At 37.5% G+C, this 41,153-nt stretch carries 40 protein-coding genes; 33 read left to right on the forward strand and 7 right to left on the reverse strand.

The window, feature by feature from the left end; translation table 11 throughout:
* The 8 genes from AC1DDX_RS04885 to AC1DDX_RS04920 all read left to right on the forward strand — a co-directional run.
* Positions 1 to 663: SEC-C metal-binding domain-containing protein (locus AC1DDX_RS04885; RefSeq protein WP_477621822.1), on the forward strand; the 663-nt coding region annotated here is incomplete at its 5' end.
* 68 nt (positions 664 to 731) lie between these two features.
* On the forward strand, positions 732 to 1,184 hold the full coding sequence (locus AC1DDX_RS04890; RefSeq protein ID WP_288883650.1) for an SPOR domain-containing protein: 453 nt from the start codon (positions 732 to 734) through the stop codon (positions 1,182 to 1,184).
* Positions 1,168 to 2,355 carry a M20 metallopeptidase family protein gene (locus AC1DDX_RS04895; RefSeq protein ID WP_288883648.1) on the forward strand — a complete coding sequence of 396 codons (1,188 nt, stop codon included), beginning with the start codon at positions 1,168 to 1,170 and terminating at the stop codon, positions 2,353 to 2,355. Before AC1DDX_RS04890 ends, AC1DDX_RS04895 begins: the two co-directional genes overlap by 17 nt.
* Before the next feature lie 175 nt (positions 2,356 to 2,530).
* Positions 2,531 to 3,475 (forward strand): hypothetical protein, encoded by a 945-nt coding sequence (locus AC1DDX_RS04900; protein ID WP_288883646.1) that lies wholly within the window; start codon positions 2,531 to 2,533, stop codon positions 3,473 to 3,475.
* 54 nt (positions 3,476 to 3,529) lie between these two features.
* Complete coding sequence (locus AC1DDX_RS04905; RefSeq protein WP_172661737.1) at positions 3,530 to 4,195, forward strand: SGNH/GDSL hydrolase family protein; 666 nt, start codon at positions 3,530 to 3,532, stop codon at positions 4,193 to 4,195.
* A 46-nt stretch (positions 4,196 to 4,241) separates the two neighbouring features.
* Positions 4,242 to 6,215: a DNA primase gene (gene dnaG, locus AC1DDX_RS04910; RefSeq protein ID WP_172661735.1), complete on the forward strand. Its 1,974-nt coding sequence runs from the start codon at positions 4,242 to 4,244 to the stop codon at positions 6,213 to 6,215.
* The gene (locus tag AC1DDX_RS04915; protein WP_477621823.1) at positions 6,215 to 6,577 is read left to right on the forward strand and encodes a YraN family protein; all 363 of its coding nucleotides are present in this window, start codon (positions 6,215 to 6,217) and stop codon (positions 6,575 to 6,577) included. Before dnaG ends, AC1DDX_RS04915 begins: the two co-directional genes overlap by 1 nt.
* The gene (locus AC1DDX_RS04920) at positions 6,558 to 7,664 is read left to right on the forward strand and encodes a glutaminyl-peptide cyclotransferase (RefSeq protein WP_172661732.1); all 1,107 of its coding nucleotides are present in this window, start codon (positions 6,558 to 6,560) and stop codon (positions 7,662 to 7,664) included. The genes AC1DDX_RS04915 and AC1DDX_RS04920 overlap by 20 nt, the downstream gene beginning before the upstream one ends.
* A gap of 13 nt (positions 7,665 to 7,677) precedes the next feature.
* On the opposite strand, the gene AC1DDX_RS04925 is transcribed toward AC1DDX_RS04920, so the two are convergent.
* Positions 7,678 to 8,223, reverse strand: a complete 546-nt coding sequence (locus AC1DDX_RS04925) for a DUF4251 domain-containing protein (protein ID WP_288883640.1) — start codon at positions 8,221 to 8,223, stop codon at positions 7,678 to 7,680.
* Between the two features lie 166 nt (positions 8,224 to 8,389).
* On the reverse strand, positions 8,390 to 10,039 hold the full coding sequence (pgi, locus tag AC1DDX_RS04930; RefSeq protein ID WP_288883638.1) for a glucose-6-phosphate isomerase: 1,650 nt from the start codon (positions 10,037 to 10,039) through the stop codon (positions 8,390 to 8,392).
* A 169-nt stretch (positions 10,040 to 10,208) separates the two neighbouring features.
* On the opposite strand from pgi, the gene AC1DDX_RS04935 reads away from it, so the two are divergent.
* The 3 genes from AC1DDX_RS04935 to AC1DDX_RS04945 all read left to right on the forward strand — a co-directional run bounded on the left by AC1DDX_RS04935 (position 10,209) and on the right by AC1DDX_RS04945 (position 12,781).
* Positions 10,209 to 10,712 (forward strand): DUF937 domain-containing protein, encoded by a 504-nt coding sequence (locus tag AC1DDX_RS04935; RefSeq protein WP_288883637.1) that lies wholly within the window; start codon positions 10,209 to 10,211, stop codon positions 10,710 to 10,712.
* A gap of 77 nt (positions 10,713 to 10,789) precedes the next feature.
* Positions 10,790 to 11,864 (forward strand): peptide chain release factor 2 gene (gene prfB, locus AC1DDX_RS04940; protein WP_152542455.1). Its coding sequence is split into 2 segments (ribosomal slippage): positions 10,790 to 10,849 and positions 10,851 to 11,864, totalling 1,074 coding nucleotides; the frame shifts between segments, so codons are not numbered across the junction.
* 2 nt (positions 11,865 to 11,866) lie between these two features.
* Complete coding sequence (locus AC1DDX_RS04945) at positions 11,867 to 12,781, forward strand: alpha/beta hydrolase (RefSeq protein ID WP_288883634.1); 915 nt, start codon at positions 11,867 to 11,869, stop codon at positions 12,779 to 12,781.
* A 1-nt stretch (position 12,782) separates the two neighbouring features.
* On the opposite strand, the gene AC1DDX_RS04950 is transcribed toward AC1DDX_RS04945, so the two are convergent.
* The gene (locus AC1DDX_RS04950) at positions 12,783 to 13,652 is read right to left on the reverse strand and encodes a transglutaminase-like domain-containing protein (RefSeq protein WP_048907765.1); all 870 of its coding nucleotides are present in this window, start codon (positions 13,650 to 13,652) and stop codon (positions 12,783 to 12,785) included.
* Positions 13,653 to 13,669: 17 nt separating this feature from the next.
* Between AC1DDX_RS04950 and AC1DDX_RS04955 the strand changes: the two genes are divergently transcribed.
* Positions 13,670 to 14,470, forward strand: coding sequence for an O-methyltransferase (locus AC1DDX_RS04955; protein WP_477612047.1), 801 nt, complete (start codon positions 13,670 to 13,672; stop codon positions 14,468 to 14,470).
* Here AC1DDX_RS04955 and AC1DDX_RS04960 read toward each other — a convergent pair.
* Positions 14,467 to 15,597: a BamA/TamA family outer membrane protein gene (locus AC1DDX_RS04960; RefSeq protein WP_288883630.1), complete on the reverse strand. Its 1,131-nt coding sequence runs from the start codon at positions 15,595 to 15,597 to the stop codon at positions 14,467 to 14,469. The genes AC1DDX_RS04955 and AC1DDX_RS04960 overlap by 4 nt on opposite strands.
* A gap of 279 nt (positions 15,598 to 15,876) precedes the next feature.
* On the opposite strand from AC1DDX_RS04960, the gene AC1DDX_RS04965 reads away from it, so the two are divergent.
* The 20 genes from AC1DDX_RS04965 to AC1DDX_RS05060 all read left to right on the forward strand — a co-directional run bounded on the left by AC1DDX_RS04965 (position 15,877) and on the right by AC1DDX_RS05060 (position 35,494).
* Complete coding sequence (locus AC1DDX_RS04965) at positions 15,877 to 16,857, forward strand: deoxyhypusine synthase family protein (protein WP_068887856.1); 981 nt, start codon at positions 15,877 to 15,879, stop codon at positions 16,855 to 16,857.
* Between the two features lie 253 nt (positions 16,858 to 17,110).
* Entirely contained in the window at positions 17,111 to 18,403 is a 1,293-nt protein-coding gene (locus AC1DDX_RS04970) for a c-type cytochrome (protein WP_246269619.1), read from the forward strand.
* A gap of 47 nt (positions 18,404 to 18,450) precedes the next feature.
* Entirely contained in the window at positions 18,451 to 21,255 is a 2,805-nt protein-coding gene (locus AC1DDX_RS04975) for a TAT-variant-translocated molybdopterin oxidoreductase (RefSeq protein ID WP_477621824.1), read from the forward strand.
* Positions 21,256 to 21,278: 23 nt separating this feature from the next.
* Entirely contained in the window at positions 21,279 to 22,751 is a 1,473-nt protein-coding gene (gene nrfD / locus AC1DDX_RS04980; protein ID WP_048907762.1) for an NrfD/PsrC family molybdoenzyme membrane anchor subunit, read from the forward strand.
* A gap of 2 nt (positions 22,752 to 22,753) precedes the next feature.
* A complete protein-coding gene (locus AC1DDX_RS04985) occupies positions 22,754 to 23,290 on the forward strand; it encodes a DUF3341 domain-containing protein (protein ID WP_048907761.1) in 537 nt (178 codons plus the stop codon).
* Entirely contained in the window at positions 23,283 to 23,873 is a 591-nt protein-coding gene (locus tag AC1DDX_RS04990) for a c-type cytochrome (RefSeq protein WP_306413930.1), read from the forward strand. Before AC1DDX_RS04985 ends, AC1DDX_RS04990 begins: the two co-directional genes overlap by 8 nt.
* A 14-nt stretch (positions 23,874 to 23,887) precedes the next feature.
* Positions 23,888 to 25,102, forward strand: a complete 1,215-nt coding sequence (locus AC1DDX_RS04995; protein ID WP_172661720.1) for a quinol:cytochrome C oxidoreductase — start codon at positions 23,888 to 23,890, stop codon at positions 25,100 to 25,102.
* A 68-nt stretch (positions 25,103 to 25,170) separates the two neighbouring features.
* Positions 25,171 to 26,412, forward strand: coding sequence for a cytochrome c oxidase subunit II (locus tag AC1DDX_RS05000; protein WP_172661719.1), 1,242 nt, complete (start codon positions 25,171 to 25,173; stop codon positions 26,410 to 26,412).
* Positions 26,413 to 26,432: 20 nt separating this feature from the next.
* Complete coding sequence (locus AC1DDX_RS05005; RefSeq protein WP_172661718.1) at positions 26,433 to 28,322, forward strand: cytochrome c oxidase subunit I; 1,890 nt, start codon at positions 26,433 to 26,435, stop codon at positions 28,320 to 28,322.
* Between the two features lie 85 nt (positions 28,323 to 28,407).
* Positions 28,408 to 29,472, forward strand: a complete 1,065-nt coding sequence (locus tag AC1DDX_RS05010; RefSeq protein WP_172661717.1) for a COX15/CtaA family protein — start codon at positions 28,408 to 28,410, stop codon at positions 29,470 to 29,472.
* Between the two features lie 11 nt (positions 29,473 to 29,483).
* A complete protein-coding gene (gene cyoE / locus AC1DDX_RS05015) occupies positions 29,484 to 30,362 on the forward strand; it encodes a heme o synthase (RefSeq protein ID WP_048907755.1) in 879 nt (292 codons plus the stop codon).
* A 6-nt stretch (positions 30,363 to 30,368) separates the two neighbouring features.
* On the forward strand, positions 30,369 to 30,959 hold the full coding sequence (locus AC1DDX_RS05020; RefSeq protein WP_172661716.1) for a cytochrome c oxidase subunit 3: 591 nt from the start codon (positions 30,369 to 30,371) through the stop codon (positions 30,957 to 30,959).
* Positions 30,960 to 30,989: 30 nt separating this feature from the next.
* On the forward strand, positions 30,990 to 31,697 hold the full coding sequence (locus AC1DDX_RS05025; protein WP_099440523.1) for a cytochrome c oxidase subunit 3: 708 nt from the start codon (positions 30,990 to 30,992) through the stop codon (positions 31,695 to 31,697).
* Positions 31,698 to 31,717: 20 nt separating this feature from the next.
* Positions 31,718 to 32,077 (forward strand): cytochrome C oxidase subunit IV family protein, encoded by a 360-nt coding sequence (locus tag AC1DDX_RS05030; RefSeq protein WP_172661715.1) that lies wholly within the window; start codon positions 31,718 to 31,720, stop codon positions 32,075 to 32,077.
* Positions 32,077 to 32,784, forward strand: coding sequence for an SCO family protein (locus AC1DDX_RS05035; protein WP_477612050.1), 708 nt, complete (start codon positions 32,077 to 32,079; stop codon positions 32,782 to 32,784). The genes AC1DDX_RS05030 and AC1DDX_RS05035 overlap by 1 nt, the downstream gene beginning before the upstream one ends.
* Before the next feature lie 21 nt (positions 32,785 to 32,805).
* On the forward strand, positions 32,806 to 33,378 hold the full coding sequence (locus tag AC1DDX_RS05040) for a DUF420 domain-containing protein (RefSeq protein ID WP_172661712.1): 573 nt from the start codon (positions 32,806 to 32,808) through the stop codon (positions 33,376 to 33,378).
* 56 nt (positions 33,379 to 33,434) lie between these two features.
* Positions 33,435 to 33,689, forward strand: a complete 255-nt coding sequence (locus AC1DDX_RS05045) for a hypothetical protein (RefSeq protein ID WP_172661711.1) — start codon at positions 33,435 to 33,437, stop codon at positions 33,687 to 33,689.
* Positions 33,673 to 34,071: a DUF983 domain-containing protein gene (locus AC1DDX_RS05050; protein ID WP_172661710.1), complete on the forward strand. Its 399-nt coding sequence runs from the start codon at positions 33,673 to 33,675 to the stop codon at positions 34,069 to 34,071. The genes AC1DDX_RS05045 and AC1DDX_RS05050 overlap by 17 nt, the downstream gene beginning before the upstream one ends.
* Positions 34,068 to 34,652, forward strand: a complete 585-nt coding sequence (locus tag AC1DDX_RS05055) for a DUF2461 domain-containing protein (RefSeq protein WP_477621825.1) — start codon at positions 34,068 to 34,070, stop codon at positions 34,650 to 34,652. Before AC1DDX_RS05050 ends, AC1DDX_RS05055 begins: the two co-directional genes overlap by 4 nt.
* Positions 34,652 to 35,494, forward strand: a complete 843-nt coding sequence (locus AC1DDX_RS05060; RefSeq protein ID WP_172661708.1) for an OmpA/MotB family protein — start codon at positions 34,652 to 34,654, stop codon at positions 35,492 to 35,494. The genes AC1DDX_RS05055 and AC1DDX_RS05060 overlap by 1 nt, the downstream gene beginning before the upstream one ends.
* A 317-nt stretch (positions 35,495 to 35,811) precedes the next feature.
* On the opposite strand, the gene rfbC is transcribed toward AC1DDX_RS05060, so the two are convergent.
* From rfbC to AC1DDX_RS05075, 3 genes are read right to left on the reverse strand one after another with little or no spacing between them, the layout of a single operon-like run.
* Positions 35,812 to 36,366 carry a dTDP-4-dehydrorhamnose 3,5-epimerase gene (gene rfbC / locus AC1DDX_RS05065; RefSeq protein WP_172661707.1) on the reverse strand — a complete coding sequence of 185 codons (555 nt, stop codon included), beginning with the start codon at positions 36,364 to 36,366 and terminating at the stop codon, positions 35,812 to 35,814.
* Between the two features lie 8 nt (positions 36,367 to 36,374).
* Positions 36,375 to 36,677: a DUF4286 family protein gene (locus AC1DDX_RS05070; protein WP_172661706.1), complete on the reverse strand. Its 303-nt coding sequence runs from the start codon at positions 36,675 to 36,677 to the stop codon at positions 36,375 to 36,377.
* Between the two features lie 15 nt (positions 36,678 to 36,692).
* On the reverse strand, positions 36,693 to 38,501 hold the full coding sequence (locus tag AC1DDX_RS05075; protein ID WP_288883616.1) for a tetratricopeptide repeat protein: 1,809 nt from the start codon (positions 38,499 to 38,501) through the stop codon (positions 36,693 to 36,695).
* Between the two features lie 315 nt (positions 38,502 to 38,816).
* Here AC1DDX_RS05075 and AC1DDX_RS05080 point away from each other — a divergent pair, with 315 nt between their 5' ends.
* Positions 38,817 to 40,709 (forward strand): S9 family peptidase, encoded by a 1,893-nt coding sequence (locus AC1DDX_RS05080; RefSeq protein WP_172661704.1) that lies wholly within the window; start codon positions 38,817 to 38,819, stop codon positions 40,707 to 40,709.
* Positions 40,710 to 41,153: the final 444 nt, after the last annotated feature.

Consider the following 41,153-nt stretch of genomic DNA (forward strand, 5'->3'; position numbering starts at 1 on the left):
TTATTTGAGGAAGTAACTGCTTTCTATGCAAGAAAATCTGATGCAATTATTGCTCAGGCTATGCCGGTATTAACTCAGGTATATCAGGAGCGTGGTGAGCAGATAGAGCAAATCGTTGTTCCTTTTACTGATGGTGTACGTAGTGTACAGGTTCCTGTAGGTTTGAAAAAGGCAATTGATAACGGTGGTCGTGAGGTTACCAGATCTTTTGAGAAAACAATTGTACTTGCGCTTATTGATGAGTCGTGGAAAGAGCACTTACGTGAAATGGACGAGTTAAAGCAATCTGTACAGAATGCGGTATACGAACAAAAAGATCCATTGATCATCTATAAAATGGAAGCATTTAACTTGTTTAAAAACATGTTAAATGCGGTAAATAAAGAGGTGGTTAGTTTCTTGTATAAAGGTGGAATTCCGGTACAGACAGATCCTAATGATGTAAGGGAAGCTCAGGCTCCAAGACCAGCACCAACCAGATTGAAAATGTCTAAACCTGAATTTAATCAGGCTACAAGTTCAGCTGATGTTGCTCAGATGGAGGATACACGTGAACACGTGCCTCAGCAGCCTATCCGTAAGGATACGGTAATAGGAAGAAACGAACCATGCCCTTGTGGAAGTGGTAAGAAATACAAAAACTGTCACGGTGCAGGATTGTAATTTGTAATAAAGATAAAGAATGCCGATTTTTGTAAAAAAATCGGCATTCTTTTTTTAAAGCCTTGTTCATGAAACTACTATTTGCTGCGTTATTCTGTTGTTCCTATTTTGGTCTGTTTGCTCAAACCAGGGGTCAGGTAACTATAATTAAGGACCCAATGATAGATAGCTTAATAGCAAAACGCATTGCGTTAAATACAAAGGAGCCAGGGACGGGGACTGTACCCTATAAGCCGGGGCCAGTGGTATCGCAGATGGGATATAGGGTTCAGGCATTTTATGGATCAGACAGAAGACAGGTTTTTAATGAGCAATCAAGATTTAATTCACTTTACCCAGCAGTTAATACTTACATCACTTATAAAGAGCCTAACTACTATTTAAGGGTAGGAGATTTCCGGACGCGCCTGGAAGCTCAGCGATTTATGAACGAACTAAGAAGTAATTTTCCTACGCTATTTATATTCAGGGAAAAGATTAATGCACCTAATTTAGAATACAACGATGATCCAGAAAGATAAGATACAGGCACTTTCAAATGATATTTTTGAACAGGTTGTTGGCTACCGTCAGCACCTTCATTCCAACCCGGAACTTTCCTTTAAGGAATTTGAAACTTCAGCATATATTAAAAAGCATTTAACAGATTGGGGTATTCCTTTTTCTGATATGGCCAATACAGGAGTTGTAGGAATTATTAAGGGAGATCTTCCATCTGATAACATCATTGCATTGCGTGCTGATATGGACGCCTTGCCTATATTGGAAGCTAATGAGAAACCTTATACTTCTAAAAATCCCGGCGTAATGCATGCTTGCGGACACGATGTACATAGTTCTTCTTTATTAGGTAGTGCTTATATCCTGAATAGCTTAAAGGCTGAATTTGGAGGTACTATTAAGTTGATATTTCAACCTGCCGAGGAGGTTTTGCCCGGTGGTGCAAGTATTATGATTAAGGAGGGGGTGCTTGAAAACCCTAAGCCGCAATCGATAGTTGGGCAGCATGTGATGCCTCTAATTGATACCGGTAAAGTAGGCTTCCGTTCAGGTATTTATATGGCATCTACCGATGAATTGTATGTAACGGTTCATGGAAAGGGCGGGCATGGTGCACAGCCACATCAAAATATAGATCCTGTATTGATCACTTCTCATATTATTATTGCATTGCAGCAGATTGTGAGCAGAAATGCAGATCCAAGATTACCTTCTGTCCTTTCTTTTGGAAAAGTACAAGCCAACGGGGCAACGAATATTATCCCTAATGAGGTGAAAATTGAAGGTACTTTTAGAACATTAAACGAAGAATGGCGCAAAGAAGCAAAGCGCTTAATGAAAAAAATGGCCGAAGGAATTGCCGAAAGTATGGGTGGAAGCTGTGATTTTAGAATTATGGACGGCTATCCTTATTTGATAAATGAAGAGAAGTTAACAGCTAATACGCGTGCTTTTGCTGAAGATTATTTAGGTAAAGAGAATGTGGTTGACCTGGATATATGGATGGCTGCAGAGGATTTTGCGTATTACTCGCAAGTTACAGACGCTTGCTTTTACAGATTAGGAACAGGAAATAAAGAAAAAGGAACTACCTATTCTGTTCATACGCCTAACTTTGATATTGATGAAGATGCACTAAAGACATCTACAGGATTGATGGCTTATGTTGCGCTTAAGCAGCTGGGTAATTAATAGTATCATGTTATATGCGTTATCCTAGTGCACTCGTCATCCTGAATTTATTTCAGGATCTCGGACATACTACTCAAAACCTGCTCAAACGGGATTCTGAAATAAATTCAGAATGACGAGCGCTTACCAAACCAGGATTACGAACGCTTGACGATCGACTACATAATTAGAATAGATGAAGAAAATACTTTGGTTAGCTGTACTAGTTGGAATTACTTTAAAAGGATCTGCTCAGGAAATAGATCGTTTTAATCCAGATACTATTAAAACCATACAGCTTGATTCGGCCGTAAATATCTCTGCTCAGAAATTTGGTGTAGAGACTTTTATTAACGCCATTATTACTGATGAAAGCTTTTATAAGGCTTTCAGAAATATGAAGAAGTATAATTTCATTGCAGAGAACAACATCTATACTTATAATAAGAAAAATAAGGTAGACGGGCGGATCTATCGCAAGATCAAACATACTAATGAAGGCCCCGAAAAGATGGTATACCTTGCAAAACAGGATACCGGAAAGGTGTACAGAAAGAATGGCAAATACCAATTGTATACGATTGAAATGTTTGACTACATCTTTATGAATGCTTACAAAACTGAATTTTCGGAAGAAGATTCAAAGGGAGGAAAGGCAGATGGTGCAAATGCAGGGTATAAGGATAAATTAAAAACATTGATCTTTGCTCCGGGAAAACCAATTAAAGGCTTGCCTTTTATTGGTAGTAAAACAGAAATTTTTACTGCTAATATGCGACAGTATTACGATTACAGCTATTACAGCGGGACATATCTGGATTCAATTCCGGTATACCGTTTTAAGGTGACGGTGAAGAAGGATTTAAGCAACGGAACCAAAGAAGGCCTAATGATAAAGGAGCTTACTACTATTTTTGATAAGCGCACTTTCGAAATACTGGGCCGTTATGTAGATATGAAATACAGCAATATGCTGTTTGATTTTAATGTGCAGATGAATATCGAAACCAGTTATTTCGGCGACGAGAAACTGCCCACCAAAATCTCTTATCAGGGGAATTGGGACTATCCTTTAAAAAAGGAAGAACGCGCCAGCTTTTTAATTGTACATAAGGATTATCACCTTGGAAAAGGAAAGTAATTTTTTAACTTCGTAAGAAGCTCTTTAAGCTTTTATTTTTAAAAGATTATAACAATGAAAACTTACTTCAAATCACTGACGTTACTGTCTGCATTTCTTATGGTATTACTTTTCTCTGCTATGAATAATAAACCCAAAAAGATCATCTTCTTTGGAGATTCTATTACTCAGGCCGGCGTTGAGCCGGGTGGGTACGTTGACCTAATAAAAAAGGCGCTTGACCCTGCAAAATACGAGGTTATAGGTGCAGGCATTGGTGGTAATAAGGTATATGACCTTTATCTTCGAATGGAAGAAGACGTGCTGAACAAAAAACCAAATCTGGTAGTAATTTACATAGGGGTTAATGATGTATGGCACAAGCAGTCGAGCAGAACAGGAACAGATTACGATAAGTTTATTAAGTTCTATCAGGCATTGATAAATAAGATTCAGGCAAATGGTGCCAAGGTTGTTCTTTGTACCCCGGCAGTAATTGGTGAGAAAAAGAATGGCGTAAATGAGATGGATGGAGATTTGGATAAGTATTCTGGTGCTATAAGAGAACTCGCTGCTAAGAATAACCTCCCACTTTGTGATTTGAGAGCAATATTTAAGACTTATAACGCTGAGCATAATACCGAAGATAAAGACAAAGGAATTTTAACTTCTGATGGCGTGCACTTGAATGAAAAGGGCAATCAGACTTTAGCAGAAAAGTTATTGCCATTGGTAAAATAGATTTCAGCATTTTGCTGCATTTGGAAGAGAGGATAAATAATAGGGAATGATTGATCAGGATACCATAAACAAAATCACGGAAACCGCTCGTATTGAGGAGGTGGTTGGTGATTTTGTGACTCTAAAGAAGCGTGGCTCAAGTTTAATTGGAAATTGTCCATTTCACAATGAGAAAACCCCTTCGTTTCACGTGTCGGTGGCCAAGGGGATTTATAAGTGTTTTGGGTGTGGTAAAGGGGGCGATTCTGTTCACTTTATTATGGACCACGAAAAGTACTCCTACCCGGAGGCACTTAAATTTCTGGCCAATAAATATAATATCGAAGTAGAGGAGACTGTTCAGTCGCCTCAAAATATAGAAGCACAGAATGCCCGCGAGAGCTTGTACATCGTTTCTGAGTACGCTGCAAATTACTTTGCCAATGAGCTGTGGACAGGTGAGGATGGCCGGGCAATTGGCCTAAGTTATTTTAAGGAGCGTGGTTTTAGAGAGGATATTTTAAAGAAATTCCAATTGGGTTATTCGCCCGATGCCTGGGATGCTTTGATCCAGAGTGCTGTTGGAGCAGGTCATAAAGAAGAATATCTGGAGAAAACGGGCCTTGCAATCAGGAATGATAAAGGCAGGCTGTATGACCGTTTCAGAGGTCGGGTGCTGTTCCCAATTCATAATTTTACCGGAAGGATAATTGGTTTTGGTGGCAGGACATTAAAAACAGATAAAAATGTTCCTAAATATGTAAACTCACCGGAAAGCGATATTTACCATAAATCTAACGTGCTTTATGGTTTGTTTCATGCAAAGAAGGCAATTAGAGATGCAGATAACTGTTATCTGGTTGAAGGTTATGCAGATGTTTTAGCTGTTCACCAAGCCGGCATAGAAAACGTGGTGGCCTCGTCGGGAACATCATTAACTACCGAACAAATAAGGCTGATTGGTAGGTTCTCGGAAAATGTTACCATTCTTTATGATGGTGATGCTGCGGGTATTAAAGCCTCTCTGAGAGGTTTAGATATGATCCTTGAAGAAGGATTGAACGTTAAGGTTGTGCTTTTTCCGGATGGGCATGATCCTGATTCTTACATGCATCATGTTGGTTCGGGAGAGTTTAAAAAGTACATAGAAAATAACCGTAAGGATTTTATTCTGTATAAAGCCAGCATCCTGTTAAAAGAGGCTGGGACTGATCCTATAAAAAGGGCAGGTATTATTAGGGATATTGTAGAAAGTATCGCTAAAATACCTGACGACATTAAAGCTTCTGTTTTTATTAGAGAATGCAGTGGTTTGTTGCAGGTTGAAGAAAGGATATTGCTTTCTGAACTGAATAAAATCAGGGCCGCCAAATTTAAAAAAACAAGTGGGGGCAACCAACCTCAGCAGTCGCAATACCAACAAAACCCATATCAGCAAGATGGGCCGCCTGATAATCTGTTTGAGAACCCTGGAGAGTCGGCCGGACCTGCAGAGCAGGTAGAAACAGCGGATACAAATCTAATACAGGAACGCGAGATCATTCGGCTACTACTGGCATTTGGTCATGAGCTGGTTACCTGGGATAAGATTGACAATATGTATATTGGTTCTTTTATTATACAGAACTTAGCTGATGTTACTTTTGAGGATGAGATATGTAAACTCATTATTGACACATACAGAGAAGAAATAGAGAACGGTCATTTGCCGGTTGCCAGTCAGTTTATTAAAAGTGGAGACAGGCGGATTGTTGATCTTGCCATCACATTATCAACCTCACCCTATTCACTAAGCGAGAATTGGGAAAACAGACATAATATTTATGTTAGAGATGAGAGCATAAACTTAAAAGCAACAATTTTTGGTGGGCTCTATCATCTTAAAAAGAACAAAATTGGCAAGATGCTTACCGATATTACAAAAGAACTTGCAAGTGAAACCGACCCGGTAAACCAGGAGATTTTGATGCAGCGCCACATGATGATAAAGGGTGTAGAGCGGGATATTTCTAAGTACCTTGGAACTGTTATATTAAAGTAATGGCCAGTCACAACGATTTAGGTAAACGAGGAGAAGATATTGCTAAAGAGTATTTAGAAAATCTGGGTTATCGGATACTAAAAATGAACTGGATGTACGGTAGAGCGGAGGTTGACGTTATAGCTAATGAGGAAGGGAYAATAATTTTTGTTGAAGTAAAAACAAGAAGTTCGACAGATTATGGTGAGCCTGAAGATTTTGTAAGCATTAAGAAGGAAAGACAACTTGAGTATGCTTCATCTGCCTACATTGAAATGAATAACAACCAAGGTGAAATTCGTTTCGATATTATTGCAATTGTTTTTGAAAATAAACACCTTTATAAAATTAATCATATTGAAGATGCATTCTGGCCAAGTTAAAAATAACACCAATTTCTTTAAGGTAATACCAATCCTTTCTCTACTATTTAGCGTTTCATTTATCTTTTCTTGTAAGAATGAACCTTCTGTTTCTGTAGTTGGGTTTAAAGCACCCGAACAAGGGCAAATGTTTGGTTTGGGTGATGAGGTAAAAGTGGAACTCGATGTTCCAAAAGACAACCAGATTAAATCAGTTACTTACCAGGTAGATGGTAAAACTGTTGAAACAAAGAACGGCACAGAGGCCATAAGTATAAAAACAAAAGGACTGGCCGTAGGATATAAGATAATTACAGCAATAACTGATGATGGGAGTAAAAAAGATACTTCGACAATTAATATTGTGTTAAGGTCGGGATTAAACCCTGAGCTGCTAACTTATAAAATTGTTAAGACTTATCCGCACGATACTTCATCATATACTCAGGGACTGGAATACCATAATGGGAGATTACTGGAAAGTACTGGTGAGAACGGTTTCTCGACATTAAGATGGGTAGATTTAGCAACTGGCAAGGCTGTGCAAAAGATAGATCTTGACAAGCAATATTTTGGAGAAGGATCTACACTTGTAGACGATAAGATTGTAATGTTAACCTACAAAGCGAATTCCGGGTTTGTATATGATGCCAAGACCTTTAAACAAATTGGAACATTTCCTTATCAAACCAGCAGAGAGGGTTGGGGTTTATGTTATGATGGTAAGCAGTTGATCATGTCTGACGGTACAAACCGACTTTATTTCATGAATAAGGATACCTATAAAGATGAACGTGTAATTGATGTTTATGATAACCTTGGGGCAGTTGATTCTATTAATGAGCTTGAATATATAGACGGAAAAATCTACGCAAATATTTATCAATACAATTATTTAGTAGTAATCGACCCTAATACAGGGATTGTTGAGAAGAAAATAGACTTGAGCGGATTGTTGCCAAAGGGATACTTTAAAACAGAAGATAGTATTTTAAATGATGTTTTAAACGGTATAGCCTGGGATAAACAAGATAAGCGTCTATTTGTTACAGGAAAGAAATGGCCGAAGTTATTTGAAATAGCGTTAGTTCCTGTAAAAAAGAACTAACGCTATTCTTTAATTATTTAGCAGGTGCATTATTAGACTTTGCAACGGGCTCGCTAATGAAGCCGTTGAATGCAATGGCTTGTCTGTAGTTACTGGTTACGTTAAGCACTGCGTATCCTTTTTCTCCAACACTTAGCGTAAGTGATTGTACATCTTTGGTGTCTTTTGGTCTAATGGTTATTAGCCAGCCACCTTTTTTCCTTTTCTCGGTTTTGTAGGTGAAATCTTTAGATTTAAATTTAATGCCTGAGTCGTTAGGATTTAAATTTGCACTGTATGCCCTGCCGTAGTAAGGTAAATATGCTTCTACACTATCTTTAGCTATTGTTAGCGTATATTGGGATCCACTAAGCTGAATTGCTCCGCTTCCCTGCCCTCCCGGAAATCTTTGGAGAACCTTATTAAGATCCATATTTGCCATTGGTAATGCTGTTGTAGCGTTAAATACCAAAGTTTTGGCTTCTACCAGTCTTGCGGTGGTTTCTTTATCCGTTTGGGCAGAAACCTGTATCGCGATGAACATGATAACCAACAGTAATGTGTTTTTAAGCGTTTTCATGATGATTTACTTTAAATGTGTTTTATATCTCAATTTACAAATAAAATAGCATTAAACCTTTTTAATCATAAAATATGATCATGCTACTCTGTTGGGTTAGAATAAATTAACATTAAAAGGTTTAATGTGATCATTTAAGTAAATACACAAACTAAGTGTTCAATACTTAACTTCTCCAGGCTTTGTATTGATTGATCAATCCGTTTGTAGATCCATCATGAGAAGAAACATCATTATTGTCTTGCAGTTCAGGTAAAATACTTTTTGCTAATTGTTTACCAAGCTCAACACCCCACTGATCAAAGCTGAAGATGTTCCATATAATGCCTTGTACAAAGATCTTATGCTCATAAATAGCTATAAGACTTCCTAAGCTAAATGGTGTAACTTTCTTTAATAAGATAGAGTTGGTCGGTCTGTTACCTTCAAATACTTTAAATGGCGCCAGTTTGTCAATCTCTTCGTCTGACTTACCTTCTTTTTTAAGTTCTGAAACTACCTGCTCTTTGGTTTTTCCATTCATTAAAGCTTCTGTTTGAGCAAAGAAATTCGATAAAAGAATTGGATGATGATCGCCGATAGGGTTTAAACTTTGTGCAGGGGCAATAAAATCGCAAGGGATTAAGCGTGTTCCCTGGTGTATTAATTGATAAAAGGCATGCTGACCGTTCGTACCAGGCTCACCCCAAATGATTGGGCCGGTTTCATAGTTTACATCATTTCCATTTCGATCTACATGTTTACCGTTACTTTCCATATCGCCTTGTTGGAAATAAGCCGCAAAGCGGTGCATGTATTGATCGTAAGGTAAAATGGCCTGAGTTTCGGCATTAAAGAAGTTGATATACCAAACGCCTATAAGACCTAATAAAACGGGGATATTGATCTCAAATTCTGAAGTTTCAAAATGTTGATCTGCGGAATGTGCTCCAGCTAATAATTGTTTAAAGTTATCGAAACCTATACTCAATGAAATTGGTAATCCGATTGCACTCCATAGAGAATATCTTCCACCAACCCAATCCCAGAATTCGAACATGTTTTCAGTATCAATTCCAAAAGCAGAAACGTCTTTTGCATTGGTTGATAAGGCAGCAAAGTGTTTTGCAATGTCATTAGCTTTTGCACCTTTTTCCAGAAACCAGCTTCTTGCAGTATTTGCATTGGTCATGGTTTCCTGCGTAGTAAACGTTTTTGAGGCAATCAGGAACAATGTAGTCTCAGGATTAACCTGTTTTAAAGTTTCTGCAATGTGGGTGCCATCTATATTTGATACAAAATGCATGTTTAAATGATTTTTGTATGCCTTTAAAGCTTCGGTAACCATTACAGGGCCTAAATCAGAACCTCCAATACCAATATTAACAACATCAGTTATCACTTTGCCAGTATAGCCTTTCCAGCTTCCGGAAATGATGGCATTACTGAATTTTTCCATTTTTGAAAGCACCTGATGGACGTCCTTAACAACGTTTTTGCCATCTACTAAAATTTCACCGTCGGCAGGTTCGCGTAATGCGATGTGCAATACTTGTCTGCCCTCTGTCTGGTTAATTTTATCTCCACTAAACATTGCCTTTATTGCTTCATCTAATTTGCATTCTCTGGCTAATTGAATGAGCAGAGCTATAGTGGTATCGTCAATTCGGTTCTTCGAATAGTCGACCAAGATATCTTCAAATATTAAGGAGAATTTCTCAAATCGGCCTTCATCTTCTGCAAATAGCTGTTTTAAGCTTTTTTCATTGATGTTAATAAAGTGATCGGCCAGGTATTTGTAAGCGGCGGTTTCTGTAAAGTTTACTGTTGGAAGCATAATAATTAGTGTTTTTGTAAATGTAGCGGTTTATTTTATTTCACAAAATTTGATTGCAGAGATTTAATATTTTAATGATAAACATAGTTTCATCGGAAGTTCATACAAGAGAATTATTTTAGCTATATTTAAATATAATAGGCAATCCATTGCCATAAAAAAACTAGCTATGATTGAAAATTTAAAACAATTGGTAACAGAAAATGTTCAGGACGCTATTGTGAATAATAGTGCAGTTCCGAATGAGCAAAATGACGCAGCAATTGAAGCCGCATCAGGTTCTATTATTGATGCGCTTAAAGAAAAGCTGTCATCAGGAGATATTGGAGGTTTAGTAGATACATTTAAAAATGGAGGTACAGGTTCAGTTGTTGATCAGGCGTCATCCGGTTTTACAGAAAAACTGGCGGGGTTGGGTATCAACATGGAATCTGCAAAAAGTATTGCTGCTTCTATTATTCCTACAATAATGGAAAAATTTGTAAATAAAACTAACGATCCAAATGATAATTCATTTAATATTAAAGACGTATTAGGTAACCTTGCAGGGCCGGATGGTAAATTCGATCTGTCGGATATTACAGGAATGTTTACAGGAAATAATGATGGTGCGACTGGGGCAGAGGGTAAAGGAGATGGAATTGTAGATAAACTAAAGGGGCTTTTTAATTAATTCTCCCTCTTTTAACAAATGGCTATTTAAACATTGTTTAAGTAGCCATTTGTGTTTTATATTATATATTTGTGATTATGACTAAAGAACAAATTCAGGATTTAAGGGACAGAGTAGCGTCGCTGAGGAGGTACCTTTGACGTTGAAAACCGATTAGAAGATATTCGTATTGAGCAGGAGCTTACCCTGCAACCAAATTTTTGGGACGACCCAAAGAAAGCAGAAAAACATATTGCTGAAATCAATTCGAAAAAAGTGTGGACTGATGGCTGGCAGCACGCCAACAGCCTGATGGAAGATACCCAAGTGCTTTTCGACTTCTGGCAGAGCGGAGATGCCACTGAAGCAGAAATGCAGGAACAGTTTGATCTCTGTGTAAATGCCATAGAAGATCTGGAGCTGAAAAATATGCTCAAAACCAAAGAAGATCAGCTGAATGCAGTAATGCAGATTACCGCGGGTGCCGGAGGTACAGAAAGCTGCGATTGGGCTTATATGTTAATGCGTATGTACTTAATGTGGGCTGAGAAAAATGGATACAAGGTAAGTGAGCAGGATTACCAGGAAGGTGAGGTAGCGGGTGTTAAAACAGTTACAATTGAAATCTCGGGTGAATTCGCCTATGGGTATTTAAAGGGAGAAAATGGGGTACATCGCCTTGTCAGAATCTCTCCATTTGATTCCAATGCGAGAAGACATACTTCTTTTGCCTCGGTTTATGTATATCCACTGGTTGATGACACCATAGAAATTGAAGTAAAGGATTCGGAGATAGAGTTTGAAACGTTCCGGTCGGGTGGTGCCGGGGGCCAGAATGTAAACAAGGTAGAAACTGCAGTTCGTTTATATCATAAACCTTCGGGAATCATTATTAAGAATCAGGAGTCGCGTTCACAGCTTCAGAATAAAGAAAATGCTATTCGCTTATTGAAATCGCAGCTTTACGAGATCGAGATGCGCAAGCGTATGGAAGCTACAGCCTTGGTAGAAGGAAGTAAGAAAAAGATAGAGTGGGGCTCGCAGATCAGGAGTTATGTGCTGGATGACAGGAGGGTGAAGGATCATCGGACCAATTACCAAACCTCAAACCCGCAGGCTGTGCTGGATGGGGATATAAACAACTTTTTAAAAGCATACTTAATGGAATTTTAAAGATGAAATATTTTACCTCGTTATTAATGATACTGATGTGTACAGCTAATTTGAATGCTCAGGAAATAGTTAAATTATATCCCGGCGTAATACCGGGATCAAAACCAGCACCTGCAGATTTTAAAGAGACCGCTCCTGTTGGAGATGACGGAATTATACGGATCAGTAAAGTATCTGAACCAACGCTTACTGTATTTTTACCTTCAAAGGAAAAGGCTACTGGAGCAGCTGTTATCATTTGCCCGGGCGGGGGCTATGGTATTTTGGCTATTAATCATGAGGGGTATAATGTTGCAAAGCGATTTAATGATATAGGTGTAGCTGCATTTGTGCTGAAGTATCGCTTACCTAATGATGCAATAATGGTTGATAAATCATTTGGGCCATTGCTGGATGCAGAACAGGCTATCTATCTGGTAAGGGGGCAAGCTAATAAATGGAACGTTGATCCAGCAAAAATTGGTATTATGGGCTTTTCTGCAGGTGGCCACCTTGCTTCGACATTAACGGTTCACTACAATGATGTGAAAATTGAGAATAAAGAGAAGCTTAGCCTGAGACCAGATTTTTCTATCTTAATTTATCCGGTTATTTCATTTATTGAATCACCACATACAGGTTCTGCAAATAATCTGGCAGGTGCTAATGCAACGCAGGCACAAAAAGAATATTTTTCCAATGAGAAACATGTAACGCCACAAACACCACCAACATTTTTAGTTCATGCTAATGATGATAACGGTGTGCCGGTACAAAATAGTATTATTTTTAATCAGGCATTGGTGGCTAACAAGGTTAAGGCAGAGATGCATTTATATCAAGGTGGCGGACATGGTTTTGGTTTGAATAACAAAACCACATCAGACGACTGGTTTGAGCGGCTGACGAATTGGATGAAAAGTAATAAGTTTCTATAATTTAAAGCTCAGTATTTGCCAGAATATCCTGTAATTCCTTAAGCTCTTCAACCTTTTCTTTTGAACCCAGATTCTCATAAGCAGATATCAGGTTGCGGATAACACGCCTGATGATCTCTACGTTGCTGCAGGGTGCGTAAAATCCTGGAAGAGGGTCGAGGTTTAGCTGTCGGAGAAACTGATCAACGTCGTGTTTACCAAATATGGCCCCCTTGTTAAATGCGTTAATGTAAAAAAGAACTCCAAATTCCTGTTCTTCGCGCTTACTTTCGTCTATATATCCTAAAATAAAATGCTGAGGCAGGTTTACGCCATATACAGGGATATCCAGTTTTTGCGCAAGTGTAGAATAGATGATGGCAAGCGAAATCTGATTGCCTTTTTTACTTTCCAGTACTTGGTTTATATATGAATTCTGTGGGTCGTGGTGGTTTTTTGTATTTCCACTAAAGCCGTAAATGTTATAAAAGATATGGTTGATGAGTTTTATCTTTTCAATAGAACTCATTTCGTATTGCAATCCTAACCAGATTTCTCTTTTGATTTCTTCAATCTGAAGAATCACCTTATCCTCATCAAGATCAGGATATTGATAGCGGTTAATGACTAAGGCCCCTTGTAACAGATCAAATGCTCCGCTTTGATACCATAAATTAAGATCTTCCTTGACATTTGAAAACTGTATCTTATGTACAATATTTTCTATCCTTTGTTGAAGCAAAGAATCTAATGAATGTTCCCAGGCATTTTCAAGGTAGTCAATGACTTCATTGCCATATTCAAGCAGTCGTCCCTCAACGTGTTGATAGATTTCCTGATCGGGATCATCAAGAAGTTTTACTAAAGCAGTTATTTCTTTAATGTTTTCCATTAAACATACAAATTTGAATGCCTATTTTTGCGGCTATGGTTTTTAACTTTATCAGTGATTATCTGAAGCATCGCTTTACCTCTAAAAGCAGGCATGGTACCCATTCCCCATTTGTTTATAAACTTACGGATGAGGTAATTTACGATTTTAAGTCTAAAAGTGAATATAAAAGCATTGAAGCGCAGAGAAAAAAACTTTTCAATGACGATTCATTAGTAACTGTGACCGATCTGGGTGCAGGTTCTCATTTAAATAAGAACCGAACAAAGAAGGTAAGTCAGATTGCGAAGAACGCATTGAAGAATCCTGCTTTGGCTCAATTGATTTATCGTTTAGCAAAAGACAATAATCCTAAAGCTATTATTGAACTAGGTACTTGTTTAGGCATAACTACGGCTTATTTATCGAAAGCTTGTCCTGAAGCAGATGTTATTACAATTGAGGGTTGTCCGGAAACTGCGAAAGTTGCGCATAATAATTTTAAAGAACTGGATCTTGAAAATGTTGAATTGCAGGTTGGAAATTTTGATGTATTACTTCCTGACGTTATAACTAAAGCAGAAAAGCTTGATTTTGTTTACATTGATGGTAATCATAGAAAAGAGGCTACATTAAATTATTTCAATTGGTGCTTACCTAAGATTCATGAAAACTCCCTGCTCATATTTGATGATATATATTGGAGTAAAGGAATGAAGGAAGCCTGGCAAGAAATTAAGAATCACCCGGAGGTTGTTGTTACAATTGATTTGTTTTGGATAGGGTTGGTTTATTTTAGAAAAGGACAGGCTAAGGAGCACTTTAAGATAAAGTTTTAAAATGCTTCAGCTAAACTGATGTAAAAACCGGTTTGGCGTTTTTCATTTGCGCGTTTTTCGCCAATACCATAATCAACGCGTACACTTAATCCTTTTTCAGGATCAAAGAAGTAACGCCCACCAGCTCCATATGAAGGTTTAAAACTTTTGATGGATAGGTCGCCATTATCAAATACTTGTCCTGCGCCACCAAATATGACAGCGCCAAACCTGTTGTTGTAACGATAGCGTAACTCTGCCTGGGCGGCAAGTAAATTCCTTTCTCTGTATCGCCCGGTATAGTAGCCCCTCATTATTTCGTCGTTACCCATTTGTTGTAATAAGTAGAAGGGTATGTTCTTGCCTTGCACAGAGTGGAATAATCCATTTACCCCGATGACAAATTTGGGCGATAAGGACCAAAAATTGCGAACATTGGCTTTTATTAAACTTCCTGTGAAATTCTCTCCTCCCCAAAAGTCTGGTGCATATTGATAGGTTACCTTTCCGTAAAAGCCTTTGGTTGTATAGTTGTTAGAATTTCTGGTGTCATATGTCTGGGAAATTCCTGCATAGAATACAGAACCTCCTATTTTGTGGATTAGTGTTTGGTCGGTGGTAAAAATGCCTCCCACTTCTTTATCGGTAAAATGATAGTTTTCAAAGCCAAGAGATAAACCACTGTACATATGAGGTAGGAGTAATTTTTCGGCTTCTAGGCCAACTTTAACATAGCCTTGAATGAGTCTGTCTTCGTTTGCCTCAAGAGTTTCATTGCCTACACCATAAAAATCGAAGGGCATTCTTTTAAAGCGCACTTCAGCAATGTAGTGATGCGTGTTTTGTTTTGTCCAAACATCTCCTTTCAAGGAGATGTTATATTGGCCCTTAGTAGATGCAGAAAGCACAGTTGAAAAATTTGAACTGCGATTTGTAAGGTCTTTCCTGTCTAGATAAGTAGAATAGAGTGCACCAATGCCAAATTCAAGGCCTATTTCTTGTGTATATCTAAAAACCGGAACGGGCATAAAACTAGGCCTGCGTGAGGAATCTGTTTTATTAGATAGATAGCGCTCTATTAGTTTCTTTTGCGCCATTGAACTTAGGGCTATTAAAACAAATACGGTGCACAGGGAAATTCTCTTCATTGGCCTAAAATAGTAGAAAAATTTAATTATCAGTTCTGCCTAGCAACTTTAAGGCCAGTGTTTGAAATTGAATCCTAAAGTTTGGAACTTATCCTAACTAGATTTTTACATGATGAGAAAAGGTCGTTATAAGAAGAAAAACAGTGTTGTTTGTATTGTTAAGATAGAATCTTGCTTTAGATAAGACAGGTAGTCGTACCGGTTTTTAAGGAGAGGTGAAGTACAATTAGGGCATTAAGATTATTTGCCTATTTTTGCGGCAACAAAATTAAGATCAAAATGAGTACAACAAGAGGACCTATATCTCAATTCATGGAGCGCAATTATCTCCATTTTAATGCAGCCGCAATGATGGATGCAGCTAAGGGATATGAAACGCACTTAGATGAAGGTGGTAAAATGATGATCACGCTAGCTGGCGCGATGAGTACCGCAGAATTGGGAATTTCACTGGCTGAGATGATTCGTCAGGACAAAGTATCAATTATTTCATGTACAGGCGCGAATCTGGAAGAAGATATTATGAACCTTGTTGCGCACTCACATTATAAACGAGTTCCTAACTATCGCGACTTGAGCCCTCAGGATGAATGGGATTTATTAGAGAACCATTACAATCGTGTTACCGACACTTGTATTCCTGAAGAAGAAGCATTTCGCAGATTGCAAAAACATATTTATAAAATCTGGAAAGATGCAGACAATGCAGGAGAACGTTATTTCCCGCATGAGTTTATGTATAAAATGTTGTTAAGCGGAGATTTGGAACAATATTATGAAATTGATCCTAAGAATTCATGGATGCTGGCAGCGGCAGAAAAGAATTTGCCAATTGTTGTTCCGGGATGGGAAGATTCTACAATGGGTAACATCTTTGCCTCATATGTGATGAAATCAGAAGTTAAAGCAACTACCATGAAAAGTGGTATTGAGTACATGGGCTGGTTAGCAGATTGGTATATCAAAAACAGCGATGGTAAAGGAATTGGATTCTTTCAGATAGGCGGTGGTATAGCTGGAGATTTTCCTATATGTGTGGTTCCAATGTTGTATCAGGACATGGAAATGGAGAATATTCCATTTTGGAGTTACTTCTGTCAGATCTCTGATTCGACAACTTCATACGGCTCATATTCAGGGGCAGTTCCTAATGAAAAAATTACCTGGGGTAAGTTGGATATAAATACACCGAAATTCATTGTAGAATCGGATGCGACTATAGTGGCGCCACTGATCTTTGCGTGGATATTAAAAATGTAATTTAAATTAACAAGTCCTGCTTTGAAAGTAGGACTTAAAATGGAATCAGTGATTTTTAAAAAAATGCTGATTTTCGTCGTTTAAAGCATAAAAAACGAACTATTTAGATTGATTATAAATTGTATTTACTGTCATTTATTTGTCATTGGTAAGTTAATAAATTTTACTTTTGTGGACGTTTTGGTGAAGGACCTAAGTTTAAAAGCCAATTGCGTTTATAAAGTTTTTTAAAAAATAGCATAAAATACTCATTATGAGGGATATCTCATTGATCGTTAGAAGAGTTTGGAAGTCGGCATTCATGTTTACGGCTCTATCTGTTTTAATCGTTTCTGCAACACAGGCACAAGATGTAGTAGAGGGCCGCAAACTATTTAAGGATAATTGTAATTCTTGTCACCAGTTAGATCGTAACAGTACTGGTCCGGCATTAACAGCAAAACTTAATGAGCTTGATGAAGCTTTTGCAATCAAGTGGATCAGAAACTGGAAAGCGTTAGTTGATGCAGGAGACAAGCAAGCCATAGAGGCTTCTAAGTTCTCAGCTGCGGAGATGACAACATTTCCACGTTTGACTGATGATCAAATTAAAAACATTATAGCTTACGCTAAGGCAGGTGAGCCTAAGAAAGAAGGAGATAAAGCAGCAACAGAAAGTGCTTCTGAAGGTGTTTCCAGTTTTTCAATCGCAGGGGTTGCCGCAATTATCCTGATATCTATTATTGTATTGATCGTTTTAGGTCGTGCGATAAAAATGTTAGAGCGTTTGATACTTCAAAAACAAGGAGTTGTTCTTGCGGAAGAAGATAGCGTTTCTTTAGGTACAGGTGTTAAAAGATTATTTAAGAATAAGAAATTTGTATTTTTCTTCATCCTGGGCTTAATTATAACCTTAGGTTCATTTGGCTGGATGGGTATGTGGGATACAGGTGTTCATACTGGTTACCAACCGGTACAACCGATCAAGTTCTCGCATGAGCTGCACGCAGGTACCAATCAAATTGATTGTCAGTATTGCCATGCTGGTGCATTTAAATCGAAAAACTCAACCATTCCATCTTTGAATGTTTGTATGAACTGTCACAAATCAGTGCAGGCAACAGAGAAATATGATGGCGAGATTTCACCAGAGATTCAAAAGATCTATACTGCCCTTGGATATGATCCGGCAACTATGACTTATGATCACTCAAAAGAAAAACCAGTTGAATGGGTTCGTGTTCACAACCTTCCTGACTTCGCTTACTTTAATCACTCTCAACACGTAGTTGTAGGTGAAGAAGCTATCAGAAAAGAGAAAGGTTTGAAACCTAATGAGCCTGTTTGCTTTGCATGTCATGGTCCGGTTGATACAATGGAAGAGATATATCAATACTCTCCACTTACCATGAAATGGTGTGTTAACTGTCATAAAGACACCAAACTTGAAGTTAAAGGAAATGCATTCTATGATAAGATTATTGAAGCGCATGAGAAAATCAAGAAAGGTGAGAAAATCACTCCTGCAGCTTTGGGTGGTTTAGAATGTGGTAAGTGCCACTATTAATTAGAGTTTAATAAAAAGAACGTTCGATAAACAGTAATATAGCTTAAATGGAAAGCAATAAAAAATACTGGAAAGGCTTAGAAGAGTATAAAAACACTCCGGATTTTGTTGAAAATAACAAAAACGAATTTGCTGAGCCACTTCCAATAGAAGATGTTTTAAATGAAGCAGGGTTAAGTACAGTAACTCCACGCCGTGACTTTTTAAAGGCTTTAGGCTTTGGGTTAGGTGCGGTAACGCTGGCAGCTTGTCAAACTGCTCCTGTTCACAAATCAATTCCTTACCTGGTTAAACCTGAAGAGGTAGTTCCGGGTATACCGAACTATTATGTTTCAAGTTTTAACGGACAAAGTGTTTTAGTTAAAACAAGAGAGGGAAGACCAATTAAAATTGAACCAAATCCTAATGCAGGAACGTTTAATTGTGGTACTGATGCTCAGGCTCAGGCTTCTGTATTGGATCTTTATGATGTTTCAAAACTTAAAGCTCCTGTATTAAAAGATGCAGAGAGTAACTGGGCTGAGATAGATAAGTTTGTACAGGCAGAGTTAAATAAGGCTCAGGCTTCAGGAAAGAAAATTCGTATTGTTTCATCTTCAGTAAGCAGCCCCTCTACTAAAGCGGTTGTTGCTGATTTTACAACTGCTTATCCAACTACTAAGCATGTTCAGTATGATGCTGTTTCTTATACAGGTATTATTAAAGCAAATGAAAATAGCTTTGGTAAAGCTGTTATTCCTAAATATAACTTTGATAAGGCTGATCTGATTGTAAGTTTCGGAGCAGACTTTTTAGGTACCTGGATTAGCGGAGAAGAATTTACTTCACAGTACGTTTCGAACAGAGATCACAAATCTTTGAAAGCTGGTAAGATGTCTCGCCACTTCCAATTCGAAGCTGGTATGAGCTTAACAGGAACAAACGCAGATACCCGTGTACCGGTTAAATTATCAGAAGAAGGACCTGCTTTAATTGCCTTATATAATGCAATTACCGGAAACGCTTTAGCTGGTGCTGCTTTACCTAATAATGTTACTGCTGATAAAGCACTTAAATTAATAGCTAAAGAATTATTACAAAATAAAGGAAAGTCACTTGTAGTTTCAGGTTCGAATGATGTATCTACCCAAATATTGGTAAATGCAATTAACTCGGCAATTGGTAGCTACGGTACTACTATAGATCTTGATAACCCTTGTAAACGTTACGCTGGTAATGACGCAGAATTTGCTGAGTTTATCAACGAAATGAACAGAGGTGAGGTTGCTGCAGTATTTTTCTTAGATAGCAACCCTGCTTATGACGTTGCAAATGCTAAAGGATTTACTGATGGATTAGCTAAAGTTGGTTTAAAAGTTTCTTTCTCTGACAGAAAAGATGAGACTTCAACATTGTGTAATGTAATTGCCATTAACCATAACTATTTAGAGTCGTGGGGTGATGCTAACGCATATGAAGGATATTATTCAATTGTACAGCCAACCATTAACCCTGTGTTTAACTCACGTCAGGCTGAGGAAAGTCTTTTAATCTGGTCTAACGGTCCGGTTAAAGAATATTATCAGTATGTACGTAATAACTGGGAAAAAAGCATTTTACCTGCTTTAGGTAAAACATGGCAAGATGTATTGCAAACAGGGGTTTTTGCTTCGGCATTGAAACCTGCCGGCACATATACATTTAGCTTATCGCTTGCAGCTGTAATACCTTCGATTGTAAATAACAGTAAGGCTTTAGCTAAAGATATCGAGTTACAGGTTTACGAAAGTATTCCGATGAGAGACGGTAAACATGCAAACAATGCATTCTTACAAGAATTACCTGATCCTGTTTCTAAAGTAACCTGGGATAACTACATTGCCTTAGCACCTAAATTTGCTAAAGAATTAGGCTTTAAAGAGTTTGATATTGTTTCGATAAAAGACGATAAAGGTTATGAAATTGAGTTACCTGTGCTTATTCAGCCAGGACAAGCTCAGGGAACAGCTTCTGTTGCTTTAGGTTACGGACGTACAAAGGTTGGTAAAGCTGGAGATAACGTTGGAAAAAATGCTTATCCATTTGTAAGCTTTACTAATGGTACTTCTAAGTATGCAACTACCGTTAAGCTTTCTGGAACAGGAAAAACTGAAGAGCTGGCTCAAACGCAAACTCACCACTCTTTTGAGGGTAGAAATATTATTCGCGAAGCTACTTTTACAGAATATAAAAAGAATCCCGCTGCTGGTTCAGGTAATGACCACGCAAAGCATAAAACTTACGATCTGTGGGATAAATATGAGAAGCCAGGTAACAACTGGGTTATGGCAATCGATTTGAATGCTTGTACTGGTTGTGGTTCTTGTATTGTTGCTTGTAACGTGGAAAATAACATTCCGGTTGTAGGTAAAACAGAGGTACGCAGACGTAGAGAGATGCACTGGATTCGTATTGACCGTTATTACAGCTTTAATGTTGAAGGTGAAGGTCATGCAGAAGAGGCACATGCTCATGGCGAACATGGAAATGGCATCAATTCAGTAACTAAAGAGAAAGAAATTGCTCATTTAGATAACCTTGATAACGTTTCTGTAGTTCATCAGCCAATGCTTTGTCAGCATTGTGATCATGCTCCTTGTGAGACTGTTTGTCCGGTATTGGCAACAGTACACTCATCAGATGGCTTGAACCACATGGCTTATAACCGTTGTGTGGGTACACGTTATTGTGCAAACAACTGTCCATATAAAGTGCGTCGTTTCAACTGGTTTAACTACTGGAATGATTCACGCTTCGATAACTACTTGAATAATGAATTTACTCAGTTGGTTCTTAACCCTGATGTAACTACGCGTTCAAGAGGACAAGCGTAAGCTGATATTAAAGAAAATAAATTATGTCAGGACATAACGAATCAATATTAAGAGAACCATTAATCACCGGCAAGAATATCACGTATGCAAAAATTACGGACGATATTTTAATGCCAGTTGAGAATAAGCCTAACAGGGCATGGTGGATTGGATTTATAATTGCACTTTGCGGTGCTACCCTTTGGGTAGTAGCTGTGGGGTATACCTTTTGGTTCGGTATCGGAGCATGGGGTTTAAATAAAACAGTAGGATGGGCCTGGGATATTACCGGTTTCGTATGGTGGGTAGGTATTGGTCACGCAGGAACGTTGATTTCGGCGGTATTATTACTTTTCCGTCAGAACTGGCGTAACTCTATTAACCGCTCTGCTGAGGCGATGACCATATTTGCCGTTATTTGTGCGGCTACATATGTTGTATCTCACATGGGTAGACCATGGTTAGCATATTGGGTACTTCCTTTACCAAATCAGTTCGGATCACTTTGGGTTAACTTTAACTCTCCACTAGTTTGGGATATGTTTGCGATCTCTACTTATTTCTCGGTATCGCTTTTATTCTGGTATACAGGTCTTTTACCTGATATCGCGACTATTCGTGACCGTGCAACCGGATTAAGACGTAAAGTTTATTCAATCATGTCATTCGGATGGGCTGGAAACGTTAAGACATGGCAACGATTTGAGGCTGTATCTATCATCTTAGCTGGTATCTCTACACCTCTGGTACTTTCGGTACACACGATTGTATCTATGGACTTTGCAACTTCGGTAATTCCAGGATGGCACACTACAATCTTCCCTCCTTATTTCGTGGCAGGGGCGATCTTCTCAGGATTTGCAATGGTGTTAACCTTATTATTGGTTGCACGTAAAGTATTAGGTCTTGAGAACTACATCACCATGTTCCACATTGAGTCGATGAATAAAATCATTATCTTAACCGGATCTATCGTAGGTGTTGCTTACTTAACAGAATTCTTCATTGCCTGGTATTCAGGTTCTGAATATGAGCAATATGCTTTCATCAACCGTTCAACAGGACCTTACTGGTGGGCATACTGGATGATGATGACATGTAACGTGATTTCTCCGCAGTTGTTATGGTTCAAAAAGATCCGTACCAGTATTGCAGCTACCTGGATCTTATCTATTGTAGTAAATATAGGTATGTGGTTTGAGCGTTTCGTAATCATTGTAACTTCATTACACCGTGATTACCTACCATCGAGCTGGGCTATGTTCTATCCATCTTGGGTTGACGTAAGTGTGTTCGTAGGATCAATAGGTGTGTTCTTTACGTTGTTCTTATTGTTCTTAAGAGTATTGCCTTCTATTGCTATAGCAGAGGTAAAACTATTACTTAAGAGTGCAAGTGAGCAAGCTAAACTGGAGCAGATTAAAGAAGGACATCTTGAAAAAGAACATGTAGCAGAATACATTGAGTCTTTAGAGAAATTTGATAGTGTTAAACAAGAAGATTACGCAAAAATATAACAATGAATAATATCAAATATATTTTAGGCAGTTTTGGTGATCCTGATGAAATGATGCATGGAATTCAAAAATTGCAGGATAATAACATTAAGATACATGATGTTTATACACCTATGCCAATCCACGGTATTGAGGCAAAGCTTGGTGTTAAACGTTCAAGGTTGGATATAGCAGCTTTCTTTTTTGGAATTACTGGTACAATGACCATGTTGTCATTTGTGTACTTTGCTGCAGCGTATGATTGGCCAATTAACATTGGTGGTAAACCGCATTTCGCATTACCGGATTTTATTCCAATTACGTTTGAGCTTACCATCTTATTTTGTGCTTTTGGTCTGGTTGGTTCTTACTATGCTTCAACCCATTTGTTTCCGGGAAGAGCTCCAAGAGTAATGGATTTAAGAGCAACAAATGACAGGTTTATTATTGCTATTGATGCAAAAGAAAATGCTGAGCACAGTAAGATAGATGATTTATTAAAAGAAGCTGGTGCTTTAGAAGTAAAGTATAATGAAAGGAAGTATGTTAGCTATGAATAGGAATAAAGTAGTTTTAACCTCGTTTTGTATTCTTGCCACTGCTGTTATTTTTTCAGCATGCAGAGATAAACGTAGTACGGGTTTAGAATACGCAAGGAATATGTATGATCCGATTGCTTATAACCCGGATCAGGCAAATAAGAACTTTGCAAATGGACAAACCGCACAAACTCCACCGAAACATACCGCTCCGGTTGGATTTGTTGAGGAAGATGTTTATCCAAATACAAAAGAAGGTTATGAAGAAGCTGGTGTTAAATTGATAAACAGTTTACCATTAACCGAACAGAATCTTTTACAAGGTCAGCATTTATTTAATGCATTTTGCTCACCTTGCCATGGTAAAGAAGGTGATGGACAAGGTCACCTTGTTAAATTGGAAAAAATTAATGGTGTTCCATCATTTCATGATCCTGAGAAAACCTCTTCAAGGGGCGGTTTAATGAAAGATCTATCCGCAGGTAAGATTTATCATACAATTAAATATGGTGTTAACATGATGGGTTCATACGCATCTCAATTATCACCAGAAGAGAGATGGAAAGTAGTACTTTATGTACAACAATTACAAAAAGCAAAATAGAAAAGAAGAAATAAATGGGAACTCATAATTATAATTTAACTGAGCAGTTTGAGTTTACAGGTAAAGCAAAAAACCTAAGCATAATCGCTATAGTAATAGGATTATTGGCTATAGGCTATGGCTTTTCGGCTGAGGCGCTTCACGAGCGTACTTTTGCTAACCTGTTATTAATGGCTTATTACTTCGCTTGTGTCTGCATGTCGGGCGCATTCTTTTTAGCTGTTCAATTTGTAGCACAAGCAGGTTGGTCTGCTTCTATACTACGTGTACCTGAGGCAATGGCTAAAGCACTACCAATTGCGGTAGTTATTTTAATTGCTGTTATGGCTGCAGGTTTATATACTCACAATTTATATCATCACTGGAACGCTCCGGGGTTAACAGATCCTAACAGCGAAAACTTTGATAAATTAATACAAGGTAAATCAGCATTTTTAAATGTGCCTTTCTTTATGGCTCGTCAGGTAATCTTCCTGGGAGTATATAGTTTTTTTGCATTATTACTTGCCAGATTATCTAATAATGAAGATTTAGAAGGGGGCTTAAATTCTTACAGAAAGAGCTTTAAGTATTCTTGTGTATTTCTTGTAATCTATGGATTTACTACCCCAATATTTGCTTTTGATACTGTAATGTCACTTGAGGCACACTGGTTCTCTACTATGTTTGGCTGGTATAACTTCGCAGCAATGTGGGTTAGCAGTTTAGCTACTATTGCCATTATCCTTATCTTGTTAAGGAAATCAGGTTACATGGCTTGGGTAAACAACAGTCATTTACACAACTTAGGTCAGTTTATCTTTGGTTTCTCTATCTTCTGGACTTACGTATGGTTCGCTCAGTTTTTGCTTATCTACTATGCAAACATGCCTGAGGAGACTGTATATTTTTACAAAAGATTTGATAACTATGAGTTTTGGTTCTACCTGAATTTAATTTTAAACTTCCTTGCGCCATTATTGCTGTTGATGGACAGAGATAATAAAAGACAAGAAAATATTTTACTTACAGTGTCGATCATTGTATTATGTGGTCACTGGGTTGATTATTACCAAATGATCATGCCTGGAACTGTAGAAGAGCACCATGGTTTTGGTATCATTGAAATTGGTACAGCGATAGGTTTTGTAGGTTTGTTTACCTTTACCGTTTTAAATGGATTAAGTAAAAAACCTTTGATCGCAAAGAACCATCCATTTTTACAAGAAAGTTTAAATCACCATTTATAATAGGTGATCTGGATAGGATATAATAAATAATAGTATAATAGAAGTACAGTGTTACTACTTTTAAGAAAATGAGTCTAAGAAAATTAATAAGTAATAAAACAATAGCGGCACTAGCAGTGATTGTAACTGCATTTGCAAATACAAGCGCGTTTGCGCAGGCTGCCGCTGCAACAGCAGAGAAACCTGTTGATATGGGGCCGGTTTATAAAACCGCGACGTTCTATGTTCTTGCATTTTTACTGGTTTGCTTATTTGTAGCAATAGTTGGTAAGGCATTAAAGGTTTATGAATTGACCCGTGAGGCACAGGATAAACCAAAAGGAATTAACTGGGATGCAATAAACGGAGGTTTATTCGCCTTATTCCTTATAGTAGGTTTATATGGTGTATATTGGGAATATACGGTTCATGGTAACATGATCTTACCTGAGGCTGCTTCTGAGCATGGTAAAAAGATAGATCAGATGTTTAATATTACATTGATTCTTACCACCATCGTTTTCATTGTTACACACATACTTCTATTTGCTTTTGCTTATTTCTACAAACACAGCGGAAAAAGAAAAGCTTATTACTATCCTCATAACAATACCATTGAGCGTATCTGGACAATCATTCCGGCGTTAGTTCTAACAGTTCTTGTACTTATGGGATTCCTTACCTGGAGATCTATATTCTATAAAGTTGAAGATCCTAATAACAAGCCTATCAGTATTGAGATAACTTCATCTCAGTTTGCCTGGGCAATTCGTTACGCAGGTGCCGACGGTGTGGTAGGACTTAAAAACTATAAATTAATTACTTCAGACAACGCTTTGGGTATTGATTTTAAAGATAAAAAGACATTGGATGATCAACTTGCAGAAGTAATGGTTATTCCAGTTAATAAGCCGGTTCGTTTGATTCTTACCAGTAAAGATGTGATCCACAGTTTTTATATGCCACATTTTAGAGTTCAGTTGAATACTGTACCAGGTATGACGTCATATTTTGAATTCACTCCTACAATTACTACTGAGGAGATGAAAGCTAAAACAAATGATCCTAAGTTTAAATATTTGTTCTTATGTAATAAGATTTGTGGTGATGGTCACTACAAAATGCAGAGAGAGGTTAAAGTTGTTTCACAAGCCGAGTATGACGCATGGGTTGCTGAATTGCCAACATACCTAACTGATGATTTAAGGAAGCAATTTAATTTGCCTGTAGCTTCGGCTCCTGCAAGTGAACCAGCTGCTGCAGCTCCTGCTGATACAGCTGCAAAAGATACTTCTGCAGTTAAAACGAATCAAATAGCTTTAAAAAAATAACAATACTGGAATAGCACATTATGTCAACTATATCATTACACGATACACATAACCACGATAGCCATGATGATCATGGTCATCACAAAGAGACTTTTTTAACGAAGTACGTCTTTAGTCAGGATCACAAGATGATCGCTAAACAGTTTTTGATAACTGGTATTATCATGGCTGTTATAGCAATGGGCTTATCTATATTGTTCCGTATACAATTAGCATGGCCAGATAAAAGTTTTCCTCTTTTAGAGACATTTTTAGGTAAATGGGCTGAAGGTGGGAGGATAAAACCCGACTTTTATCTTGCATTAGTTACCATACATGGTACCATCATGGTATTCTTTGTATTAACAGCTGGTTTGAGCGGTACTTTTAGTAACTTATTGATCCCTCTTCAAATTGGGGCAAGGGATATGGCATCGCCATTCCTTAACATGCTTTCATACTGGTTCTTCTTTACTGCGTGTGTGATCATGATGAGTTCATTCTTTATACAAACAGGACCGGCAAGTGCGGGATGGACGGTTTATCCGCCACTATCTGCATTACCAACTGCAATTAGTGGTTCTGGTTTAGGCATGACTTTATGGTTGATCAGTATGGTACTTTTCGTTGCATCATCTTTAATGGGTGGTATCAACTATGTAAGTACTATCTTAAACATGCGTACTAAGGGAATGGATTTGTGGAAAATGCCATTAACAATCTGGGCATTTTTCTTAACAGCTGTTTTAGGTATCTTATCTTTCCCTGTATTAGTTGCAGGTGTTGTATTGTTAGTGTTTGACCGTAGCTTTGGAACAAGTTTCTATCTTTCTGATATTGTTATGGGTACTCAAGTATTGCCAAACGAAGGTGGATCACCAATCTTATGGCAACACTTATTCTGGTTCCTGGGTCACCCTGAGGTATATATTGTAATCATGCCTGCAATGGGATTGTCTTCAGAGATTATGTCTGTGAATTCAAGAAAGCCAATTTTCGGTTACCATGCAATGATTTATTCACTAATCGGTATTACCATCTTATCATTCATCGTTTGGGGTCACCACATGTTTGTAACGGGTATGAACCCATTATTGGGTGGTGTGTTTATGATCACTACTTTGATTATTGCTGTTCCTTCGGCAGTTAAAACATTCAACTGGTTAGCTACACTATGGAGAGGTAATATCAGATTTACTCCAGCTATGCTGTTTGCTATTGGTATGGTATCATTCTTTATCTCAGGTGGTTTAACTGGTATATTCTTAGGTAATGCATCTTTAGATATTAACTTGCATGATACTTACTTCGTTATTGCTCACTTCCACCTTGTAATGGGGTCTGCTGCAATATTTGGTATGCTTGCAGGTGTTTATCATTACTTCCCTAAAATGTTCGGAAGATTAATGAGCAGTAAACTTGGTTATTTACACTTCTGGATCACATTTATTTGTGCTTATTTAGTGTTCTTCCCACTACACTTCTTAGGTCTTGATGGGGTTCCTCGTCGTTACTATGCATTTACTGAGTTTGAGTTTATGCAGAAATGGGTTACTGTAAACATTTTGGTTACATGGTCTGCAATTATTGCTGCAATGGCTCAAGTTGCATTCTTATTTAACTTCTTCTATTCTATTTTCAAAGGCAAAGTATCATCTCAAAACCCTTGGGGTGCGAATACATTAGAGTGGACTACTCCTGTAGAACGTTTACATGGTAACTGGCCAGGTGAGATTCCAACTGTTTACCGTTGGCCATATGACTATAGCAAGCCAGGTGCCGAGGAAGACTTTATTCCTCAAACTGTGCCTTTCTCTCAAACTATGAGCTCTAATATGCCACATGATTTTGAAGGAAACGCTGAAGCTGAGCGTATACAGAGAGAGTGGGAAGAGAAAGAAGAAGCTGCAGGCAGAACAAAATTAGACTAGCATATAGTTTATAATATGATGGGGTATCTGCAGTAGGTAAATACTTACAACAGATACCTCATTTTTTTTAAATCTAATACACACCATGGTTCCTAAATCTGAGAAGAGATTTATCAGGCTAAACCTTATAACGATAGTTGTAACCTTATTGCTAATCTTGGCAGGGGGGATAGTACGTAGTACAGGTTCTGGTATGGGATGTCCGGATTGGCCAAAGTGTTTTGATCAATATGTTCCTCCAACCTCGGCTTCGCAACTACCTGCAGACTACAAAGAAAAGTATGTAGCTGAACGTGTTGTAAAGAATGAACGTTTTGCTAAAACACTTGATAAGTTAGGTAAAGGACATCTTGCAGATAGCATAAGACATGATGAATCTATCTTACAACCAGAGACTTTTAATGTAGCAAAAACCTGGACGGAATATTTAAATCGTTTGATGGGGGCTGCAACCGGGTTTTTATTAGTTGGATTAGTTATCTATTCTTTTACCTATCGTAAAACAGCCAAACGTATAGTAGTTTTAAGCTGGGTGAATCTGGTAGTGGTCGCCTTTCAGGCATGGTTAGGTTCAATTGTTGTGTCAACCAATCTGGTTCCATGGATTGTTACGGTACACATGTTATTGGCTTTAGTAATTCTGGCCATATTGGTTTATACCTATAACTACGCACAGCAGATGCATAAGGCAGTAACCATAGTTATGGCTAAGGTAGTATGGTTAAAGGTTTTAATCTTTTTAGCTATAGTGGTAAGTGTGCTGCAAATTGTTTTAGGAACCGAAGTAAGAGAGGCTGTTGATGCTGTTTCAAAAGCTTTAATGTATAATGACCGCGAAAGCTGGTTAACCAGAGTAGGCAAGATTTTTTCTTATCATAGAGACTCAGCTATGGTTGTGCTTATATTGAACATCATTATATACAAGCTTGTTAAAGATAGGTTTAATGGTAAAGCTACCGCTTTAATGGTAGCCAATTCCATAGCAGTAGTTTTGATTATTCAGATAGTAACTGGATTAATATTGTCGAACTTTGCATTGCCTCCTTACGCTCAGGCATTACACATTTTATTTTCAACCTTACTATTTAGTCTGCAATACTATCTGTTCTTGTTAGTTTACAAAACAGATACTTACAATCAAGAGCATTAATAATATATAATTTGAAACAGTTTTTAACAGATTTTTCTAAGCTCATTAAATTCAGACTTACCTTTCTGGTAGTGTTTTCTGCATCAGTTACCTTTTTAATTGGGTCGCAGGTAGAAATCGCTGGAGTGGTTCCTGGAATAGACTGGACCAAATGGCTTATTTTAATAGCTGGGGGCTTCCTGGTTACCTCTGCAGCCAATTGTTTCAATGAGGTAATAGAGGTTGATCTGGACAAGTTAATGACCAGAACCAAGGACCGTCCAATGCCTGCCGGACATATGACCACTGGCCAGGGTTTGGTATCGGGGTTAGTAATGGGAATGCTTGGCACGTGGTTATTAGGGAAATTAAATATCGAAACAGGATTGTTATCCGTATTCTCGATATTTTTATATGCTTTTGCTTACACCCCTTTAAAGCGCAAATCACCTATCGCAGTATTTGTTGGGGCCATTCCGGGAGCTTTGCCCCCACTAATTGGTTACGTGGCAGCTCACGGAAAGATAGATGAAATTGCAGTAATACTTTTCCTTGTACAGTTTGTATGGCAGTTTCCTCATTTCTGGTCTATCGCATGGGTACTTGATGATGATTACAAGAAGGCCGGATTTAGATTGTTGCCTACTACTAAAAGAGATAAGGCAAGTGCATTTATAACATTTATCAGCACCTTAATATTAATTCCGGTTAGCTTGTTGCCAACATTCTATGGATTTGGTGGCTATTATATAGCTGGAGTGTCACTAATTGCGGGATTGGTGTTTGCATGGCTGGCATTTAAAATGTGGGTTAATATGGATTTGGCAAGTGCAAGGAAGGTAATGTTTTGTTCCTTCTTCTATCTTCCATTAGTGCAGGTGATTTTATTTTTTGATTTTATAGCTAAATAATTTAAGATGGTACACACATTAAATAAAGAGGATATGAAGTCTGCAGCACCTATAGATACTAAACCTAAGAAGTTTGTTATCTGGTTGTTTGTGGTTTCCTCAACTATTATGTTTGGAGGTTGGACAAGTTATTACATTGTTTTTGCAGCCTCAAAAGGTAAAGGCCACGGTTTGGTACTGCCTGATGTTTTCATGTATAGTACAGCTGCATTAGTAGGTAGCAGTATCTGTTTATTCCTGGCATCAAGAGCGCTAAGGAACGGGCAGATTCAAAAGCAGAGATTGTTCTTGTGGTTTACTATTGCCCTTGGATTAGTATTTGGTTACCTGCAGGTAGAAGCATGGTCGAGCTTATACCATAGCGGAGCAGCAATGGTAAATAATAATGCTGCTATTTCTGTTATTTATGTGGTTTCTGGTTTCCACTTACTGCACATTTTTGCAGGTTTATGTATTGTATTGAATGCCCTAATTGGGGCTTATAAAGAAATGCCGATAGAAACACGCAAGTACCGGATGGAAATTGCTTCTATATTTTGGCATTTTATAGATATATTATGGATATATCTGTATGTTTTTTTACTTTTGAACAGTTAGATTTTTTAACAAACTATTACTATTTACAAAATGAGTTCATTATCACAATTAGATCAGGTAAAAACTACTCCATGGAGTGGGGGCCGCTCGCCGTGGTCAGTAGAGTACGGCAAAATAATGATGTGGTTTTTTCTGGTTTCTGATGCATTCACATTTTCGTCATTATTGATCTATTACGGAGCGCAGCGCTTCAGTAAATTTACATGGCCAGATCCGGATTTGGTTTTCCAATCTATTCCAGGCATAACCGATAGTGGTGCTCCACTTGTATTTGTGGGTATTATGACGTTTATTTTGATCATGAGCTCGGTAACTATGGTACTTGCGGTAGAGGCTGGTCACAGACGCTCTAAGAAGGAAGTAGTGTGGTGGATGATTGCTACTATTATAGGTGGTTTAATGTTCCTGGGTTGTCAGGCTGCAGAATGGACACATTTGTTCCATGAAGGGTTTGGCTGGGGAAAGATTCCAACCATGGAAACGCTACATCATTTGTTTACCGGTGAGGTATCTACAGTATCTGCACTTCAGTTCTCAAATCTATTCTTTACAATAACAGGATTCCACGGATTCCACGTATTTAGCGGAGTGATCATTAACATCATCATCTTATGCATGACTATTAATGGTACTTTTGAAAAACGCGGACATTACTTAATGGTTGAAAAAGTTGGTTTATACTGGCACTTTGTAGACCTTGTCTGGGTATTCGTGTTTACATTCTTCTATTTAGTTTAATCTTTCTCAATTAAAATATTATGTCAGAAATACATACAGACCACTCTCACGACGAGCATGCACATGGTGAACATGCTGGGTTAGATAAAAAGAAAATTTGGCAGGTATTTGGTATCCTGCTTGCAATCACGGTAATTGAGTTTATTATTGCTTTGGTTCTTATACCAGGTGGCCACATGCCTCAGCATATAGGTAACTTCGTTTACATTGCCTTAACTTTATTAAAAGCATTCTATATCGTTGCGTACTTTATGCACCTTAAATATGAGAAGGTAGGGCTTCAGGTTTCTTTAACCGTCGTTTTTGTTTTTATCTTTTACTTTATTGTTTTGATGTTAATTGAAGGCGGCTACTTACACCTACATATGCCTTTAGTTTAATGAAGGGTACTCCAATAAAAAAAATATTAATCCTGGTCACCATATTAGCGGTACCAGGATTTTTGTATTATTTACTCCAGGAAAAAGGCAAAAACAGATACAGACCGCTTCCTATTTTTGGACATAAAGAAGTTGCTGCTACATTTCACTCGGTTAGAGGGACACAGATTCCCGATACGATTTACCATGTAGTAAATGATTTTAAGCTGATCAACCAGAATGGAGATTCTGTTAGTTTGAGTAAATATGGAAGTAACATTTTAATATTAAGTCTGTTTTATACCAAAGGAGATGCGAATGGTGCTGGAGCGACAACTAGGGCTATGAAAGGTTTTAATGAAACCTATCAGCATGATAAAGCAGTTACTTTTGTAGGAATCAGTATTGATCCTGAAACTGATAAACCAGATGTACTTGCAGGTTATGCGAAGACACTTTCTGCAAAGGCAGGCAAGTGGGATTTACTAACGGGAGATAGCACACAGTTATCGACATTGATAAAAAAAGGATTGTCCTTAGATGCCCATCAGGAAAAGATTGGCACTGAGAACAAATTTATTCATAGCAATATGCTAGTATTGCTTGATAGCCATCGTCGCATTAGAGGCTATTATGAGGCCACAAATCAGGAGGCCTTAACAAAGCTGGATGATGAAATTAAAGTGTTGCTGGCAGAGGAGTTGAGAAACTCCAGAGACGGAAGATAAGAAGTTCCAAATAGATAGAATATGAATTTTAATGATAAGTTTTTTTTAAGATTAATATGGATTGTAACAGCGGTTGTGTTACTTGTGGTTATCGCGTTAAAGTTAGTACCACCTCCAGAGCCTACACCATCTTTCATCTATCTATTTCCACATATAATAGGAGGCATTAATGCAACTTGTGCAATACTCCTTATTGTGTCTTTAATTTTTATAAAAAAGAAAAACATCCAGGCCCATAAAGTAACGAATGTTATCACATTTATCCTTTCGGCAATCTTCCTCCTTTTTTATATCGTTTTTCACCTCTATGAAAAAGATACTAAGTATGGAGATGTTGATCATAACGGGGTATTGTCGGCAATTGAATTGGCCGCAGTTGGATCAACCCGTTATATCTATTTCTTTATACTGGCTACACACATTATTCTTGCTATTGTTGTTTTACCCTTAATCCTTGTGAGCTTTTTAAGAGGATTTAATATGCAGGTGGAACGTCACAAAAAAATTGTTAGGTGGGCTTATCCGGTATGGCTGTATGTTGCTGTAACTGGGGTAATAGTATACCTAATGATATCACCTTATTACAATTTTTAGACTGGTTTCTGACTATTCTTAAAATGTGTTACAGTTTCTTTGCTTATATTTGCAACATGAAAAAGGTAGCAGTTATCTTCCTCTTTATGATCCTGATCACAGTATCATCGTCAAATAATGTGAATGCGCAATGTGCCATGTGTACTGTGAGTGCTGAACAAAGTGTAAAGAACGGTAATACTCAGGGAAAAGGTTTAAACTCAGGTATTTTGTACCTTTTGGCTATTCCTTATCTTCTAATATCAGGAATGGGCGTGTTGTGGTATATAAAATATCGCAAAAGAACTGTTAATTATGCAGAAAACGTCTAAGTTATACGCCCTCGTACACGGTAAATGCCCTCAATGCAGGAGAGGCGATATCTTTACGGGAAGTCTTTATGGCTTTAACGTACAGCACACCAATACCATTTGTGGCCATTGCGGTCAACGTTTTGAAATTGAGCCAGGTTATTTTTACGCGGCCATGTATGTGAGCTATGCTATGAATTGTGCAGAGATGATTGCATTAGGTATAGCTACTTATGTATTTTCAGGAGGTAATCTTGAGTTTGAATCTTTATGGCTTTATCTTACTGTAATCTTTACAGGATGTTTAATTTTGGCACCTTTCAATTATCGTTATTCCCGGGTGATTTTATTACATTGGCTTTCTCCAAAAATAAAGTATAACGCCTATTACGACAAGCCATGATTAAGTCAGAAACATTAGCTTTTATTAAAGACGTAGCTCAAAACAACAACCGGGAATGGTTCGCAGAAAACAAGGGTAGGTATGAAACTGCGAAAACAAATGTATTGGCATTTATTGATCAGTTGATACCCAAATTAGCAGCTGTAGACCCTGAATTTCCTATCGATACACCAGCAAAAAAATGTCTATTACGTATTTATAGGGATGTTCGTTTTAGTAAAAATAAAGATCCATATAAAAATAACTTTGGGATTTCTTTTAGTATAAATGGGAGCAATATACATGGTCCGGGATATTATCTTCATATACAGCCGGGAGAATGTTTCCTTGGCGCTGGATTTTGGATGCCTGAAGCTCCTGTTTTAAAAAGTATAAGAGAAGAGATAGATTATAATACTTCCGAATTTCTGAGCATAATTGATAACAAAAGTTTTAAAAATACTTTTACGCTAAGTCAGGAAGATACGTTAAAAAATGCCCCGAAAGGCTATGATACTGATCATCCTCAAATAGAATTTCTAAAACTTAAGAGCTTTATAGCTGCGCGAATTTTCCTGATCACTAAATTAATAACACATTAATGAAAAAAATTAGCTTATTCTTATTCGTTGGGCTGTTTGCCAGTGCATTCAGTTCGTGCGTAGTTCTGTCTCCTAAAAAGTATAAATCATTACTAGCAACACAAGATTCATTAAAAACAGGATGGGGAGAATCGCAATTAAAGAATGAAAATCTGGAGGGTCTGATTGCAAGGTTAAAAAAAGATACTACCGGATTAAGCAGTGCATTAAACGATCTGAAGAACAAGTATTCCGAAATGGATAGCAATTATGCTAAACTAAAGAATAAGAGTTCTACGGAGATCAACAAGCTTTCGAATGATTTAAAAACACGTGAGCAACGCTTAAAAGAAGTGGAAGAGATATTACGTAAACGTGATGAGGCTACCAATCAATTAAAGGAAAAACTGCAGCAGGCACTTCTAGGATTTACTAAAAACGGTTTGACTGTGGAGATTAGAAATGGTAAAGTATATGTTTCTCTTACTGATAAATTGCTATTCCCTTCTGGAAGTATTATTATTGACGAGAAGGGGAAACAAGCTTTAAGTCAACTGGCAGATGTATTAAAGCAACAGCCCGAAATTAACATCGCTGTTGAAGGTCATACAGATTCTCAAAAAATAACTAACCTGGGACAAATTAAAGACAATTGGGATTTAAGTGTTTTGCGATCAACATCGGTGGTGCGCTACCTGACAGAAGTTAGTAAGGTTGAGAGTGTGCGTATGACAGCAACAGGGAAAGGCGAATTTCAGCCGTTGGATGCCAATACCACAGCGGAGGGCAGAAGCAAGAATCGTAGAATTGAGATCGTTCTTTCGCCTAAATTGGACGAGTTGTATGATTTGATCAAACAATAATGTCAATTATTCTGAAAACGCACAGAACGCCTAAAACGTATTATTGCGCATAAAACGCACAGAGCGCATATTACGGCACATATTTTTTTAATACAGGTAATTTTAGTCAGTCTCTCCTTGTACCTGACCCTACAAATGGTTCGGTTCAGGTTAAGTAATAACAGGTGTTACACACGGGTTACCTACCTGTATTATAGGTGTATCGGAGATCTGTACCCTTATGAAAGGTACCTAATGGATCTCCGCCACCCAGATGTCAAAGAAAGGGCTTAGCAAGCCGAACAGAACAATTACAGGGTTGATAGTAAGTCCAATCTTTAAAAAGGACTGTCGAAATCTTTGAAAGTGGGCAATATCAGGTCTTTGTCAGAGAGGATCAGATCTTCTTTTGCAATGCTACTACTCCAATCGATGTTGATATCAGCATCATTCCATATTACACCAATTTCGGAAGCCTTGTCATAGTAATTAGTTACTTTATAGGTGAAAATAGTATCATCCTCAAGAGTTAAAAAACCATGTAAAAATCCTGGTGGAACCCATAATTGTTTATGGTTATCGCCACTAAGTTCTATACTGAAATATTGGCCAAAAGTTTCAGACTGTTTTCTGATATCTACTGCTATATCTAAAACGCTGCCTTGTAGAACCCTTACTAACTTACCTTGCTCAAATGGAGCTTTTTGAGCATGAAGTCCACGTAAAGCACCTTTCTGAGAAAAAGATTGATTGTCTTGTAGAAAGGTAGCATCAATACCTGCGTCTGAAAACAACTTTGAATTGTAGCTTTCGTAAAAATATCCCCGGTTGTCTTTCCAAACCTTGGGCTCAATAACCAGAAGGTTAGCAATGGGAGTCTCTATAATATTCATAAATAGGATTAAGCGATATATTCCATCAGAGAGGTAAAGGACACCTGCTGATTTTTAAAATTTTCATTCACTTCGGCTAGTAAAGCAGGTGCAAAGTTATCCTGGTAGGCTAAGTAATTATCCATGTTTTCGGCTATATACTGCGCACAGTATGTTACACCTTCATTTGGAGAGTCAACTACTTTAAGAAGCCTATTGGATACAAATAATCCTGTTTGCATTACTTGTGGAATGTGGATCTCCTGCATCCATTGAAGCCAGCGATCTGCTGAGTTATCTTCGATAATTGTGGTTACATTGTATAATAACATGGTGCAAAGATAGAACTATGTACCAATATTATCCCCACGAAGTTTCCTAAAACGCTTACGGGCCTCTGTGGTAAACATACTACCTGGATAGTCACTAATCAGTTTCTGATATAATGCTTTAGCTTCTTCATTATTCTTCAGGTTTTTCTCATATAGGTCTGCTAATGTAAATAGCGCATCGTCGGCCCAAAGACTGGTTCCTTGTTGGTCTATAAGTTCTTTAAGGACCTTTATGGCGCTATTTATTTCATTTGTTTTGATATATATTCTGGATTTTGCCATTAATATGTCATCAGTCAAGCTATTGTTTGGGAAGGCGATTGCAATGCTGTCCAGTTTTATGAGAGCCTTTGCAGGAAGATTTCGAAACTGAAGCATCTCCGCATCAGCATACATTTTAAGTGCATTGCTGTCTACCTTAGATTGAAGATTATCGGAAATCATTAAACTCAAGTTTAATGCATCATTAGCAATTAATTGAGATGTTGATGCCTTTAAAACATCTGCCTGGGATTTTGCATAGGAGAAATTGCCCTGATAAAAAGAAAGTTTTGCTGAGCGGAAATGAGCTTCGTTTCCTACAGCTTGGTTTTCAAACTGCTTAGCCACCTGTTCGTAAATTAAAAAAGCCTCCCAGGGTTGTTGTGTCAATATATAAATATCTCCAAGATCGAGTTTCATCTGGCCTGTTTCGGCTGCAGAAAGGCCGGTGATAGTTAATGCGTCTTCTAACGTTTTTTCAGCCTTAGGTAAGTCGTTAAGATAATATGCTTGTAAGTTAGCCAGTTTCTTCATTGCAAAAACTGTTTGAGCAGTTTTTCCATACTCATCAATTATAGAACCGTATTCTGTAGCAAGATCTGTAATTGCTTTTTTATCAAATTGACCCGTGATTACCAGCTGATATTTTGCATCTATCATTTCTACCTTTGCGGGTAAAAAATATGGATTCTCCTTGCCTTTACTTACAATGTACTCAAAGGCCTTTATAGCAGTAGTATAGGCTTGATTAGCAATAAAAGTATTGGCCGTATTGAATAATATAGCTCCATCATCCTTAACTCGTTTATCCTGTGCTATTAGCTGCCTTAATGCCATTTCGTATTCTTGCTGCTGAAGATATTGCCATATTAAAAGTTTGGTATAAATCTCTGTTTGCGGTTCCTTCTGTATTTTTTTTAACAAGGCAGCTTGTAAAATAAGGTAATCGGCGTTGTCTTCAAAAATAGAAGAGAGTACACTTTCTGCCTGGAGCAATAATTCAGGCATTTGAGCGAGTGCATTAATGTACTCCTGCACAAGCATGTTCTTATCCTTTTTAAAACGATATATACTTAAAAGTTCGTAAGTGAAAATCTTTTCATTGTTAAGCATCTTTCTTCCTTGTAAGAAGGTTGATATAGCGAGATCATATGCCTGAAAGCTATAGAATATATTAGCAACCTCTCTTATCTTAAACTCATCTGCCGGCAAATTGTTCAGCGTTTCTGAGTATGCCTTATTTGCCGCATCTATTTGTCCCTTTTCCTGATAAACACGGGCAAGAGCCATTGTATAATGTAAGTTTTTTGGATTTTGTTTAATTAGTTTTTTGGCAATCTTTTCGGCCTCATCTAGTTTTTTGAGCTTAATAAGGGAGGTATACCAGAGGTCAAAATAAGTATCATTCTTAGTCGCATTGAACAATTTCTCCAGTAAAACAGAGGCTTCCTGATACTGGCCTTGCTGGTAATATTGAAAAGCCAATCCTTCATCAACGCTGCTTTGAGCTGAGCAAAGAAAGCTTGTATAAGAGAATAATAAAATCAGAATTAATTTTTTCATCAGGGATGGACTATCAATAGAGTCCCTAAAATAATGATTTGAATTCTAATTTCCCTTCTATTGGTAAAAACATAAAAGCGTATTTTAAATGTTACTCAAGGAATGTTTTCTATTATTTAATATTTATTTTCTTTGGTTATGAGGCAATTATTGATTTGACGGGTTTTAAAGATTGTTTCTAAGGAACTGATAATTCATATTAGTTAAATATTTAATTTATTTTGAGCATATTGAAATGGGGGTTTAAGGTAACAATATTGGTGTAAACTGATTTACACTGGTAGGGTTCCGTAGCTTTGTAAGCAGAAAAATGATATGGTTGTATTTAAAAAATATTTTTTTCTTTTCTTATCACTTTTTGCTTTAGCCTGTACACAAAAGGGGGGAGTGAGAGTTATGCCTATCGACGATTTTTTTAAATCGCAAAATAGGATAGGCTATAGGGTTTCACCAGATGCCAGGAACTTGTCTTATCTGAAATTAGAGGGCAAGAATCAAAATTTATATGTTGAGGATATTGAGACAGGTAAGGGGAAAAAGATAACTCAATTAAAGGAAAAGAGCATTATCTTCTATTTTTGGGTAAGTAAGGATGAGCTCATTTATTATAAAGAAACGGATCCTGCGCTTAGGCTCTCTGATATATTTATTATTAATAAGGATGGTAAGAATGAGCGGCAGCTAACGAATAACGAAAAGAGCAGAATAAAGGTTCTTGATGATCAATTGATGGACGATAAATACCTGCTTGTCTCGTCTAACAAAAGAGACTCAACAGTTTTTGATGTTTATCGTTTAAATGTTCGTAATGGGGAAATGCAAATGGCTGCAAAAAATCCGGGAAATATTACAGACTGGACCACAGATTCTGAAGGTAAACTCCGATTGGCAACAAGCAGTGATGGTGTAAATGAAACATTGTTATACAGAGAAAGCGAAAACGACGCATTTAAGCCGATAGTAACAAATAACTTTAAAAATACGTTAAGACCAATTGCTTTTGCTAAAAATAAACTAAACGTTATTTATGCTATTTCCAATGTAAACCGTGATAAAGGGGCCTTGGTTGAGCTTGATTGTAAGACCGGGAAAGAGATTAAGGTTTTGTTTGGTGACGAGACTATAAATATTACTGACGCTCAGTATTCAAGGAGAAAGCAGAAAATGTCTTTTGTTGTTTATGAAACCTGGAAAAAAGAGAAGCATTATCTGGATGATTCGGTAAAATTAATTTACAATAATCTGGATAAATTACTCCCTAAAACAGAAACAAGGATAATTGATAGGGATAAAGCAGAGACCGTTTTTATTGTAAGAACGTTTACCGATCGTAATCCAGGGTCCTACTACCTTTATTTTTCTGAAACAGGGAAAATTCGAAAATTGAGCGATTTCAATTCAGCTATTAATGAAGACGAAATGTGCGAGATGAAACCTGTCAGTTATGTTTCAAGAGATGGGATGAAAATAGAGGGATATCTAACATTACCTTTAAAAATGAAAGCCGAGAATTTGCCGGTTGTAGTGCTGCCTCACGATGGGCCAGTGGCAAGAGATATTTGGGGTTATAATCCAGAAGTGCAGTTTCTTGCAAACAGAGGGTATGCTGTTTTTCAAGTAAACTACAGAGGGTCTACTGGTTATGGTAAAGCTTTTATGGCTGCTGGTTTTAAAGAGTGGGGATGTAAAATACAACATGACATTAATGATGGCGTTAAGTGGCTGATCAGTAAAAAAATTGCCGATCCTAAAAGGATTGGAATATATGGAACTGGTTTTGGTGGATACATTGCACTTAATGGTTTATATTCTGAAAATAAGACTTATGCATGTGGTGCTTCAAATTCTGCGGTGATTAATTTATTCACTTATTTGAAATCAATACCACCATTTTTAAAACCGAAATTACAAATGTACTATGAGGTTATAGGAAATCCACTTACTGACGTAGATAAAATGCGCCAGTCTTCTCCCTTGTTTCAGGTAGATAGGATAGAGAAACCTTTGTTTATTGCTCAAAACACCAAGGATCCGAATATAAATGCTGGTGAAACCATACAGTTCGTAAAAAATCTCCAAAAGAGAAATATAAGCGTGACTTATTTGGAAAATGATGGTGATCCATTCTATAGTAAAAACGATGAGGGACGACAAAAACTATATACAGCTCTTGAATCGTTTTTAGAAGTTAACCTAAAAAAGAAGTAAATTCAACCTCATGTCTTCAGAGAAGAAAAGCGGTTATCGTAAGAATTTTCCATTAATACTCACTTTCATCATTTTGATGTTGGTGCTGTTTATGTTGTCGCTTTTATTAGCCTATAGATTTAGTACAAAGTATATAGAAAACCAATTTGTTTCTGAAAAGGTAAACGTACTTGAACAAAGCATTAGGCCATATAATGATTTCTTTCAGAAAAAACTACCTGAGGTTTCTTATTATAATGGTTATCTGGATTCGGCCACTGCATCTAACTTTGTTGACACCGTGTTGCTGGAATATCCCTTTGTATCCAAGGTAATCTTTTATGATTCTGAAGTTAAAAATACCCCGGTAACTGATGGTTTAAATATCGGAAAGTTCTCTTTTGGCCCTAAAAGTATTTATCAGTTTGGAAGCTTGGTTCCAATGGATTCGGTTAAGCTATTCTC

The sequence above is a fragment of the Pedobacter sp. 10L46_2 genome (assembly GCF_056395165.1).

What these genes read in the sequence shown, in the direction of transcription:
- AC1DDX_RS04890 (WP_288883650.1), top strand. Translation starts at nt 732, where the DNA reads ATGAAACTACTATTTGCTGCGTTATTCTGTTGTTCCTATTTTGGTCTG.
- AC1DDX_RS04895 (WP_288883648.1), top strand. Translation starts at nt 1,168, where the DNA reads ATGATCCAGAAAGATAAGATACAGGCACTTTCAAATGATATTTTTGAA.
- AC1DDX_RS04900 (WP_288883646.1), top strand. Translation starts at nt 2,531, where the DNA reads ATGAAGAAAATACTTTGGTTAGCTGTACTAGTTGGAATTACTTTAAAA.
- AC1DDX_RS04905 (WP_172661737.1), top strand. Translation starts at nt 3,530, where the DNA reads ATGAAAACTTACTTCAAATCACTGACGTTACTGTCTGCATTTCTTATG.
- dnaG (WP_172661735.1), top strand. Translation starts at nt 4,242, where the DNA reads ATGATTGATCAGGATACCATAAACAAAATCACGGAAACCGCTCGTATT.
- AC1DDX_RS04920 (WP_172661732.1), top strand. Translation starts at nt 6,558, where the DNA reads ATGCATTCTGGCCAAGTTAAAAATAACACCAATTTCTTTAAGGTAATA.
- AC1DDX_RS04925 (WP_288883640.1), bottom strand. Translation starts at nt 8,223, where the DNA reads ATGAAAACGCTTAAAAACACATTACTGTTGGTTATCATGTTCATCGCG.
- pgi (WP_288883638.1), bottom strand. Translation starts at nt 10,039, where the DNA reads ATGCTTCCAACAGTAAACTTTACAGAAACCGCCGCTTACAAATACCTG.
- AC1DDX_RS04935 (WP_288883637.1), top strand. Translation starts at nt 10,209, where the DNA reads ATGATTGAAAATTTAAAACAATTGGTAACAGAAAATGTTCAGGACGCT.
- AC1DDX_RS04945 (WP_288883634.1), top strand. Translation starts at nt 11,867, where the DNA reads ATGAAATATTTTACCTCGTTATTAATGATACTGATGTGTACAGCTAAT.
- AC1DDX_RS04950 (WP_048907765.1), bottom strand. Translation starts at nt 13,652, where the DNA reads ATGGAAAACATTAAAGAAATAACTGCTTTAGTAAAACTTCTTGATGAT.
- AC1DDX_RS04955 (WP_477612047.1), top strand. Translation starts at nt 13,670, where the DNA reads ATGCCTATTTTTGCGGCTATGGTTTTTAACTTTATCAGTGATTATCTG.
- AC1DDX_RS04960 (WP_288883630.1), bottom strand. Translation starts at nt 15,597, where the DNA reads ATGAAGAGAATTTCCCTGTGCACCGTATTTGTTTTAATAGCCCTAAGT.
- AC1DDX_RS04965 (WP_068887856.1), top strand. Translation starts at nt 15,877, where the DNA reads ATGAGTACAACAAGAGGACCTATATCTCAATTCATGGAGCGCAATTAT.
- AC1DDX_RS04970 (WP_246269619.1), top strand. Translation starts at nt 17,111, where the DNA reads ATGAGGGATATCTCATTGATCGTTAGAAGAGTTTGGAAGTCGGCATTC.
- AC1DDX_RS04975 (WP_477621824.1), top strand. Translation starts at nt 18,451, where the DNA reads ATGGAAAGCAATAAAAAATACTGGAAAGGCTTAGAAGAGTATAAAAAC.
- nrfD (WP_048907762.1), top strand. Translation starts at nt 21,279, where the DNA reads ATGTCAGGACATAACGAATCAATATTAAGAGAACCATTAATCACCGGC.
- AC1DDX_RS04985 (WP_048907761.1), top strand. Translation starts at nt 22,754, where the DNA reads ATGAATAATATCAAATATATTTTAGGCAGTTTTGGTGATCCTGATGAA.
- AC1DDX_RS04990 (WP_306413930.1), top strand. Translation starts at nt 23,283, where the DNA reads ATGAATAGGAATAAAGTAGTTTTAACCTCGTTTTGTATTCTTGCCACT.
- AC1DDX_RS04995 (WP_172661720.1), top strand. Translation starts at nt 23,888, where the DNA reads ATGGGAACTCATAATTATAATTTAACTGAGCAGTTTGAGTTTACAGGT.
- AC1DDX_RS05000 (WP_172661719.1), top strand. Translation starts at nt 25,171, where the DNA reads ATGAGTCTAAGAAAATTAATAAGTAATAAAACAATAGCGGCACTAGCA.
- AC1DDX_RS05005 (WP_172661718.1), top strand. Translation starts at nt 26,433, where the DNA reads ATGTCAACTATATCATTACACGATACACATAACCACGATAGCCATGAT.
- AC1DDX_RS05010 (WP_172661717.1), top strand. Translation starts at nt 28,408, where the DNA reads ATGGTTCCTAAATCTGAGAAGAGATTTATCAGGCTAAACCTTATAACG.
- AC1DDX_RS05020 (WP_172661716.1), top strand. Translation starts at nt 30,369, where the DNA reads ATGGTACACACATTAAATAAAGAGGATATGAAGTCTGCAGCACCTATA.
- AC1DDX_RS05025 (WP_099440523.1), top strand. Translation starts at nt 30,990, where the DNA reads ATGAGTTCATTATCACAATTAGATCAGGTAAAAACTACTCCATGGAGT.
- AC1DDX_RS05030 (WP_172661715.1), top strand. Translation starts at nt 31,718, where the DNA reads ATGTCAGAAATACATACAGACCACTCTCACGACGAGCATGCACATGGT.
- AC1DDX_RS05035 (WP_477612050.1), top strand. Translation starts at nt 32,077, where the DNA reads ATGAAGGGTACTCCAATAAAAAAAATATTAATCCTGGTCACCATATTA.
- AC1DDX_RS05040 (WP_172661712.1), top strand. Translation starts at nt 32,806, where the DNA reads ATGAATTTTAATGATAAGTTTTTTTTAAGATTAATATGGATTGTAACA.
- AC1DDX_RS05045 (WP_172661711.1), top strand. Translation starts at nt 33,435, where the DNA reads ATGAAAAAGGTAGCAGTTATCTTCCTCTTTATGATCCTGATCACAGTA.
- AC1DDX_RS05050 (WP_172661710.1), top strand. Translation starts at nt 33,673, where the DNA reads ATGCAGAAAACGTCTAAGTTATACGCCCTCGTACACGGTAAATGCCCT.
- AC1DDX_RS05055 (WP_477621825.1), top strand. Translation starts at nt 34,068, where the DNA reads ATGATTAAGTCAGAAACATTAGCTTTTATTAAAGACGTAGCTCAAAAC.
- AC1DDX_RS05060 (WP_172661708.1), top strand. Translation starts at nt 34,652, where the DNA reads ATGAAAAAAATTAGCTTATTCTTATTCGTTGGGCTGTTTGCCAGTGCA.
- rfbC (WP_172661707.1), bottom strand. Translation starts at nt 36,366, where the DNA reads ATGAATATTATAGAGACTCCCATTGCTAACCTTCTGGTTATTGAGCCC.
- AC1DDX_RS05070 (WP_172661706.1), bottom strand. Translation starts at nt 36,677, where the DNA reads ATGTTATTATACAATGTAACCACAATTATCGAAGATAACTCAGCAGAT.
- AC1DDX_RS05075 (WP_288883616.1), bottom strand. Translation starts at nt 38,501, where the DNA reads ATGAAAAAATTAATTCTGATTTTATTATTCTCTTATACAAGCTTTCTT.
- AC1DDX_RS05080 (WP_172661704.1), top strand. Translation starts at nt 38,817, where the DNA reads ATGGTTGTATTTAAAAAATATTTTTTTCTTTTCTTATCACTTTTTGCT.